This window comes from Dinghuibacter silviterrae, from assembly GCF_004366355.1.
Taxonomy (GTDB): Bacteria; Bacteroidota; Bacteroidia; order Chitinophagales; family Chitinophagaceae; genus Dinghuibacter; species Dinghuibacter silviterrae.
The window spans coordinates 3,738,649-3,796,319 of the sequence record NZ_SODV01000001.1 but is presented as its reverse complement, the minus strand read 5'-3'; the positions used below and the strand labels follow the sequence as shown (position 1 = coordinate 3,796,319).

Below are 57,671 nucleotides of genomic sequence, written 5' to 3'. Positions count from 1 at the left end.
ATGTCTGCATAGCCGGTGAGCAGGATCCGGATGGGGTCCGGATATTCTTCGAGAATGGAGGCGAAAAACTCGATTCCGGTCATCTGCGGCATGCGCTGATCGGAGATGAGGATGTGCACACTTTGCCCGGAAAGGATCCGCCTTGCCTCTACCGCGGATTCAGCTGTAAGGATGTTGAACTGCCGCCGGAATGTCGCTTTGAACGACAGGAGGTTGTTTTGTTCATCATCGACATACAATACTGTGGGCTTCACTTCTGTCTTCATCGTACCACCAAGATATGAATAAGTTAGGCAAATTTACTTCGGACTTTAGTTAACGACTTACAAATGAGGTTATATTAGCAAATTTATTGTCATACTAGACCTTTCTTTGCGGAAACTTCCTCCAAGGGCAATCTTTATAACTCAGAAGAATATATGGTTACGGAGGTACGAATCAGGGCTTTTAGGGCAGTAGATGAACCGGAGACTTGTCGCCATTTTATAGAGGGACACAGAACGGTATTAGGCAATCATGGCATCAACAAAGTAACTTCTTCCAACGATCAATGGGCAAACTGGCCTTCCGTTTTCGTCGTCGTAGTAGAAAGCGAGGATGACGGACGAATGTTCGGAGGCGCTCGTGTGCACGCGGCGGACGGAGTCCATCCACTCCCCATCGAAGGCGCCGTTGGCGACATGGATCCCAGTATCTATGTCATGGTCCGGGAGAACCTCTCCAAGGGCACAGGGGAATTGTGCGGGCTTTGGAACTCCATCGAAGTCGCCGGTTTAGGAATAGGGGCTATTTTCGCCTCCAGGGCCGCACTGGCCATCGCACCACAAATTGGTCTAACCACTATCTTTAGTCTTTGCTCCCCCGTTACGGTGAAATTTTCCGAGTGGCAGGGGGGCAGGATCATAAAAGATATCGGAAATAATGGTACCTTTTACTATCCGAAACACGACTTACTGGCCACCGCCGTTTTTGTACAGGACATGATCAATATGCCGGATACCGCCGCCCTTGAGAGGGACAGGATCATGAACCTTCGGGAGCAACCCCGACAGGTGGCCATGGAGCACTACCCTTTCCGGAAGGGTTCGACCGCCATTAAAATTAGCTATGATCTTAGGGTACAGAATGCGGATATCCATGAATTCAGGAATGCGTAGCTTTTTGGTGCTTTGCGTGTGCCTCTTCCTGGCGACCGCCGTGCGCGCACAGGAGGTGATCGGCATCACCAGCAACCAGCAATTGTTGTCCATCGGGCAGCAGACGTTTTTCCTAAAGGACCTCGAACAACGCTATTCGGATTCCACGATACAAACCGCGACCGGTTTTGAGCCAGTGGGGAAAAACATCCCGGTATTCCCGAAGTCCACGATCAACAACTGGCTTCGGTTCCGCGTGGCCAACCAGACGGATGACCATACCCTGTATATGACGGCCCAGGCACCCGGTCTTCCGAGCCTGATGGTGTACAAGACGCAAGGGGCGCGCCTGGTACCCATTTTCAAGGGGGGGAACATGTACCCGTACGGCGACCGGCCGGAAGACGCCGTCGACTTTGTCGTGGATCTGAAGCTGCGCCCGGGGGACACGGCCACCTATTACCTGCACGTCGTCAGCAACCACCCCCTGGTCCTGCCGCTGATCATCGGGAGCCGAGTGTCCACCGACCGCTTTTCCGACACGAACGTCTTTATCATCGGCGCGTACTTTGGTATCCTGCTGGTCATCTTTTTCTATAACTTATTTATCTATTTCTCCGTTAAGGACCGAAACTACCTGCTCTACATTATTTATGTCTTTTTCCTGGGGCTGGCCCAGTTCAGCTCCTCCGGTTTTGCCTTTAAATACCTTTGGCCCGACGTCCCCGGGCTCAACCGGTATATGGTGGTCATCAGCTCCAGCGTGGTGTGTATGGTGGCCATCGTTTTTGCGATGTATTTTTTGCAGATGCGGACGTATGCCCGCCGGTTGATGCCGGTGAACTGGTATTTTCTCATCAGCTATTCGATCGCCATCCTGGCCAACCTGGCCGGCATCAACAAGATCAGCTATAACATTTTGGATATAAACGGCCTGTTCATGGCCATCTATGTCGTGTCGGCGTCCGCCTACATCGCCTGGAAGGGATTCAAAGGAGCCATATATTACCTCCTGGCGTGGTTCATATTTATGGTGGGGCTGATCTTTTATGTCCTGAAAAATTATGGGATCCTCCCGTCCAATATCTTTAGCAACTACGCCCTTTATATAGGCTCTTCGGTGGAAGCGATCCTCCTGTCCATCGCCCTGGCGGATAAAATCAACGTCCTTACCCGGGAAAAAGAAGCCTCCCAGGCCAAAGCCCTGGAGGCATCCAGGGAAAACGAACGCCTGGTCCGGGAGCAAAACGTCATCCTGGAGGCCAAGGTCCACGAACGGACCAAAGAGCTGGAAAAAAGCAACGACGACCTGAACGGGGCCCTGGACCACCTCAAGGCGACCCAGTCGCAACTGGTCGAATCCGAAAAGATGGCCAGCCTTGGTGTGCTGACCGCCGGTATCGCCCACGAGATCAACAACCCCATCAATTTCGTCAAGTCGAACATCAAACCCCTGCAGCTCGACATCCGCGACCTGTGGGAGATCATCGGCCAATACGAGAACCTGGACCTCAAGGGAGACCTGGAGGACCAGATCGCCGAAATCGACGCCTACAAACGCGAAATCGACATTCCCTATATCAAAACCGAAATCGGTACGCTGCTCCAGGGCATCGAGGACGGCGCCACCCGGACCGCCGAGATCGTCAAGGGGCTCCGGACCTTTAGCCGGCTTGACGAAACCGAACTTAAAAAGGTAAGCCTTCACGAAGGCCTGGACTCCACCCTGGTCCTTTTGAAAAGCACCACCCCCGGGAACATCCAGGTCGTCCGACACTACGAGGCCATCCCCAACGTAGAGTGTTTTCCCGGCAAGCTCAACCAGGTATTTATGAACATCATGAGCAATGCCCTCTATGCCATGGACAAAAAACACTCCGGGCAAACCGAATACCTGACCGTATCCACGGCCATGTACGACGCCGAACAGGTCCAGGTGCGGATAGCCGATACCGGGACCGGTATGCCCGACGAGGTGCGGGAAAAGATTTTCGATCCATTTTTTACGACAAAAGAGATCGGGGAGGGCACCGGTCTCGGATTATCCATCGTGTTCAGTATTATTGAGAAACATAAAGGCAGGATCGTCGTACATTCGACCCTGGGTAAGGGGACCGAATTCCAAATCATCCTCCCCATCGTTCACCCTGTAAATTGATACTATGAGCGACAACCGGATTAAAATACTTTACCTGGATGATGAGATCAACAATCTCAACACGTTCAGGGCCAGCTTCCGGCGAAACTATGAGATTTATACGGCGCTCACCGTTACCGAAGCCAAAACGCTTCTGGAAGAAGTCTCCGTGGAGGTCATCATTGCCGATCAGCGCATGCCGACGACCACCGGTGTCGAGTTCTTCAACAGCATCAAGGAAAAACACCCCGACCCTATCCGCATCCTGCTCACCGGGTATACCGACGTTGAAGACATCATCGACTCCATCAACAAGGGACAGATCTACCGGTTTATCCGAAAGCCCTGGGAGGAGTTTGAGATCGCCACGGCCATTACCAACGCCCACGACCTGTATACCGCCCGCAAACACCTAAAAGAAAAGGTGGTGGCCCTTGAAAAAACAAACGAGGAGCTCAACCGGTTTATTTATAGCGCCAGCCACGACATGCGCTCACCGCTCGTGTCTGTCTTAGGTATCATCAACCTCGCCAAGTCCGACCAGTCCATCATCGATCCCAACGGTTATGTCGACCTCATCGAAAGCTGTATCCTCCGGCTGGATGAGTTTATTAAAAAGGTCATCGAATACTACCGCAACACCCGGGTCGACGCCGATATGGAAATCGTGAACTTCAGCCAGATCATCAAAGAGGCCATCGATACGCACCGGCACCGGAACAACAACGTCCACTTCACGGTAGACGTCCAGGAAGACCATGTGTTCAGGGGTGACGCCTTCCGCACCGCCATCATCCTGAACAACCTCATCTCGAACGCCATCAAATACCAGAAGTCCGACGAGCCAAACCCCAAAGTGCACCTGCAGGTCCGTACCTACCCCCACAAAGCCGTGATCACCATAGAAGATAACGGCGTGGGCATCCTCCATACCCATTTGAACGACATCTTCCGCATGTTTTTCCGCAGCAACCGTACCGACAATGCCGGTACGGGTATTGGCCTTTATATAGTAAAAGAAGCGCTCAACAAGATGGGTGGTACGATAGAGGTAGACTCTACTTATGGGCAGGGAACAAAATTTGAAATTATTCTACCGAATCATGTCGAGTAAGTGCGCCGTTGTTTTGATCGATGATAACGAGGTCGATCTGTTCCTCCACGAACAACTCCTGCTCCGTGCGGGCTCGTTCGGGCCTGTATGGTCCTTTACCAACCCCCGCCGTGCGTTGGATCACCTCGCCTCCCTACCCTATATCGATCCCACCGAGCGCTACCCCATCGTCCTGTTGCTCGACATAAAAATGCCCGATATGGACGGGTTTTCTTTTCTTGACCGCCTCGACGCGCTCCCTGCCAGCCTGCGCCGCCGCTGCCACGTCGTCCTCCTCTCCGCTACGCTCCAGATCGGCGATACCATTCGCGCAGAGGCCCATCCTTCGGTGGAGGCGTTTGTCACAAAGCCGTTGACCATTACGAAATTGGCAGAAATAGCGACGTTGGTTGCGTAATAAGTAGGATTTCTTATATTTGGCCCCTCAATTAATCCTACATTATGAATAAGGTTCTCCTTGCGCTCCTTTGCATGGCCGCGCTCTCCTGTTCAAAAAGCTCCAATTCCTCTTCCGGTCCGGTATTCATCACCTACACCGCCAACGGTCAACTCGTCACGGTCGACAGCATTACCGTAGACACGATCTACGACAACAATTATAATTATCCAACCCTGGAAATCATGGGCAGGCAGCTCCTCCCGGGGATGACGGATTCCGTGGGTTTCCACCTGTTTATGGAGGGCGGCGCCTACAGCGCCCAGCACATGACCGGCCTTTATAGCGACACCGTTCACACGCACGCCGGTTTCTACCTGGAGTCCTTTGACCTCGTCAACCGCGGTAACTTCTTTTTCACCAATACCTTCGACGGGGGGAACCCTCCCTCGCTCGTCCAGATTACCTCCAACAACGGACGCCAGGTTACCGGAACATTCAAGGGCTTCGAAGGCCAGGTGCAGGGGGCAAAAGTGCCGGGGCTGGGAGACAGCATCGTAGTGACCAACGGGTCCTTCCGGGTGAATCTGCCCTAGGCGCGGGCCGCGCAGCGCCGTCTGCGAGTCGCCGCCGCGCTTCGAGGCGCCGCCCTAGCGGCCGCCTCAGGCTCACAGGCATGCCCCGCATGCCGCCACAGCGTGCCAAGGCGCGGCGCCAGCCGCCGCCGGTGCCTAAGGGTCGCCCCGCGAGATAAGGCCGACGTGCTAAAGTTTTGCTAAACCACACCCGCACACATGCGAAAACTGCAAAACGCTTTGCATCTTTGGGGGGATTACAAAGGGGGGGCGAAGCTCCCCCTTTGTCGCGACGCATAAGATGTTTTTGGGCCGAGGCCTAAGTTGCTGGCAACCAAGGCCTCGGCCCAAAAACAAAGACCCCGCGAGGAATCGCGGGGACAAAAAGTATAGCCATGAAAAACAATAAGTACTAAAGTTAGTCATTTTTCTGCAATGACATACAAATTTCCATTTGTAACCTATCCTTCTTTACTTATTTTTTCTCGTAACGCTTCTTGAATTTGTCGATACGCCCTGCAGTGTCTACCAGGACATTCTTACCGGTATAGAACGGATGGGAGGTGCTGGAGATATCCAACTTGATTACGGGATACTCATTCCCATCTTCCCACTTGATCATTTCACGGTTACCGGAGGCTGTGGAGCGGCCCAAAAAAGTGGTCCCGTTGGACATATCCTTGAATACTACGAAACGATAGCTCTCGGGATGAAGTTTTTTCTGCATGATTATCAATGTTTTATGCTTGGATCAGCCAAGCGTGGACGTAAACGAGGCGCAAAAATAATAAATTTCCGCGAATTTTCGCAGGGGGGCGCGCGTTATGACTTCATATTTATGAATTGCAGCGGCACCCCCAAGTTGGCGGCTTTGACCGTGGCAATCACTTCCTGAAGGTCGTCGATCTTTTTCCCTGTAACCCTAACGATGTCATCCATGATCTGGGACTGGACCTTGAGACCGGCGTCCTTGATGACCTTGACAATTTTCTTGGCGTCGTCCTGGGCAAGGCCGTTCCGGATGGGGATGGTTTTCTTATAAGCTTTCCCGCTTTGAAAGGGTTCCTTGCTCATATCGAAGGCCTGGGGATCCAGCCCTTGTTTCATCGAACGGCTGATCAGGACGTCGATCACCTGTTTGAGCTTCATGTCGCTGTCCACCTCGATGTTGAGGACGAGGTCTTTTTTGTTGAGGTCGAACAGTACGTGCGAGCCTTTAAAGTCGAACCGGTTGGTGATTTCCTTAGACGTCGTATTGACAGCGTTGTCGACGACCTGGGCGTCTACCTTGCTGGCAATGTCAAATGAAGGCATAACTGAAAGTTTCCGTAAAATTAACAAAAAAGGGGCGCCACGTAATAGTGACGCCCTTGTATATATTGTTTTCAAGGCTGTTAATTTCCTTTCTTCACCCGGCTCTCCTCTTCGGAAGCACTGCTGCTCTGGCGATGCTCCTTTATGTTTTGCTGGTTTTTGCCAAAGCGGTAGGTAAAGCTGAGGTTGACGACCCGGTTGTCCCAGTGGTTGACGATCGTGACGTCGACGTTGCCGTACCGGCTGTACCCGCTGAAGTGCCCGAGGTTAAAGGGGTCCTGGAGGTTTAACCGGATGGTGCCGGCGTTTTTGAAGACCTGTTTGCCGGCCCCGAAGTTGATCTGGCCCATGGGGTTGGCGATGAGGGTCCCGGATACCTGGCGGCCTTGGTACCAGCCGCTGACTTCCGCGCTCCATCCGTGTTTGAAGGTAAAAGAGTTGTTCATGTTCCCGGTGACCGAGTACCCGAAGACTTCCAGGGGATACCCGTTGACGATACCTTTAAAGTCGTTGTACTGTCCGCTCACATACAGGTTGGGCGTCCACCATTTGGTCACGGGCAGGCCGGCGTTGACCGACAGACCGATGTTTTCCTGGCGGGCGACGTTCCCCTGCTGGACAAAGGTCGTATGGGTGGCGTCGTTCTGGAGAAGGACCTGCTGGATGATGTCGGTGACCTGGGTATAGTTCAGGGTGGTGGTCAGGAAGCTGTGGTAGGTGTGCGAAAGTTCCACCGTATTGCTGAACTGCGGTTTCAGGTAGGGGTTCCCCTCCTGGTAGGTGTACGGGTCCAGGAAGTATTTGAACGGATTCAGGTCCCCATAATCCGGGCGCTGGATGCGGCGGCCGTAGTCCAGGACAAACTGGTTCTTATCGTTGAGGGTATACTGTATATAGGTGGTCGGGAAAAGCTGGGTGTAGTTCCGGTTGAACGTTGTGTTGTTTGTTTTCAGGTCGCCCTTGGAGTTCGTCGTTTCCAGACGCAGACCGGCCTGGACCGTCCATTTTTTGTTAAAAACCTTGGTCACGTTCCCATAGGCGGCACCTATCATTTCCGTATAGACGAAGTGGTTGGTTTTTGTCGTGTCTACGATCCACTTGCCGGCCGTGAGATTGTCGTACTCTGCGTCGTTGTCCGTCCGGACCGAACTGCCCTTGATCCCTGCTTCCAGTTTCCAGTTGTTTTTGAAGGGGTGGACGAAGTCCACTTTACCCGTGTAGATATAGATATTGCCGGGCGTGATCCCACGTAAGGTATCGACGGGCGGCAACAGGGTTCCATCCGGGGTCGCGTATTCGGTTTGGTACATCTGGTAGCTGGAGGACCCATATCCCAGGTAGTCGAAGTCGGCGGATAACTCCGTCCCCGCGGTATCAAAGGTGTGCTTGAAGTTCAGGTTGGTTCCGAAGTTGTGCCAATACATTTTGGTGTGTCCGAAGGTGGTCATGACCGAATCGATGTTGCCCTGGCCATCCTCGATATTGGTTTTGGACGTATTGTCGAAGTAGCCCGGGTTGAAATACCCCGTCAACACCACGCCGATGGTTGTCTTTTTGTCCAGGGAATAGTCGGTCCCTACCTTGAAGCTTTGTTCGCTGAAGTCGTTCATCATGTCGGAGTGCTGGTTGAACACCGACACCACGGGGCCGCCTATCGTGTCGCGGAACTTGCGGACCAGGTCCAGCGTCTGCGGGTGGCGGTTGTAGCTTTCATTGTAGCTGGCAAAAAAGTTGAACTTGCCGGACCGGTAATTCAGGTTAAGGCTGTTGTTGGCCTTGGGTCCCTTCCCAATCCCGCCGCCGATGGTCACGTTCCCGTTAAAGCCCCGGGCTTTGTTCTTTTTGGTCTTGAGGTTGATGATCCCCGCGTTTCCGGCGGCGTCGTACTTCGCGGGCGGGTTGGTCATGAGCTCGATCTGTTCCAGTTCGGAGCTGGGCATGTTTTTCAGAAGGTTGGCCAGGTCTGCGGCGGACAGATACGTCGGTTTGCCGTCCATCATCACCATGACCCCGGATTTTCCTTTCAGGCTGATGTTTCCGTCCTTGTCCACCGATACACCGGGCGTTTTTTGGAGGACGTCCATCACGGTCGTCCCGACGTTGGTGGGTGAAGCGTCCACGTTGACCACCACCCGGTCGATCTTTTGCTCGATCATGGGCTTTTTGTTCGTGATCGTCACCTCGGACAAGGCTTTTACTTCGGGGTCAAGCCGGAGACCGGGAACCGTAGTCTCCTGTGACCCCACGGTAAAGGGGTCGCTATAACGTTTTACCATACCGACAGCCGAAGCAACGACCAGGTATTGACCCGGGTTGATGTGCCTCAGGTGATAGACCCCATCGCTTCCCGTAGAAGTCCCTTTGACTTCCGATGAGTCCTTGACATTCAATATGATAACAGAAGCTTTTTCGACGGGTTTACCGGTATTGTCCAGCACGGATCCCGTAACGCTTCCCTGCGCCCATGCACCGGTGGCTATAAAAAAGGAAAGGAGTAAAGTAAAGATTCTCATATGCTCATGTTTAGTACTTGTTCTTATAATGTTCAAGTCAAAAGTAAGTACTATGCCTTACATAGTACATTGTTTTGGATAAAAGGTGCATTTCCAGTGACCACTGGGAAGAAATGCCGGGTATTGCGGCTGCCGAAGCGGCCAAAGATGGTTGTGGAAAGAGTCCCTTATTGGACGAAAAGGGGTATCCGGATGTTACAGCGACACCCGGCAATGGGAGGAATGGAAAGGACTAGATAACTATGCCTCGGTGGGAGCGGCGGCTTTTTTCTCCGCCAGTTTTTTCCAATAAAACCAAAGGATCACCCCCGCGATCACCAGCCCCAAGGATATCAGCTCGGCCTGGGTGGGGTGGATTCCAAAGAGGTCATACTTCGTATTGACCCGGATCGTTTCCACCAAAAAGCGTTCGATCCCGTTCATGACGAGGTAGACGGCAAAAAGGCCCCCGGGGAAAAGTATTTTTTTCCTCAGTGCCATAAGCCCTCCGAAAAGCAAGAGACAAGTGACCGTCTCGTAAAAGGGGGTAGGAAAAACGGGGACTGGGAGGAAACTGCAATATTGTTGGTCCTTGCAGTCCTGGAAGCGGACACCCTCGCTCAGGACGTTGTGCGGATAATTGTAGGCCACGAGCCAGGTCGGCACCCAGGACGGCGCTACCACGCTTTTGTGGGGCACATCATCCAGGCTTCCGAACTGGTCCTTATATTCCCGGGCATTGGCCTGGAGCGCTTCCCTGAAACGGGTGGTATCGCTGAGAACAACCTGGCCCTGCGGGTTAGAGATGTAGGCGCTGTTGGCGATCCCCCAGTCCCCGTCCCCGGCCACCTGGCAACCGATACGCCCGAGGGCGTAGGCCAGCATCATCGTCGGGCCAAAGGCGTCCAACAGGTGTTTGAAGCCGATCTTGTATTTACGGGCGTACCGGTACACCGCAATACCCGCCACGATCAAACCGCCGTAAAAGGTTAGACCGCTAAAAGACAGGTAGCTGGCCGGATCCCTGGTAAAGTCTTCCCAGTTTTCCAGGATGTGAAACACCTTGGCACCGGCAAAACCAAAGATGACCGCAATGATCACCATATCCCCCACCCTGTCGTGCGGATAGATACGGACCTTGCGCTCTTCCGGTTTGGGCAGTTGCTGTTTGTGCCGCTCCCTCCATTTTATAAATGCCAGGATCGCGCCCAGCAAAAGACCGCCCCAAAAGTTTCCCTGGGTCGACAGGATATACGCCTGGGTATCCTCGAAAGAACCCGCCAGGACAAAGAACCCGACAATCTTATACCCAAAAAGGAACCCGATGATAAAATTGATGATGAGCTCCGTCCAGGTGGCCGGATTTCCGACCACGATCATCTCCTCCGTGGGGCTGAGCAACCCCACCGCTTCCTTTCTTTTCAGTTCCCTGCTAAGGACAAAGGCCCCGCCGATAAAGGCGATGGCCACAAAAAAACCAAATGAATTTGCCAGCCTCAGGAACGGCCATTCTACACCAAACCAGCTTTTCAGAAGGAAGTAGAGATTAGGATACATGCTTGTCGTCGAATAAGATGCAAGTATAGATAAAAAAATCGGGCCACGGGCCCGATGGCCGAAGGCCCATCATAAGATATTTTTGGCGCAGCCCGTAAATTTCGCCTTACGGGCTGCGCCAAAAAAAGCGAGCCGATGGCGGCTCGCTACCCATTATGAACAAAGCTAAACTAACAAAACTCTTCGAATGCGGCCATCAGGTTACCCGCGATGACCCTGGCCGGACGCCCTTCGATCTGGTGGCGCTCGATCATGTGGACCAGCTTACCGTCCTTGAAAAGGGCGATGGCAGGGGAAGAAGGAGGATAAGGCAGCAGGTGCTCCCTTACCTTTTGGACGGCCTCCATGTCGTAACCGGCAAAGGTGGTCGTCAGGTGATCGGGTTTCTTGTCGCTGGAGGCGACGGCCATGATGACCCCCGGACGGGCGGAACCCGCGGAGCAGCCGCACACCGAATTAATCATCACCAGCGTAGTGCCGGTTTGCGACAAGGTATTGTCCACGGTGGTGGAATCCAACAGCTCCTGAAATCCATGGTCGGTCAGTTCGGCCTTCATGGGGAGCACTATTTCAGACGGATACATAATAGATGTTTGCTTTTGCCCCAAAGGTAGTAAAAATGCCATGAATTATTCCAAAAAGAGTCATTGTGTCATTTTCAACTACGCGAATCGGTCACATTGTCCGTAAAATTTGGCCTGGTATTCCATTTGATCTACTCCCTCGCAAACGAATAATACTATGACACTCGTAAAATTTAATCACCAAGCCCCCCGGCACCTCAACAACTGGGTGAACCGGTTTATCGACGAAGACTTCCAGGAAAGCTTTTTTGGCGGTTTTCCTCCGACGAATATCTATGACCACAAGGACCACTATACCATCGAAGTCGCTGCCCCCGGCCGCGAAAAAAACGACTTCAAGGTCCAGGTAGACCGTAACCTCCTGGTGATTTCCCAGGAACAAAAAGAACAAAGCGACACCACTGAAGGCCGCAATGTTCGCAAAGAATTTAGCCTCAAGACCTTCAAGAGGAGTTTTACCCTGGACGAGAAGATAGATGTGGAAGGGATCGTTGCTAAGTACGAGAACGGCATCCTGAAACTCACCTTGCCGAAGAAAGAAGAAGTGAAAGATAGTAGCAAAGAGATTTCCGTTCTCTAAGGAATTACGTAAGTGAGATTGTAATTAGATACGCAAGAGTTGGTTTTGGTTTTAAAAAAATCCCTCCTTTCCAGGAGGGATTTTTTTGTTTTGGCGCCGCGCCGTAACTCAAAATTTACGGCGCGGCGCCAAAACCCCGCTAATCAAAATCCCCGGCTAAAGCCGGGGATTTTGGGGAGGCGAAAGGGTCTCGAACCCTCGGCCTTCAGTGCCACAAACTGACGCTCTAACCAACTGAGCTACCGCCTCCGTGACCGTCTGACAACGCTTTCGCGTCGAACGGACGGCAAAGATAATCAAAACTTTTGCGCGAATCCAAAAACTATTTCATTTTCTTTGCCTATGCACTTGCAGCTCTGGTTCTTACCTGTCCTTACAGCCTTCTTAGGCGCGGTCTTGGCGCCCCTGGCAGTCGCCGCGTTTATTCGTCCAGGAAAACTCCGCAAGCTCCTGGAAAAAATTCTACCGGACGTTTTACCGATGGCGGAAACGGAAGTCGACACATTTCTCCGGCAGAAATTGCCAAAGGCGATGCCGGTGGTGGGCATGTTTATCGGTGACAAAACCATCGCCCAGTTCAAAGCCATCTTTATGGAGGAGCTGGGAACGCTCCTGCCCGACTTCATCGGCAACTGTGCGGGGAAGCTGGCCAAGGCACTCATTTATAAAGCAGTAGCCATCGGGTTTGTGGCCGGTGCGGGGCTGGGGATCGTGCAAGAATTGATTCTGGGACAGATTGGCCCTTCCGGCCTTCTGAAATAACCGCCTGTACAGTTTGAAGGGCGAACCTCCCTTTTTTTGGCGGTACTTTTGCCAAAAAATCATAGATGCGAGTTTTTACGTTTTTGTTGGTTTGTCTGCTGGCGTCATACACCCTCCAGGCGCAGGTGCGCGGGGGCGGGGGTAATGCCGGTGGCGGACGAAGGGGCGGGCAGAATGCGAACGTCGGGCACTTTTATGGACGGGTTGTAGATGCTAAAACGAATAAGGGTGTGGACGGGGCAACGGTGGAGTTGTTGCGTAACCGCTATGATAGTGTCACCCATACGTCCAAACCCGTCGTCGTTCAGGGGCTGCTGACCAAGGCCAACGGGGACTTCAGCCTGGAGAATTTGCCGGTGTTTGGGAACTATATCCTTCGGATTACGGCGATCAATTATAATGATTATAGCCAGCCGGTAAAGTTTGACATCAAAGGTCTGGCTGGGGCCCAGGGCCAGGGGGGCGCCGCACAAGGCCAGGGCGGCAACATGGACCAGATCCTGGACGCCATCGACAAGGACCTCGGCAATATCAAAATGAAGGCCACCGTTACCCAACTGGCCGACGTGGTGATCAATGCCACGCCGCCGCAATACAAGATGGCGGTGGACAAAAAGGTGTTTAACGTAGATAAGAATATTGTCGCTGCCGGCGGGATGGCCACCGACGTACTCAAAAACGTGCCGTCTGTTAATGTCGACATCGACGGGAACATCACCCTGCGCAACCAGACGCCCCAGATTTTTGTCGACGGCCGTCCCACGACGCTGACGATGGATGAGATCCCCGCGGATGCCATCGAAAGTATCGAGGTCATGACCAACCCCTCTGCCAAATACGACGCTTCCGGCGGCGGGGGCGGTATCATCAATGTCGTCCTGAAAAAGAATAAGAAAGTCGGGTATAACGGCGACCTGCGCGCCGGCGTCGATTCCCGCGGCAAGTTCAACGGCGGGGGCGACATCAACGTCCGGCAAGGCAAGTTCAACTTCTTTTTGAACGGCAACCTCCGTCAGCGGAAATCCGTGTCCACGGGGACGCTTGACCAGACCAACTTTGACAGCCTGGGCAGGGCCTTCTATTATACGCACCAACCGAGCTCCAACACGAGCGAAGGCACCATGGGTTTTGGCCGGGCAGGGTTGGATTATTTCCTTGACAACAGGAACACCCTCACCTTAGCCGCGAACTATTTCCACGGCACCTTCGACAACTACGACAACTATAACTCGGTCACCCAGTACGACCTGAACAACTACCCCGCTTACGCCGACAGCACCAGCACCTTTGCGCAATACGGCGTTAACAAGAGCATGTTCCGGAATGCGGAAGGGGAGCTCGATTACAAACATAATTTTGCAAAGTCCGGGCACGAGCTGACGGCGGACCTCAACGTGTCCGACCGGAAAAACACGACCAACCAGGTCGTCAACTCGTATGTGGCGCATCCGGACGTTCCGTTCAGCGGCTCCCTGGATTATTTTTATCCGGAAAATATATACTCCAACGGTACCTCTCAGAGCTACAATTTTCAGTCCGACTATGTGAATCCGTTTACGGAGAAAACCAAGCTCGAAGCGGGTATCCGGGGTAACTACCAGAAACAGTCCACCGATAACCTGTATGAGAACTCCATTGATTCCGGGAAGACCTTTTACCCGAACGTGGCGCTCAACAACAACTTCAAATACACCAGCGAAGTCTACGCCGCGTATGCCCAGTTCTCCAGCCAGCTGACAAAAAAGCTGTCCTACCAGGCGGGTCTGAGGGGCGAAAGCTCGCAGTACCAGGGGACGCTGTATACCAGCACCCAGCCCATGACGTTTACCCATAATTTCCCCCTGAGCCTTTTCCCCAGCGCCTTCTTGTCCTACAAGATCAGCGAGGGTCAAAGCCTGCAAGCCAACTATACCCGCCGGATCAACCGGCCCAACTTCTGGCAGTTGTCTCCCTATGTCAACCGCTCCGACTCCCTCGCCCTTTCGACGGGGAACCCCGACCTCGTTCCCGAGTTTACCAGCTCTTACGAGGTCAACTACCAGAACGACTATAAAGGCGGCAGCTTCCTCGCCACGGTCTACTATAAACACACGACCAACCTGATTACACGGAACGTGATCCGCGAGCTCCTGCCGGGCAACCTCGACAGCAGCAACGTCTATACCTACCAGAACGCCAGTTCCAGTGAAGTATACGGGCTCGACCTCACCAACCGGTACAACATCACGAAGTGGCTCGACTTTATGGCCAACGTCATCATTTACGATTCTAAAATCAACGCGGGCAACCTCGCCGGTTTGAGCAACCAAAGCCAATTCAGCTACTTCGGCAAGCTTAACGTCGACATCAAGCTCCCGGCCAATTTCTCCATCCAGCTCAACGGCGACTACCAGTCCAAGACGATCGTTCCCCCCAATTCCGGCGGGGGTGGCCGTTTCGGCGGCTTCAACCAACCGGTGTCCACCGCCAATGGGTATATCAAGCCCACCGGTGGGATGGACTTCGCTGTCAAAAAGGAATTCCTGAAAAACAAGGCCGCGTCCATCACCTTCAACATGCAGGACGTCTTCCGGACACGGATCAACGACGCCGTCTCCACCTCACAATACCTGACCCTCGACTACTCCCGTTTGCGCGATCCGCAATTCATGCGGTTGACTTTTGCCTACCGCTTCGGGAAGATGGACATGAGTCTGTTCAAGAAAAAGAACATGAAACAGGATCAGCAAGACCAGGGTGGTGGCGGAGATATCGGCGGTGGCGGCGGAACCCGCTAGCCCCCGCGTGGCGCGCTAGCCCCTTTTGCCCGTCAGCATAGGCACAAAAGAAAATTGATCGAAGGCTTCTTCCCTGAAGGAGCCTTCTTCATTTTCCTTTGTCAGGCGCAACATCCGCTGGGCGTTTCCTTCGTCGACGGGGATCACCATTTTCCCACCTACTTTCAACTGGGCTTTGAGCGGCACGGGTATGTAGGGCGCTGCCGCGGTAATCAGGATTTTATCGAAAGGCGCGTAGGTCGGCAGCCCCTCGAAACCGTCCCCATAAAAGAACTTCAGGTGGGGATATTTGCTTTTGAAAATAAAGTTTTTGTTCGCGTCAAACAGCTTCTTTTGACGTTCGATCGTGTACACATAAGCCCCCATTTCCGCGAGCACGCTCGCCTGGTACGCGCTCCCCGTGCCGATCTCCAATATTTTTTCAAAGGATTTTACCTCCAGCAACTGGGTTTGGTAGGCCACGGTATATGGCTGGGATATGGTCTGCCCCTCCCCTATCGGGAACGCCCGGTCTTCGTAAGCGATGGCGTCAAAGGCGGTGTCCAGGAAGAAGTGACGGGGCAGGGCGTTGATGGCTTCCAGGACACGTTCGTCGGTGATGCCCTTTTGTTTCAGACTGGTTATCAGATTCTTGCGAAGGCCTTTGTGGCGGTAAGTGTCCTCGTATTGACGCATGGGGCAAAGATACGCGATAAAAAAAATTACGCGCGCCGTAAGGGTCCCCCTCTATTTTTGTGTCTTACTCCAGAAGACTCCTATCGTTTTGGCAAGTCGAAACAATCTAGCGGCCGTTGAACAGGCTTTTCATACGCATTATACCGGTATGCACCGGTATGCGTATACCCTTTTGCGTGACCAGGAGGCGGCCAGGGAGGCGGTGCAACAGGTGTTTACCAGGCTTTTGGAAAATGCGGACAGACTTGAGATCAAGACCAGCCTCCAGGGGTATCTGTACAAGTCTTTATACCATCACTGCGTCAACCGGATGACGCGGGAACGCCCTCGCGTGCCGATTCAAGACGGGGATGATTTGTCTTTGTCCGCGGACTGGCTGGTGGAGTGCCGGGAGTTGCAGACTCGGATCCGGGAAGTGGTCGCCGAACTACCACCGGGGTGCAGGGAAATATTTCTAAAAAGCCGGGAGGAGCAAAAAAGCTACGCCCAGATCGCCGCGGAGAACGGCATCTCGGTAAAGACGGTAGAGGCCCAGGTGGGCAAGGCGCTCCGTATCCTCCGGGAACGGTTGGAAGCCTATGGGGTGATCCTTTGTTTATTTATATACCTGTTTGTTTATGCTGGCTGAATCCATCATACGGAAATATCTCTCCGGCGCCGCAACGCCCGACGAGGCGGCGAAGGTCGAGGAGTGGATCGACGCCTCCCCGGAGCACCGGAGGGCGTTCGAGCAGGTTTGGCATGAGTGGCAGGCACTGCTGGGGAAGGGAGATTACCGGGCCCCGGATGTGGCGGGGGAATGGAAGGCCTGGAGGACAAAGCATGGGCCTGCGCCTTTTCCAAAGGGGGCGGCGTTTGGCATGTATGCAGCGGTGTTGATAATCGCGGGGGTGACGGGGGTGGTGGTTTACAAGCATACGGCTCCGGCCCGCGCAGTTGTTGTGCGGGACAGTACGCTTTTCGACGCAAATAGGACAATTGACATGAGAAAGAACGATACCGGGTACCAGGCACGCCCCGGCGCTACGCTTGCGTCGGGGGTTGTGTCTGGTGGCCCCACTGGGGGCGACGCCGGGGCGTCATCTACGTTGAAGTCTGCCAACGGCGCGTCAACCGCGCCGAAGTCTAACGCCGGCGAGCGGGCTGCAGGCGCACCCGGTGCCGCTGTGTCCGTCAACGGCAGGTCGTATGCCGGTGGCGCGTCACCGGCCGCCGTATCCATGCGCCACAGGCACACGACACATTCCATGGATAAGCCCGTCCCCCCCGTCCTAACATACGCTGACGCACCCCTACCAAAGGTCCTGGAAAGCCTTTCAAAGACCTACGGGGTGCGCTTCGTGGTCCGCAATCCGCAACTGCTCCGGTGCCGCGTGACCACCCAATTCGATCATAAACCGCTGCACTACATATTGGACGTCCTGGCGGCGACCTTGCAAATACAATACTACTTCGATCATGAAAAGCAAACCATTCAGTTATCGGGTGAGGGTAGTAACTAAGACAAGACTAATTGTTAGCTTCCTCTGGCTAAGCTGGATGGGCAATCCGCGTTTGATGGCCCAGAGCCATTTCCCGCTTTTTCTTTCTGGAGATATCACCCTGGATTCTCTGACCCGGCTGGTCCATCGCACTTCCGACATCCGGTTTTCCTTCGACGCCAGGAAGATCCGGAGCGACCAGGTCATTCACTTCTACGCAGGCAGGTACTCCCTGAACTGTCTGCTGGTCGCCATCCGGGGGGCAACCGACCTGACCTTTGTCCGTTATAGAGAACACATCATTTTCCGGCATAAACATCCCGGGCTAACGGGGGTGAATACCGCAGGGTTTGCGGCGCCTTCGGCGGACGAGACCGGTGAGGCTCCCCCGGCGGAGGCAGGGGCGGATCCGGAGGTAGCGGCGGCTTTTCAACCGGTCTTGTCTTCTCCTACCCCGGCAGAAGGGGCTCCAGCCAAGGTGGGCGGCCATCATTCCACAGGTGGAGGTCTTCGTCTTTTCGGTTCCTGGAACCTGTTCAAGGGACATTCCTGGTACGCCGGTCTGGACCTCGGCATGTCGACCGCGATGTTTCTCAACCCTCACCTGGAAGCCGGTTTCCGGCGCCTTTACCTGATCGCGGGCTGGCAAACGAACGGTCCGCTCAGCGGCTGGGCGGCGGGCCTTGGTTCGATTGTGTTTGAACGGGACCGGGGGTTGCTCCGGGTGTCCGTTACAGCCGGCCCGGTGTTTGACAGTATGGACCGGGAGCGGGGCCTTACACTTAGGGATATGCTATACAGCGTAAGTGCTACCTGGAGCGAGCGGTTTGGCAAACATTGGGCGCTGGGCGTGGGACTTGACTTCAGTTATCTAAAAACTGAGTTTCAGGATCAAGAGGGGACGATTAAAAGTCCTGTGCAGATATTGAATGTCAGCGCCCCCTATTCAATCTACAAGGCGGCCTGGATAGGGCCTTCGCTTTCCATAGATTATTTGCTACACCCATGAAATCATCCTTTTTGGTTGTTTTTTTGGCTGCCGCCCTTGGGGCTTCGGCCCAGTGCGGGTATCCAGCCGTTATCAAAGGGGGCTGTCTGAATAAGCAGCTCGTTGTGCATACCCTGCACGCCCTCTCGAAGATCGTGTGGTACCGGGATGGGGTGCCGGTTGATTCGGTTACGGGAAAGTCTTCCTATGGGAGCGCTCGTTTCGTTGTGGGAGGAGACCGCGAAGGAGCAATAAATAATCAATTTGGTGGCACGATCGAAAGTGTTTTTGTAGACGATACCGGTAACGTTTATGCATCCGATGACTTGAATAACCGGGTACGAAAATGGGCGCCAGGCGCGGCCAGTGGGGTTACGGTCGCCGGGGGTAATGGACAGGGCGCGGCGGCCAACCAGCTCTACGACCCGGGCTTTTTATTTGTAGACCGTGCAGGAAACTTATTTGTATCAGACCCAGGAAATAACCGGGTGCAGAAATGGGTACCCGGTGCCACCAGCGGCGTTACGGTGGCAGGAGGCAATGGTCCTGGAAATGGCGCCGGACAGCTTTCAAGCCCCGCTGGTATCTATGTGGACTGCGAAGGCGGCGTGTACGTCGCCGATTATTGGAATGAACGCATTCAATACTGGGCGGCGGGGGCAACCAGCGGTGTGACCGTTGTGCCGACACAATCAGACACCGCTCCCCCGACAGGATTGTGGGTGGATGCCCAGCATAATATTTGTGTCACTTTTGGAGGAGCAAACTATATTGAAAAATGGACTTCCGGGTCGACGACTGGCGTCGAAATGTTTAATACGGATAATGGTCGAATAATAAGCCACCCATCAGCTATATATGTCGATTATTATGGCAATATGTATATATCGGATGAGGTCCGCGTGACTAAATGGGATCCAAGTGGTCATTCGGGTAGCACATTACCCACCTATACCGGTGTACCTAATTTTTCCTACCAATACTCGTTGAGCGTGGACTGCCGGGGAAATGTATATACAATCGTAGATAGTACCGAGCCTAATTACCATTACTGTAGCTCCATCTATGTACTTCCCCTCGTCACCACCATCGACACATCCTATACTCCTATTAGTCCCGGTGCCTATTATGCCCACGTCACGGATGTCAATGGCTTCTCGGTAAATACAGACACCGTGACGGTAAAGCCTCCCCCCTCGGTTCCTCCCTCCGTAAGCATTGCCGCCACGTCCACCAATGTATTTATCTGCGAACCCATCACCTTCACCGCGACCCCTGTAAACGCAGAGGGGAAACCTTCCTTCCAATGGCAAGTCAGCGGTGTCCCCGTCGGTACCGACACAACCGTGTATAGCAACAATATTTTTGCCAACGGTGACCAAGTATATTGCATCATGACGGCCAGCGATGGGTGCGGGAATTTTACCGATACGTCCAACGTCCTCCCCTTAAAAGTGGACCCACAGGGGCATGCGACCGTCACCATCAGTCCCTCGAAGGACCCCGTCTGCGCGGGCACACTGATGACCTTCACCGCGGCCGTGGTTAACGAGGCGAATACCCCGGTCTTCCAATGGCTGGTCAACGGCCAGCCCACCAATGACACAGTGGACAGCTATTCCAGCGACACATTGAAAAATAACGACGTCGTCTACTGTCTTATCACCAGTGACGCCTCCTGCGGTCTGGCAAAGTCGAACAGCATTCGCGCGACGATCTACCCCCAGCCTTCCATCGACACCGGCCAGGTCTTCAGCGTACCCATTGGCCAAAGCCTGACTCTTACGCCGGTGACCCATGGCGATATTGCAAGCTACGGCTGGAGTCCGCCGACAGGTTTGTCCGATCCTTATATCCAGAATCCTGTCGCCTCCGTCGTGAAGGACATGGTCTATACGCTTGTCGTCGTTTCTCCGGAGGGGTGCGCGGACACGGGGGCGATCATCGTCAACGCTTTTACTCCCTTGAGCATACCGGGGGCATTTACGCCAAACGGGGACGGCATAAACGATATATTTTATGTCCTGGGCGGTCCGGTGGGAAGTAAAATCGAAGAATTTACGATTTTCAACCGCTGGGGACAGGAGGTTTTCCACGTGCAAGGGGTGCCCCCCGGGGACCCATCGTATGGATGGAATGGCTGGTTCCAGGGGATACCGGCGCCGGTGGGGGCGTATGTCTATTTTATCCGGATGGATTATGTGAATGGGGTGCGACAGGCCTATAAGGGGGCAGTTACGCTGATGCGGTAATTATTTCCGCCTTTGCTCCTCCAGCTTCCCACGCAGCTCCACAATCTCCCTATGCTCCTCCAACACATACCTCGTCAACTCCTCCACCTTTTCAAGCAACCGTTTGTTCATCTCCCCAAGGTCTATCCCTTTTTGGGCCACCTCTTCTTCCGTGGGTATGCCCGGCAGGTGCCGGTTGACCAATACATACCGCTGTAGGGAATCCAGGTCCATAGGACGGTAGTCCGGACTAAAGACGTAATCCGGCCAGTTGGCGTAATTTTTTACGGTCGCCTGGGTAAAGATGGCGGGGCCGTTCACGGCCAGCGTGTACCCCTGCGGGTTAGCCGTGTTGATGCCGACCTGCCCGGTATTCGTCGAATAGATGGGGCCGGCAACAAATTCCCCATTTTGGATCAGGGTGACGTTGGAACAGGCCGAAGCAAGGACAAGCTGGGGCCTGGTCGTATTGATATTGTTCCAGAAAAATCCTTCGAAGGTATATTCGCCCGCAGACACGCACACGTCCCGACCATATACCGCCAGGTAAGGTATGCCCTGGTAAGTTACGGAGTACAAGTTCACCATGGGCGACAGGACCGTTTTTGGAAGCAATGAAACCGATGTAGTGCTGTAAGCGGTTTGCCCGACAATCTCGTATTCGACGGGGATGTTATAGGCGGTACTCGCGCCCCGGTAAAAGCGAAGCCTGCCACTCATGCCCGCGGAAGTTTCACCGACCGTGCCATTGTAAAAAGGGAAAAGAAGGATATACTGTAAGGCGCCGCCGCTTCCATAGTCGTTCGCCGCTCCCATATTGAGGGGTTCCACATAGTGGGTACCCGTAAGATATTGATCAATTCCCCCGGTTTTTACCTCCAGGGGAGTGGCCGGCGTCGTGGTGCCGATGCCCACGGGGCTTGTAAGAACGGTTGTCTGGGCCCGGCAAAAAAGAGCGGTTAAGGTGAGCAGGAGTAGGCATCCTGCCGATCGAAGGTTAAGCATAATTGAAGATACCTGAATTCCTCGAAAATAAAAACGGGTGGCTGAAAAATAATCAGCCACCCGATCAAATAAAAAAAGCTTATTTTAATTTCATATCCTCAATAATCCCCTTAATCTTCCCATCGAGCAAGGCCTCGACCTTTTCGAAATCCGCGACATCGGCAAGCGGCGCATTCACACTGAAATAGAACTTAATCTTCGGCTCGGTACCGGACGGACGCGCGGAGATCTTCGTGCCATCGGCGAGGAGAAACTGGAGCACATTTGATTTGGGGAGCGCGAGGGGATAGATTTCCTCACTTTCCAGGTTTTTGCCCACCTGTTGCTGGTAGTCGAGGATGGATTTGACGGCGATACCGGCGATGGTGGAGGGAGGATTCGAGCGATATCCTTCCATCATGGCGGCGATTTCTTCCTGTCCGTGCATCCCTTTTTTGGTGAGGGAGATGAGGGACTCCTTATAGAAACCGCATTGTTTGTAGAGGTCGATGAGTTTGTCGTAGAGCGAGCGGCCTTTGGCTTTTTCGTAGGCGGCCATCTCGCAAAGGATGGCGACGGCGGTGACGGCGTCTTTGTCGCGGACCTTGTCGCCGACCATGAGGCCGTAGCTTTCTTCACCACCGATGATGTAGTGTTCTTTGCCTTCTTTTTCCTTGATGAGCTCGGCGATCCACTTAAAACCGGTGAGGACGTTATAACAGCTGACGCCGTATTTGCCGGCGAGGACGTCGATCATGTCGGAGGTGACGATGGTTTTTACGACCATGTCCTGGGGGGTGGCGATGCCTTTTGCCTTGCGGGCTTCCATGAGGTAGTTGAAGGCGAGGACGGCGGTTTGGTTGCCGTTGAGCAAGACCCAGCGGCCTTTGTGATCCTTGACGCCGATCCCCACGCGGTCTGCGTCGGGGTCGGTGCCGGCGAGAATGTCGGCATTGATGGACTGTGCGAGCTTCATCCCCAGGCTCATGGCTTCGGCTTCCTCGGGGTTGGGGTAAACGACCGTGGGGAAGTTGCCGTCGGGTGTGGCTTGTTCCTTGACGATGTGGACGTTGGTAAAACCATAGCGTTTGAGGACTTCGGGGACGAGGGTGATCCCGCTGCCGTGTATCGGTGTATACACGATGGAGAGGTCGTGTTGGGCGGCGATGATGTCGGGATAGACCGAAAGCCCTTTGGACATCTCGATGAATGCGTCGTCGATATTTTTGCCGATGATGGTGATGTTGGACTCTCCCCCGCCCCATTTGACGTCGTCGAGGGACTCGATCTTGTTGACCTCGTTGATGACGTTTTTGTCGTGGGGGGGTACGAGCTGACCGCCGTCGTTCCAGTAGGCCTTGTAGCCGTTGTATTCTTTGGGGTTGTGGGAGGCGGTACACACCACGCCACCGTGACAGTTCAAGTTACGGATAGCAAAAGAAAGCTCGGGCGTAGGCCGCAGGCTTTCAAAAAGAAAAACCTTGATGCCGTTGGCGCCCATGACGCCCGCCGTAATCTCGGCGAACTTGCGGCTGTTGTTGCGGCAGTCGTGGGCGATGGCCACGCGGACCTCGCCTTGCACCTGGGCCTTGAGGTAGTTGGCGTACCCCTGGGTGGCCATGCCCACGGTGTATTGGTTCATACGATTGGTGCCCACACCCATGATACCGCGCAAACCGCCGGTCCCGAATTCCAGGGTCCGGTAGAAGGCGTCGGTCAGTTCGTCGGGATGGTTTTTCTGCAGGTCCAGGATCGCTGCCTTGGTCTCAGGGTCGTAATTACCCTGAAGCCAGGATTGTACACGCTGTTGAGTCTTCGTATCCATAGTTAGTGGTTAGTTTAGGTCCTAAGTTCTTATTCAAGCCATGCCCCTTTCACGCCGTCTTTCTCCACCTCCACGAAGATATGCTCCTGAAGGGTGGTAGACAAGGAAAGCCCTACATAGTCGGGTTGTACGGGGTAGGCTTTGTGGGCCCGGTCAACGAGCACGAGGGTTTGTATACCCGCGGGGTGCTTGTGGAGAAAGGGTTTCAGGGCGTACAGCAGGGTTTTGCCGCTGTTGGCGACGTCGTCGACGAGGATGATGGTTTGTCCGTCCATGGGGATGTCCTTGCTGAGGGTAACGGTCGTGGGGTGCTTTTTGTCGAGTTGGATCTCCACGAGGTCGGCGGGGGGTAGCCCTATCGTTACCAGCATTTTTTGGAGCAGTACCGCAAGGTGCATGCCGTTTTCGTGTACCCCCGCCAGGACAAGGGAAGTGGCCCCGGTGTTCCGCTCGGCAATCTCATACGCCATACGCTCCAGTTTCCGGGCCGCCGTATCCGCCGAAAGGATGTATTTTCTTTCACTCATCGTAAACCTGTTTTCAGGCCCGAATTTACATTAAATTAGCGGGCACAAACCATTATTATGCACGTCCTCCAGGAGATCGTTTTTATCGTCGTGCTGATCGGTGCCGTGGGGTTGTTTGCCGCAAAGATCAGGGAGATCCGCCAGAATATAGGCCTGGGCAAGCCCGGGGAACCGGTCACCCAAAAAGGCCGCCGTTGGCGGTATACCTTGCTGTACGCCCTGGGACAGAAGCGTCTTTTCCGGTACCCGATGGTGGGGGTGCTCCACTTCTTTATTTATGCGGGTTTTATCATCATTAACCTGGAGATCCTGGAAATTATCGTGGACGGGGTGTTGGGCACCCACCGGGTGTTTGCCCCCGTGATGGGCGCCGCCTATGCCCCTTTTATAGGCGCTTTCGAGGTGCTGGCGGTGCTGGTATTGTTCGCCTGTATTGTATTCCTGATCCGCCGCAACATACTGCATACACGACGGTTGAATACCGCCGACCTGAACGGCTGGCCCCGGAAAGACGCGAATATCATCCTCATTACGGAAAGCATATTGATGCTCCTTTTCCTCACCATGGATGCCTGTGACCCAGCCGGAGGCTTCGCCGTGTCACGACTGGTACGACCCGGGTGGTCTCCGGAGACGATGGAAACCGTGGCAAGGACCTGCTGGTGGCTGCATATCCTGGGGATATTGGCTTTCCTGAACTACCTCCCCTACTCGAAGCACTTCCACATTATTCTGGGTTTTCCCAACACGTTTTATGCCCCTTTGGATGAACCGGGGAAGATGCACAATATGCCGGACGTCCAAAAAGAGGTCGAATACGTTTTTCATCCCGAACTGGCGCCATCGGGAGCGGAGGCGCCCCAGCATTTCGGTGCGAAAGATGTCTTTCAACTAAGCCGGTTGCAGCTCCTGCAAGCCTATTCCTGTACCGAATGCGGGCGTTGTTCGGCCGCATGCCCGGCGAACCAGACCGGTAAAAAACTATCCCCCCGGAAGATTATGATGGATACCCGGGACCGTTTGGAAGAGGTGGGACGTAATGTTAAGAAAAATGGCGCCTTTCAGGACGACGGCAAAACCTTGCTTCATGGGTACGTCAGCCCGGAGGAGCTTCGTGCCTGTACGACCTGTAACGCGTGTGTACAGGAATGCCCCGTTAGCATCAGCCCGCTGTCTATCATCCTGGAATTGAGAAGGGCACTGGTCATGGAAGAAAGCAACGCTCCCGCGGAATGGAATGCGATGTTCTCGAATGTCGAAAACAATTTTGCCCCTTGGAAATTCAGCCCGGACGACCGGGCCCAATGGACCCAGGACTAATGCTGGGTGAGCACTTTATAGGCTTGAATAAAAGCCGTCAGCAGGAAAATGCACCCGATAAAAATATCGAGTTTTTTCTGGTTGGCGTCCAGCTTCTGGATGATATAGTTGCCCCCCCAGATAAAAACGGCCAGCCCCATCAGGGTGCCGATCCCCCCGCCTGCCGTAAAGAAATTAAACTCGATTGTCCTGGGCAGTAAAATCCGGTTGGTCAGCAGGTAGGTGCTCCAGCCAAACCAGAACGGGATCTGCACCGGGTTTAGCGCACTCATGGTCGCCCCCAGCCAAAACCGGCCCATGCTGTTGTCCAGCAGGATGTTTTTCTTTTTGTGCGGATGGGTCGCCGCACGGAAGGTAAAAAACGCCAGCGCCAGCAACATAGCCACCGTGACCCAGCCCAGCCAGTAAAACAACTGGTGGTGTTCGATGACCCACCCCATTCCCTTTAGGGAAATCCGCAGGTATATGATCTCAACGAGGGCTACACCCAGGGAAAAGTGGATACCCGCCTTGATGTTTTCCTTGTTGGCGATCTGCATGGCCGCCACATTCAGGGTACCCAGGGGTAACGTGCCCAGGAAGCTGATCAACAGGCCTACGCCAAATACATAGAGGAGGTTGAGCATCATTTAGCCGGTTGTGCCACCACCTTGAGGTTAATCTTCACCTGGTCGGACATAGACAGGCTGGAGCCGCCTACACCGAAGTCCCGGCGGTTGATGGTAACATCCCCCGTAAAGGTATAGCCGTTCCCGTTAGGTTGCGCCTGGAAGGGGAAAGAGATGGCCTTGGTGACGCCTTTGATGGTCAGATCCCCAAACAGAAACATGTATCCGGCCTTGGTAGATGCGGTTATCTTTGTCGATTTAAAAGTTATTACGGGGAAAGCATCGACATTCAGAAAATCCTCCTTTTTCAGGTGATTGTCGCGCATGTCAATACCCGAATTAATGGTTTTTGACGCCACGCTGACCGCAAAAGTACAGGCGCCAAGGTTGCCTGGCTCGAAGTGGATGTCCCCCTTAAGGCCTTTAAGGGTACCGCTAACGGTCACCCCAAAATTTTTGATCCCAAATCCTATCGAAGAACTGTCGTCAACCGGTTTATAATCTTGGGCAGACACGGCCAGGGCCAAAAAAAGACCGGCCGTGCACATCATCAGGCGTTGAAGCATGGAATTTCTTTGAGAAGGCAAATATCGTAGTTTTGTCTAAAATCGCTTCATGGGGGTACGCACGATGGCAGAAATGCAGGCGGCCGGGGAAAAACCCGACGTCTTGTTTTGGGTGGGCTGCGCCGGCAGCTTTGACCAAAGGGCCCAGAAAATCACCCGGGCTTTTGCGCTCATCCTCGACAAAGCGGGTATCCGCTTCGCCATATTAGGTGCGGAGGAGAACTGCACAGGCGACCCGGCCCGCCGGGCGGGCAACGAATTCCTCTTCCAGATGATGGCCTACAACAACATCCAGGTGATGAACGGCTATGGCGTCACCCGGATCGTGACCGCCTGTCCGCACTGTTTCAATACCCTGAAGAATGAGTACCCCGACCTGGGTGGACGATACGAAGTCATCCATCATACCGTATTTTTGCAACAATTGATCGACGAGGGCCGGATCCGTCTGGAAGGCGGGGGTACATTTAAAGGAAAAAAGATCACCTACCACGACTCCTGTTACCTGGGCCGCGCCAATGGCATTTACGAAGCGCCCCGCAAGGTGCTCGAAGCCCTGGATGCCGAGCTGGTCGAGATGAAACGCTGCCGGACCCGTGGATTGTGCTGCGGCGCCGGTGGAGCGCAGATGTTTAAGGAAGAAGAAACCGGCACCACCCGCGTCAACTGGGAAAGGACGTCCGAAGCCCTGGAAACCGGCGCCCCCGTGATTGCATCGGCTTGCCCGTTTTGCAACACCATGTTGACGGACGGCGTAAAAAAGAATGAAAAAGAGGAGACCGTGTCCGTGTACGACATCGCGGAACTGGTCGCCGCATCATTATAGTTTATGACATTTGAATTCAAACACCTGTTGCCCGAGGATTTTTCTCCCACCTCCCGGGTATGGATTTACCAGGCTTCGCGCCCCTTTTTGCTGTCGGAAGCCCTGGAACTCGAAGACATGTTGCAGACGTTTGTGTCCTCCTGGACCACCCACGGCGCCCCTGTAAAAGGCTACGCCAACCTGCTTTTCGGCCGTTTTATCGTGCTCATGGCCGATACCAGCGTCAGCGGTTGCAGCACCGACAGTTCGGTCCACCTTATCAAAGACATCGAAAAACGCTTTGAGATCAACCTTTTCGACCGGCTCGCCCTGGCCTTTGTGGTCAAGGAAAAAATTCAGGTCATCCCGATGTCCCAGGTCGATTATGCAATAAAAGAAGGATTTATTGACGCGGATACAATTTATTTTAATAATATTGTGCCCTCCAAAGAGGAAATGGAGGACAACTGGATGATCCCCCTCGCGGATAGTTGGTTGGCAGGTCGTTTTCTCCCTTTGCGGAAATAGCTCAGCTGGTAGAGCACTTGTTTCCCAAACAAGAGGTCGCGCGTTCGAACCGCGTTTTCCGCTCCTACAAACCCCCAAATTCTCCTGAATGGGGGTTTCTTTTTACCCTATTTTGCTAAATTTTTTAGTATTTTCGTAGAACCGCGTCACCGGCGGCAAGTCGTCCGCGGGCACCAACGAAAGAGCCCCGGGTTGGATAACCTGGGGCTCGACAATCATAACCCTAACTCAATTCAACAAATGTCAAATTGAATTCTTAAAAATAAGATATTATTCCAAGAAATGTAATACTTATTCCGATCGAATACAACAGGCTGAAATTCAATAATTTATTAGTGATTATATTCGCTCCGTGAAAGCACCATTCAACAGGATCAAAGGCGCCCTTGGCGATGCCAGGAGGAAAAACAAGGACTTAGCGGAATTTATGGGGGTCACGCCCAACGCCGTTTCGGATTGGGTGAACAACAAAAATCAGCCGTCAATCCCTGACCTGTTTCGTATTGCCGATTTTCTGGACTGCGAGCCTGGTGAACTGTTGAATTCAAAGCATAAAAGTAAAGCCGCCTCGTGAGGGCGGCTTTTTTGTATCGGGCAACTCTGATGTAGTCAATCTTAGAATGGCCTCGCCCCCGCCGGCCGCGCCTCCGGCAGCGGCTTCCGCGGCAGCTCCTGGTCGCGCACCGCCGTCTGATACACAAACGTCGCCACGATGGCGGCCGCTTGCTTCAAATCTTCGGCGGAAAGGTGATCGTAGGAATCTGCGGTGCTGTGGTGGGTCCTGGTGTCATATTCCAGCGGATCCTGTATAAACTGGAAGGCGGGGATCCCCACGGCGTCAAAGGACACGTGGTCGGTACTCCCGGTATTGCGGATGGTCAGGGTCGACGCATCTAAAGAAGCAAACGGCGTCAGCCAAGACGCAAAGATAGGTCTTACAGCCTCATTCCCTTGCAGATATACCCCCCTGACGCGACCACTTCCGTTGTCCAGGTTGTAATAGGCGGACACCTTTGGTTGTTCCGGCTTCAGGTCCATGGTGGTGGGGTCGGCAAAGTGGTTTTTGACGTATCCCCTCGACCCGAACAGACCTTGTTCTTCCCCGCTCCACAGCACGATCCGGATGGTCCGCCTGGGGTGGAGGTCCAGCGTCTTCAGGATGCGAACGGCCTCCAGCATGACCGCGGAACCAGCCGCATTATCGGTGGCGCCGGTGGAGGAGTGCCAGGAATCCAGGTGGCCGCCGAGCATAACGAGTTGGTCTTTGAGCTGCGGATCGGTACCGGGGATCTCCCCTACCACGTCATATCCCTGCTTATCCCCTTTATTGTCGGTAAAATGGCTCTTCACCTCTCCTTCCAGTTCAACCGGGATACCGGCTTTGACGAGCCGGATGATGCGGTGCAGGTCCTCGATGGGAATCACCATATCGGTCAACCCGGCGGGCAGGTTTTGGGCGTTCCCGCCCCAACTCTGGACAAAAAGCGTCCCGTCTTTGCCCCGGGTGTTGCCGCTCAGGACCATCAGCGCGCCCTCGTCTTTCAGGAAGGCAGCCTGCTGGCGGGCAAAGGCGCCGCGCAAGCGGAACTGCGCCATACGCGCGGAGTCCGGGTTCCCACGGCGGCGCTCCGGCAGAGGCTCCTGCATTTTCGCCAGGTCCGTATCGACATACCGCATGGCATCGGCCTTGAACGGCTCGGCGAGGGTATCGTCGTTGGGGAAAACCACGATTTTTCCCTTCAGCTTCCCTTTATAGTTTAACAACGCCAGCGAATCCTTTGCGTCCACCAACACGACAGCCCCCGAAACGAGTCCCTTAGTGGAAGCGGTCCAGGCTTTTGGATAGGCCATGATCGGTTGATAGTAGGGCGCTTTTAGCGCCAGGTAGGATTTATCCAGCTCCCAACCGCTCCCAAAGTCCCCCCAGGGTTCGAGGGTTGCGTTGGACAGACCCCAGTCCGTCAGGGTATTTTTTACCCAGTTGGCAGCGCGGAAATAACCCGGCGAATTGGTCAGGCGGGGTCCGCTGACGTCCGTCAGGTAAAAAGCGATGTTCATGACTTGTGAGTGGTTAAAGGCCTGGTCTTCAATTTTGGCGACCACGGCCGGATCGGGCGTTTCCTGCGCAAGGGCGGGTCCGCCTGCGGCAAGCAAAAGGGCGAGCACCCATAAAGATCTTCTCATGTCGTTGATTTAGACACAAAAGCTAGGCAAGTTTGCCTCCAGGGCAAAACCAGGCTATGCAGGCGGGCGGGGTACCGGATGAACGGGTGATTACGGGTGCTCCGGCAGCGAATCCTTGATCTGCGCACACCCCACAGCCCCCAGATAGGGATTCATGATCCGCGTGGTATCCCCCACCGGGCTGATCCAGTCCCCCGGATTGTCATCCCCCAGGGCAGTCGCACATTCGGTCAGGTACAGGGTTTTCCGGTCATACCGCACCGTGCGCAACAGGTCGTACAAGTCCTGGGAAACCATATTCAGCTCCTGCCGCCGGGACGCGAGTGTAGCTTCACCGAGCAACCCTTTTAGCTCGGTGCGGGTATCCGACAACTGGCTGGTGGCCGTTTGAAAAACCAGGGTATCCACCGCAAAGTCCGTAAAATGAAGGCTGTCCAGCGTTGTCATGAACACACGCCCGTTTTGGCCGATCAGTCCCGTATCCCCCTTGGCAAAAGCTGTGACCAGGCCTTCGTAGCTCGTCATCATCCCGTCCAGGGATTGTCCGAAAGCGGCGGAATACTTGCCTTCTTTGACCGGTTGCGGCTTGGGGGCCGGCGGCGTGGCTTCCTTGTCTTTGTTGTTACAGGCCAGGGCGGCAAGCAGGATACAGACGGCCGGGACGAAACGACGCATGGCGAGGCAAATTTTTATAAAGGTAATGGATTTAAGGGGCGTAACTTTGCGTGCTTAAAGTTAAAATCATGCTCGCAGGCTTACAAAACGTAACCTTTGAATTCGGTGCCCGTTTGATTGTAAAAGAGGCCACCTGGCATATCCATCCGGGGGAAAGGATCGGTTTGATCGGGTATAACGGGACAGGCAAGTCTACCCTCTTGAAAGTACTCGTGGGAGAATACAGCCCGTCCAAAGGTGAAGTCATTCGCGGCCGGGGAACCAGCATCGGCTACCTGCACCAGGACCTCCTCAGCTTCGACACCAGTGAATCCGTTTTGAGGGTGGCGATGGGTGCCTTCGAACGCGTCCTCCAACTCGAAAAGGAAATCGAGGAGTTGGGTAAAATATTGGAGCAAAAAGAAGACGAAGCCCTCCTCATGGAGTATTCCGAAAAACTCCACGAGATCGACACGCTGGACGGGTACAACATCCACCACAAGACTGAAGAAGTCCTGCAGGGGCTTGGGTTTAACAACGCCGACCTCGAACGCCCGTATCAAACGTTCAGCGGGGGCTGGCGGATGCGCGTCCTGCTCGCCAAAATGATTCTTCAAAAACCCGATTTGCTCCTTTTGGACGAACCGACCAACCACCTTGACCTCCCGTCCATTGAATGGCTGGAAAAATACCTCGTCCACTACCAGGGCTCCGTCGTGATCATTTCCCACGACCGGTACTTCCTCGACCGCATGGTCACCAAGATCGTCGAGCTCTACCAGCAACAGCTCCATATCTATTCAGGGAATTATTCCTACTATATGGAGGAAAAAGTCCTTCGGACGGAGCTTCAGCAACGCTCCTTCGAAAACCAGCAGGACTATATCCGCCAGCAGGAACGTTTTATCGAGCGATTTAAAGCCAAGGCCTCCAAAGCGGCCGCAGCGCAAAGCGCCATGAAACGCCTCGACAAACTTGACCGTATCGAGGATGTCAAGGTCGAGCGTCCCGACTTGCGCATCAACTTTTCCGTCAACCAACAACCCGGTAAGATCCTGGTCACGCTCAAAGACGTCAGCAAAGCCTTTGGCAATAACGTCATCCTCGAACATACCGACGCCGAGATCAACAGGGGCGACAAGATCGCCCTCATTGGTGCCAATGGACGGGGTAAATCTACCGCCCTGCGCATCATTGCCGGAACGGAACCCTTTACCGGGGAACGCGTCTGGGGCCACAACGTCGTGGAAAGCTTTTACGCCCAGCACCAGCTCGAAGCCCTCGACGTCAACCAGACCGTGCTCGCCGAAATGTTGCACTGCGGCTCGCAAAAGACGGAGTTCGAATTGCGCACCCTACTGGGTTGTTTTCTGTTCAGCGGTGATGAGGTGGAAAAGAAAATCAAGGTCCTGTCCGGCGGCGAAAAAGCCCGCGTCGCGCTGGCCAAAGTCATCGTCAGCAAGGCCAACTTCCTCCTGCTCGACGAACCGACCAACCACCTCGACATGCACTCCGTCAACCTCCTCATCGATTCGTTAAACCGCTACGAAGGCAGCCTCCTCCTCGTCAGCCACGACCGCTATTTCGTCCAAAAGACCGCCAACAAAATCTGGGAAATCGACGAGAACCACCAGATCAAAGAATTCGTCGGTCACTACGAGGAATGGGTGGATTGGAAAAACCGCATGGCGGCCCGCGCCGCGGAGAGTGCTGCGCCCCGCAAGGGCAGTGGCAAAGCCGCGGCGAACGAGCCCGCGGCGAAAACCGCCGCCGCACCGGCCCCACCTCCGTCACCCGCCCCGAAGGTCAGCGCCCCCGCGCCAAAACCTGGGGGTGAGCCCATCGACAAAGAAGCCAAAAAAGAGCTCCAAAAACACCAACGCCGTTTCGAGCAGGTCGAAGCCGAACTGGCGAAAACCAACGCCCGCAAGGCCGAGCTCGAAGCCGCCCTCGGCAGCCCCGACGTATACGCCAACGCCGCCAGGTTCCAGGAGACGGAAAAAGCCTATAAGGACACGGTCGCCGCTATCGAGCGTCTCAACGGCGAATACGAAGTCGTTTTCGAGAAACTTGTGGAACTCGGCGGTGCCTAATTTTCGTATATTTCAAACATTATAAACACCTCAATTCAAAAAAATGTTTGACGAAATTTTACAAGCGGTTAAGGATCATCTGGCAGACAATCCCCAGGTCGCGGCATTGCCTGCCGACCAGCAAGAGGCGTTGCACAATGAAATTGCCCAACACGTAGCTAACCAGGCGGGTGAAGGCGGTGCGGGCGGCGGCTTGCTGGGTGCCCTCGGTGGGGGAAGCGCCCTGACCAGTGCACTCGACGGGGGCGTCAACAGCCTCGCCGAAAAATTCGGGCTGAGCCCGGAAGTATCCGGGGCTATTACCTCGGCCTTGCCGGGCTTGCTACAGAAATTTACGAGCCAGTAGCCGCCGCGCGCGGCGCGTAGCCGTGTGCACACGCACGGCGCGGTGCCGCGCAGCCGTCGGCGCCGCCCTACACAAAGATCGTCCCCGCGAAAGCCCTGGCCTCGTCCAGGGCTTCGCCATTGATATGCGTTTCGTACCCATGCGCATGCAGGTAGGAAACTATATCGGACGTATCCAGGTTCCCCACGAGCTCATCCTGCGCCATAGGACACCCGCCAAATCCACCGATGGCCCCGTCGATACGGCGGGAGCCGGCGTCAAGGGCGGCGGCGACCTTTTCGGAGACCTCGCCCGGGCGGCTGTGGAGGTGGACGCCGATCTCCATTTCAGGGAGCGCGTCCACGACGTGTTTGGTGAGGTGAAAAATATCGGAAGGACTGGCCAACCCTACGGTGTCGGCCAGGGATATGCTGGTGATCCCCATGTGGGCGAGCTTTTGGGCCCAGTGGTAGACGATGTCCTTCGAGTAGGCGTCACCGTAGGGATTGCCAAAGGCCATCGACAGGTAAACGACGAGTTGTTTGTCGGACTGTTTGGCGAGGTAGTGGATGTCGAAGACGCGTTCGAGGGATTCGGCGATGGTAGCGCCGGTGTTTTGAAGTTGAAAGGTCTCGGACACGGAGAAGGGATACCCAAGGTAACCCACTTCGGGGTGGCTGCAGGCTTCTTCGGCCCCCCGGCGGTTGGCGATGATCGCAAGCAGACGGGTGTCGTGGATCGGTCGGTGCAGCCCGGCGAGGACGGCCTCGGTGTCAGCCATCTGGGGAATGGCTTTGGGGGATACGAAGCTCCCGAAGTCAAGGGTGTCAAAGCCGACGCGCAACAGGGCATTAATATAGTCCACCTTGACGGCCGTGGGGATCTGGTGTTTCCAGCCCTGCATGGCGTCGCGGGGGCATTCGATGACTTTTACAAAACGGTTGTTTTTGAGGGCGGGCGCGGTGCTGTCCTTAGTGTGCATATAGGCGGCTTTTCAGTGCTTCGTAGAGTATGATCCCCGCGGCGACGGAGACGTTGAACGAATCAAACGTCCCGGCCATGGGGATCGTGAAACGGGCGTCGGCGGCTTTGCGTAAAAAGGGCTGGACACCGGTTTCCTCGTTGCCCATGATCATACAGGCGGGGATGGTCCAGTCCAATTCGAAAACACGGGAGGGCGCGTTCATTTCAGACGTGTACACCTGGATGCCATTGAGGTGCAGCGTATCGACGGCCTTCAGCAGGCTGGACACGCGGCATACATGGATCTTTTCCAGGGCCCCCGCGGAGGACTTCATGGCCTCTTCGTTGAGGGCCCCCACGCCTTTGTCGGGGATGATCAGCGCCTGCGCCCCGCAGCAAAGCGCGCTCCGGGCAATGGCACCGATGTTCCGGACGTCGGTGACGCCGTCGAGCATAACCAGGAGCGGCGCCACCCCCTTTTCCACCGTCTGGTCGATGACCGCCTGGAGGTCCATGTAGGTGATCAGCGCGGCAATCGCGACGACGCCCTGGTGGTTTGCCCGGGTAAAGCCGTTGAGCTTTTCAACCGGAACGGTATTGATAGGCACCTGAAGGGTAGCCGCGAGCTTTCGGATCTCGTCGATCCCTTCGCCGGACACGCCCTTTTGCATAAAGATTCTGTCCATGCCCTTACCGGCTTCAAGGGCTTCAAGCAGGGGCTTGCGGCCGATCACTAAAGAGGGCTTCGCGAAAGAGGGCCTCGCGGTTTTTTGGGAAACAAAACGCATCGGGCAAAGGTACTAAATCCGCCCCTTCGGCACATGCGCCGCAACAAACGCCAGCCCCTCGGCACTAAACCCGTCTATCGGCAGTATAAAAGCCGACACCCGGTCGGTAAAGAGCAACAGGTACTTCCCAATGCGCTGCTTGCGCACGATCCCCTCCCAGGGAAGGGCGTCCGTAGCGGTACTCAGCCGCAACCCTTCCTCCGAAAACGTGTACACGACGTGTTGGGAACTCAGGGTTCCGTAGCGGTAGGTGCGGGCGGCCAGCCAGGCATTGAACGCCGGAAAAGCGAGACAGAAATAGACACCGATAAAAAGCGTGGGATATATATTCCCGAAAGGCGGAACCAGGTGCGCCAGTTGGAGCAGCCCCAGGCCCAGCGCAGCCACGCCCACACAGGAGAAAAAAAGGATGACCGGGTTGGTGTAGGTGCGCCGGACGCTCATGCGGATAAACTCGGAGCGGGTGAGAAAGGCGTTGACGGTAAAGGACATTGGGCAAAAATAAGGGTTCCCGGCCGGGAACCCAAACGCGGCCCAGGAGGGGCCCAAACGCAAGCGCGGCCCCTCCTGGGGCCGCGCTCATCAGACGTAGTGAGTGTATCAAGATTAATGATGTACCGCAACAACGGCCTGCCCATTCCCGGAGGGCTCTTCCGCCATTTGCTGGATGACTTGTTTCTTCTTTTCAGGATGCCCGAGGTGGAACCGCCGCATAAACCCGTCGGCCAGCGAGTAGATGACGGGCACGACGATCAGCGTCAGGAACATGGAGCTGACCAGACCGCCGATGACGACCCAGGCGAGGCCGTTTTCTACCGCGGACACGCCGCCTTTGGCGAGGGCGATGGGCAACATCCCGAACACCATGGCGATGGTGGTCATGAGGATGGGGCGGAGACGGGCGTGGTTGGCGTAGACGAGGGCGTCGAAGGTATTGTGGCCTTCGGCCTTGCTTTGGTTGGTGAAGTCGACGAGGATGATGGCGTTTTTGGCGACCAGACCCATGAGCATGATCATACCCATGATCGTAAAGATATTGAGGGTATTGTTGGTCAGGGCGAGGGCGAGCAGGGCGCCGATCAGGGCCATGGGGAGTGACCCCATGACGACCATGGGATACACGTAGCTGTCGTACAGGGCAACCATGATGAGGTAGACGAGGACGATGGAGATCAGCAGGGCGATCCCGAGGGTGCTAAAGGCGTCGCCTTGGTTTTCCTGGTCACCGGCAAAGATGTAGGTGACCCCGGTGGGACGGCGGAGCTTGAGCAACGCGGCCGCAAATTCTGCGGTCACGGTACCGGAAGGACGGCCGATGACCTGGCTGCGGACGGATACGGAGGGGCTTTTGTCGCGGCGTTCGAGTTCGCTGGGGCCGGAGCCTTCGGTGACGGTGGCAAACTGGTTGAGTTTGACGAGCTGTCCTTTATTGTTGACAAAAGAAAGGTTGGATACGTCGGCGATGTTCTTGCGGTCGAACTTCCCGAAACGCATGTTGATGTCGTATTCGTAGGCGCCCTGACGGTATTTGAGTTTGCTGTCGTCCGCGGTTCCCTGGAAGGCAGTCTGCATGGTGGCACCGACGACGTCGAGGGTCAGCCCCAATGCGGACATCTTGTCGCGGTCGAAGTGGACGTCGACCTCAGGGGTGCCGTTTTCCATGGACAGTTTTGCTTCGGTGACACCGTTGATCTTTCGCAGGGTCTCCAGGGCGACATTGGCAAAAGCCATGGCGCTGTCGAGGTCGGCGCCAAGGACGTCGAGCTGGATGGGGGCGGCCTGGGCGGAACCGAGGATGCTCACGGGGAGGGTTTTGACCTTCACCCCGGTAAGCTGGGCGGCGAGTTCCTGTTTGACGTGGGCGGCATAGATGTCGGAGCCGACGCTGCGTTTGCTTTCGTCGACAAGGGTCACGGTGATCTGGGACTCGTAGGCCACGGCCTGGTTGGCCTGGCCGAAGTTGTCGGCGCTGGCCTGCCCTACCACGGTGATCATGGAGGTGATCTCCGGTTTGGTGGCTAAGTAGGCTTCGGCTTTCATCGTGGCCTGGTTGGCCTGCTGGACGGAGGCGTCCTTGGGCAGTTCCAGGGCGACGATAAACTGGCCGCGGTCACCGTTGGGGATGAATTCCCCCCCGATAAAGCCGCCGCCGACCAGGTAAAAGGAGGAAAAGAGCAGCACGGTGGCGATCCCGAGGGTCGCGATCCGGTGGCGCAGACACCAGCGGAGCGTGGCGCTCATCCAGTGGGTGAAGGCGTCGAGACGGCGCTCGAACCACATGATGAATTTTTCGAAAATATTTTTCCCCGTCAAATGTTCCACCTTACCCATGCGGGAGTACAACAGGGGCACGATCGTAAACGACGCGAGCAGGGAGAAACCCGTGGCGATGACGACCACGATACAAAACTGCCGCAGGATCTGGGACACGATTTCGTTGGTCAGGGAGATGGGAAGGAACACCACCACGATGACAAAGGTGATGGACATAACGGTGGTGCCGATCTCCGCGACGCCGTCGTAGGCAGCGCGCACCTTGTTTTTGCCCATTTCCATGTGCCGGTGGATGTTCTCCAGGACCACGATGGCGTCGTCCACCAGGATCCCGACTACCAGCGAGAGCCCCAGCAGGGACATGAGGTTGAGCGAATAGCCCAGGAGCTTGATCCCGATAAACGTCGCAACCAGCGAGGCCGGGATCGAGATCATCGTGATAAAGGCGTTCCTCAGGGTGTGCAGAAACAGCAGCATCACCGCGGCCACGAGGAGGACGGCGATAAAAAGGTCGCGGATGACGGAGTTCGCCGAATCCAGCGTAAAGGTGGTGGTATCGTTGGCGATGTTGAGCTTGAGTTTGTAGGCCGAGTAGTCCTGTTCGAGCTGGGCAACGGCGGCCTTCACTTCCTTGGACACCTCGACGGCGTTGGCGTCGGTTTGCTTCTGGAGCTGGAGGGCGATGGCGTCGACCCTGTCCACGCGGGAGAGCTGGTCCTGGTCTTTGATCCCGTCCTGGACGTCGGCGACATCAGACAAACGGACCTGGGTACCGTCATCGGTGGTGGTGATGACAAGGTTGCGGATCTGGTCGATGCTGGTAAACTTCGCGGCCAGGCGGATCGACGTGTTTTGTGCATCCGTTTTGATGGCGCCCGTGGGGAATTCCTGGTTGGCGTTGGTCACGACCTGGCGCACCTGCGCAAGGGACAGTTTATAGGCCTCCAGTTTCTGGGAATTCACGTTGATCTGGATCTCGCGCTCGGAACCACCGACCAGCGTCACCTGGGCCATGCCAGGGAGCCGGGACAACAGGGGTTGTATCTTCTGGTTGACGATGTCATACAGCTTGGTGGCCTCCATATCGGCGGAAGCCGACAGCGTGATGATGGGGAGGTCACTCAGGTCGAATTTGTTGAGCGAAGGCGTCTTGGCGTCCGTGGGCAGGTCCGAGATGATGACGTTCACCCGGCGCTGGGCGTCTTCCAGGGACACGTCGGCGTTGGCCGCGGTCGTGAGCTGGATGGTCAGCACGGAGAGGTTGTCGCTTGAAATGGCCGTGAGTTTTTTTACGTTTTCCATAGCGGCCACGGCGTTCTCGATCTTTTTGGTGACCGAGCTCTCGACCTCTTCGGGGCCGGCCCCGGGATACACCGTGGTAATGGTGATGACGTTCGAAGCGAACTTCGGGAACAGTTCGTAGTTCAGTGTGGAGTAGGACAGCAGGCCCATCAGCGTGAGGATGGAAAAGAGCACCACCACCAGCGTCGGCCGCTGTATCGAAATTTTTGAAATTTGCATAATGTCGTGTTTTGCGCCCCGCGGCGGCGGCGCGAGGCGCCGCCGGGAGCTGAGTCCCTATTGCTTCTGAACCGTCACCTGCGTTCCGTCCACCAAATTCACCTGCCCGCTCGTAATCACTGTATCACCTTGATTGAGCCCCTCGCGTACCTCTACCCTATCCCCGTATATGCGGCCGGCCACGACCTTCTGAATACGGGCCAGGCCTCCTTTCATGACATAGACTTCCCCGCTGTTGACGCCCCCGTTAAACGAGGAACGCGGGACGAGCATCATCGGCTGCATCGACGGCAGCGTGAAGTGCGCGGTGCCGTACATCCCCGCCTTGACGGGTTTGCCCGCGTCGTTGCCGATCTCGATGTCCACCGGGTAGCTCAGGTTGGCGTCCCCTTGTACGGCAATAAACGTGATGCGCCCGCTGTAGTGCGCTTCGGGATAGACGTTAGCGGTGACGTCCACCTTGTTACCGACCTTAAGCCCGACCACCTGGCCTTCGGGTACATTCACCGTCAGCTTGAGCCGGGAAACATCGACGATGTCCACAATCTTATTGCCTAAGGCGAGATAAGTGCCTTGTTCTACATATTTCTTATTGACCACGCCGGAAATGGGCGCCTTAATCGATGCGTCGTTGATGCGCTTTTTGGCCTGTTCGACCTGTGCGGCGATCTGGTCGTATTGGAAACGGGCGTCGTCCACCTGTTTCTGGGTAACCCCGCCGGCGGGCAGGGCGGCTTCCATACGGGCCTTGTCGCGGGCGGCCTGGTCGAGCCGGCTTTGCTGGTTGACCAGGTCGGCCTGGAGGAGTTTATCGTCCAGCACCGCCATGACCTGGCCCTGTTGAACGTAGGAGCCTTCGTCGACGAGCAACTGGGTGATCTGACCGGCGGACTGGGCCAGGTAGGTCAGCGAGCGGACGGGGACAAAGTTCCCGTTGGCGTCGAAGCGGGGATCAAAGGGTGTGGTGACGGCTACATAAACCAGCACGGGTACAGCCCCGTTATTACTTTCCTTGACCACGTCGGTATGTGCGGTATTCTCTTTCTTATTGGCGCCCAGTTTCCAGACGATAAAGGCCAGGGCGGCAAAGATGATGATGATCGTAAGCAGAACGTTCCTGATTTTTTTTGACATGACCGGTGATTAATTGAGTAAAGATTGGAGGTTCCCGTTGGCTTTGATCAGCCCGATCTCTGCCAGTTTGTATTGCAAAAGCGCACTATTATAGTTGTTCTCCGCCTGGAGGTACGAATTTTCGGCGTCCAGCAGGTCGGTCAGGTTGCTCAGCCCCTGTCCGTAGTTGCTTTGGGTGACGTTGTAGACTTCCAGCGCGAGGTCGAGGTTGGCCTTTTGAGCCTTGATCTGGTCGATGCTGGTCGCCAGGAAGATCTTGGAATTCCTGTAATCCATGTCGAGCTGGGAAGCGGTTTGCGCCGCCTGTTCATTATATTGGTCAATCGCGATCTGCGCCTGGTTGACCCTGGCCCGCCGGCCGCCCCCGTCGAAAATGGGCACCTTCAGGTTAAGCGCGATATAGCCGACCTGGTACCAGATCGCCGTCGTCCCGTGACCCACGAAGTCGAAGTTGTCGCTGACCCCGTTGGTAGAATAGTTGCCCTGAAAGGCCAGGCTCGGATAATATTGGGCTTTATAGGCTTTTTTCTGGTATTCTTCCAGCTCGGCCTGTTTTTTCAGGATGGTGTATTCCAACCGGTTGTTGAGGTTCAGCCCGCTGTCCAGCGAGAGGTGCTGACCGATTTCGTCCTCCACCGTCTTGGGGGCAAACATCTCCAGGGAGAGGGGCTCGTCCAGGGACATCCCCATCAGGTAGCGCAGTTGGAAACCTTGTTCGATGATGGAATCCACCAGGGCGGTGCGTTGGGTATTCAGGTTGGTCAGGTTCACCTTTAGCCGGTCGACGTCGATCTTGCGCGCCAGGCCGTTTTCAAACTGGTTCTGGGTGCTATTCATCACCTTGGTAATGTTGGCGATGTTGGAGTCCAGGACCGCGACCTGGGTACCGGTGACCTGGGCGCGGTAATAGACCTGGGCGACCTGCTCGATGACCTGCGTCTGTGTCAAAGCGGTATGCATCTTATAATAATCCATCCCCGCCTTGGCCGCTTTTACGGCCGTGAAGACGGACTGGTCGTAGATCTTTTGATCCAAGGTCGCCCCCGCGCTCATTTGCCAGGTCAGCGTGATGGGAATCGGTTTTCCACCCGATCCAAACTGGGCCGCCAGGGCCGGCGGCAGGACCAACACCTGTTTCTGGACGTTGTCCTGGAGCGACCCCGTACCATTCACCTGGGGGAGCGCCTGAGAACGGGTCTCCTTAATCTTTTCCAACCCCGTTTTTTCGTCAAAACGGGTAACCGCAATTTGCTGGTTGTGCGCCAGGGCAAACTGCAGACAGGATTTCAGGTTTAGGGGACCTGTGGGGGCGGGTGCCGCAGCGGGGGCCGTCTGGGCGAACGACCGCTGGGGTAACCCTACCTGGGCTGCCCCCCCAAGGAGGAGGCAGGCCAGGCCCAATCTTACTATTTGATCCATACGATTCATTTAAATCCGGGGCAAATGTAGGTTGAGGAAACTTTAAAACCAATAAAAGTTTCTTAGGTTTTTGTGAACCGTTCAATTTCTCGGTTGACGCGGACAAACCTCCGGTCAACTGACCAAAACTGTCGGTAAAAAGGTTTAGAGCATCAGGCGTTTGACGTACTTTTCGTCGTAGAGGTGTTGTATAAGGCCATCGACAAGACCGATCTTGGGTACGTATATTTCTTCCGTATTGGTCCAACGCATGATATTAATATATATCTGTAGGGCGGGGACAATGACGTCCGCCCGGTCTTCCTTCAATTTGTAGAGCCGGACCCGTTCCTCCACGGTAAAGCTGCTGAGCTCCTTTAAATAGTCTTTCAGGAGCTCGATGTGAAGGGGTTTGCCATCCTTGCGCTTGGAAAGGGAGAAAATCTTGTTGATGTTGCCCCCTGACCCGATGGCCGTGATGTGCGGAAATCCCTTTGTACGGTTGCGCAGAAAGGTTTTTACCTCGTCCCAGGAGGCATCGGTGACCTGCTTTTTGAGCAGGCGGATGGTCCCTATATTAAAGGACTCCTTGAACTCCAGGCGGCCGTTTGAAAAACAGGTCAGTTCCGTAGAGCCCCCACCGACATCAATATACAAATAAGCGTCTTCTTTATTCAGGCTTTCCGCAAAATGGCTTTCGTAGATGACGTTGGCTTCTTCCTGCCCGGTGATGACCTTGATCTCGATACCGGTTTCGGCGCGGACGCTGCGGATGATGTCCGGGGCATTGCGGGCGTCGCGCATGGCGGAGGTGGCGCAGGCAATCACGTACTCGACCTGGTAGATATTGAGGAGGTGTTTGTAGGCTTTTATGGTTTCCACCAGCCATTGGACGCGTTCCTTGGAGATCTCCCCTTGTTCAAACACATCAAAGCCCAGGCGTAAGGGCACGCGGACCAGGTTCAACTTGATAAATTCGGGCTTCCCCCCCGGCGTCATTTTCACCTCCGAGATGAGCAACCGGGCTGCATTACTTCCTATGTCGATCGCCGCCAGTCTCAATACTTACCTTCGTTTTGTTTTCCAAATAGTGTTGTATCTCTATCTGTGACCGGATCTTTTTCCCCGGCGTGTGCACGTAAGCATTGGAGAGCTCGTTGTCCAGGACCCTTGCCTTCACATTGTCGTGCAGTTGGATCTGGAGGACGTCCTTCAGCTCCTGCCGGATGTTGTCGTCTAAGATGGGGCAGGCCAGTTCGACCCGGTGGTCGAGGTTACGCACCATCCAGTCTGCCGAAGATATGTAAACTTTTTCCTTTCCGCCATTATGAAAAACGATCACCCGGGAATGTTCGAGGTATTCGTCGATGATGCTGATGGCATGGACGGGTTTTTTAAATTTCTTGTTCTCGGTATAGGCGCAAAAAATACCGCGGACGATCATCTGGATTTCCACCCCCGCCCTGGCGGCTTCGTAGAGTTTTTCGATCAGGATTTCATCGGACAGGGAGTTGAGCTTGACGATAATCCCCGCTTTTTTCTTTTCCTTGGCGAGTTTGATCTCCCGGTCTATGTCTTTTAACACCTCCCTACGCAGGTTGGTAGGGCAAACCAGGAGGTTGGTGCAGGCCCTGAGCTGGGATATGCGCAACTTGGGTTGTTCCAGGTAGTTGAAAATACGGTTGACGTCCGCCATGATGCCCCGGTTGGCCGTGAGCAGGCAATGGTCTCCGTAAAAGCGCGACGTACGCTCGTTCAGGTTGCCGGTGGACACAAACCCATACTGGAGGAGCCGTCCATTGACGCGCTTTTTGATGATACAGCACTTGGCGTGGACCTTCATGTCCGGGATCCCCAGCAGGACCTTGACGCCTTCTTCCTCCAGGACCTCTTTCCATTCCAGGTTGGCTTCTTCGTCAAAACGCGCCTTGACCTCCATCATGACGGTGACCTGTTTGCGGTTCCGGACGGCGGCGATCAGGGCGTTGATGATCTTTGAATTGGGGGCAAGCCGGTAACAGGTGATCTTGATTTGCACGACGGCGGGATCCATCGCCGCCTCGCGCAGGAGGTCGATGATGGGGGTAAAGCTTTGATAGGGGAAGTGCAACAGGATGTCCTGCTCCATGACGACGTCCGTTACCCGGGGCGTACCTAAAAGCGCCGGGTGGACGATCGGTCTATGTCGTTCTTCTTTCTTTTGAAAAACGCTGGACGGGAAGTCCATGAAGTGTCTGAAGTTGTGGATACGCCCGCCGGGGATGATGTTGTCCCTTCCTGTCAGGTTGAGCCGGCGGACCAGGTATTCCAACAACCCCGGGTCCATTTCCTTGTCGTAAACAAAACGCACGGGTTTCCCCTTGCGGCGGGCCTTGAGCCCCTTTTCGATCTGCTGGACCAGGCTGGTGGCGATGTCGTTGTCGATATCGATCTCCGCGTCCTTGGTGACCTTGAAGATATGGGCGCTATAAGAGTCGTACCCGAAATACGAAAATATCTGGGGGAGGGCAAAACGGACGATGTCCTCCAGCAGGATGATGTTGTACTCCCCGGGTTTGGAAGGCAGCAGGACAAAACGGGAGGCATTCTTAGTGGGGACCTCGATCAACGCATACTTTTTATCATAGGCGTTGTTTTTTTTGGACATCACCACCCCTAGGAAAATCGACTTGTCCCGGAGATACGGCAGGTCCGGCAGGCTTTCCAGGATTAAGGGGATTACCGCCGAACGTACTTCTTCTTCAAAATAGTTCAGTACAAAGGCCTGTTGCTCCTTGTTGAGTTGGGTCTCGTTAAGGAGGTGTATGTTTTCTTTTGCCAGGTCTTCCAGGATGATGTTCCAGATCCGGTTGAACTCGTTCTGCTGCTGGAGGACGATCATCTGGATCTCCTGGAGGATGCGCTCGGGAGAGTCCTCCAGGTGCATTTTTGCTTTGACCTTGCCCTTATGGTCGATCTCGATCATGCGCTTCAGGGTCGCCACGCGCACCCGGAAGAATTCGTCCATGTTGTTGGAGAAGATGCCAAGGAACTTGATCCTTTCCTTGAGCGGGACAGAGGGGTCGTTGGCTTCCTGGAGCACCCGGCCGTTAAACGACAGCCAGCTGATGTCCCGGACAATGGTTTTGCCTTTGTTGCTTAGCATAGGTGTAAATATAGCGCCGGTACGGGTGTTGGACAATGTTAACTTTATGTAATGTCAAAGCCGCGTGATCTTCTCGATGAGCCCCGTTGTCGAGTAGCCCTGCTCGTAAGGGATCACCTCCACGCTTCCCCCCCACCCCATGACTTCTTTGGCCCCCACGATGGTGTCGATATTGTAGTCCCCGCCCTTGGCAAGCACGTCGGGGCGGATGGCTTTGATGAGCTCGATGGGCGTGGGTTCGTCGAACAGGATAACGGCGTCGACTACCTCCAAAGCGGCCAGCAGCAGGAGACGGTCTCCTTCCTTGTTGACGGGGCGCTGGGGACCCTTGAGGCGGCGGGTGCCGGCATCGGTGTTGACGCCGACAATCAGGTAGTCCCCAAACGACGCCGCCTTCCCAAGACAATCGATGTGCCCCCGGTGAAGGATGTCGAAGCAGCCGTTGGTGAATACGATCCTGCGGCTCAGGAAACGCTCCCTTTCCACCTCCGGGAGGAGGGTTTCCAGGGAATGCATTTTACTGGCCGTATGCGGGTAATTCTTCATCTCTTGACGATTTAGCCTTGGAGGCAAGCCCCACGAATGAAATGATGCCGCTGATGACAACGAGAAGGGTCGGTACGATCCACAACAGGTTACCGGCCGCCAGCGCGACACCGTCCGGGATGGAATAGAACATCAGGGTCCGCTGCACCAGGAGCGGATAGGCGCCCAGACCGCCTTGGGTAACGATCATGCCGATGCTGCCCACCCCCAGGACGCTCAGGGCTTCTTTGATCCCCAGACCGTCGAGCTCCCGGAAGGAATACATCCCAAGCCGGGTACACACCAGGTACAGGGTCCAGATCAGGACGGTGTGGAAAAGGAACCAGCCCTTCTTCTTCATCAACCGGACGCGGACGATGCCCGCCCACATACCCGTAAGGATCTTGCGCGCCCAGGCCACGACCTTGTTTTCCTTAAATCGAATAAACACGTAGACCGCCACAGCGGCTACGAGAGCGAAGCTGAGCAGGAACCATACAAGCAGGTGGTGTTCCTTGCCCTGCCCGTTCCGGAACTGACCCAGCACAAAGTCATTGAGCTCCTTTGCCTGTAGAGAAAATGCCAGGAAGAAAACGATGATCAGGCATATCACGTCGAAGATCCGCTCTACGATGATGGTCCCCAGGAGCTGTTCGATGGGTATCTTTTCGTGTCTGCCCAGGACGGAACAACGGACCACTTCGCCCAGGCGAGGCAAGGCCAGGTTGGTCAGATACCCGATGAGGACGGCAAAAAAAACGTTCAGCGTGACCGGCTTGTATCCCAACGGAGCAATCATGATCTTCCAGCGCACGGCCCGGCTCCAGTGGCTCAGCAGGTACAGGATGCAGATAGGGATCAGCAGAAAATACCGCGCCTGCCCCAATGCGCCCTTGATCTCGGTCCACTTTTCAGGGGTGATGTTGTGGATGGGTATCCAGGCCAGCACGATACCGAAGATCAGAAAAAAGGCGTACCGGAGAACAAGCAGGATTTTTTTACGCATAGCCTAATTTACGCCTTATAATCGATTTCCATCTTTTGGAAAGACGAGCCAAGGCTTAAAAGTCTTTGCGGTGTCGAAGTCCATGCGCGCATACGAGATCACGACGACGACGTCACCGGCCATGCCCTGACGGGCCGCGGGGCCATTGAGACAAACCACGCCGGAGCCGCGCTTGCCCTTGATGACATAGGTTTCCAAACGGGAACCGTTATTGACATTGACAACCTGTACCTTTTCGTTTTCGATGATGTTGGCCGCGTCCATCAGGTCCTCATCCAACGTCAGGCTCCCTACATAATTGAGGTTGGCCTCGGTGATCACTGCCCGGTGGATCTTTGATTTTAGTACTTCAATATCCATAAGGCCGCAAAGTTACAACAACTTCAGTATTGCTGTGCCTCCGGCACAGCCCCCGAAGGGGAAATAATTAGCGAAGTTGGCGCCAAAGCGCTAAATTTCACGAGGAGCGCTTTGGCGCCAACACCTCGTTGTCGATGAGACGGACCTCACCCCAAAAAGCGGCGATGAGGGCGACAGCGGGGGCGCGCCCGTCCCAGCTTTCCAGCAGTTGAAGCGTAGTGCCGTCAGCGATTTCTACGTAGTCCACGCGGAAGCCCTTGGCTTCCAGGGAGGCGCGGGCCTCGGCCGTAATGGGCGCGAGCGGCGCAGCCGCGGCCTCCGGCGCAGCGCCGCTGCCGCGCCGCGCGGGCGCGCTGCCCAACGGTGCGGCGAGCACCTCCGAGACCCGGCGCCGGATCATTTCGAGCGCCTCATAGATGGCCGTCGCCCCCTCCCGGTGCACCGCATCAAGCCGCAAATTGCGGCTGCTCATGGCGAGCCCGTCCGCTTCGCGTCGAATCGGACAGACGACCAAAACGACAGGAAGCTGCTCCAGCTCGATCAACCGCCGTATGACCATACATTGCTGGTAATCCTTCTGCCCCATGTACAAATCATCCGGCTGGACAATGCGGAGCAGCCGTTCCACCACCTGGCAAACCCCCTGGAAGTGCCCCGGGCGATAGGCCCCTTCGAGCACGGTTTCCAGGTACCCCAAATCATAGTGTTTCGTTAAAACTACACCGGTGGGATAAATTTCGGAAACGGACGGCAGGAAGAGCACGTCCACACCCGCCTGTTCCAACAACAGGATATCGCTTTCGATCGTCTTCGGGTATTTCTGGAAGTCGGCGGGGTCGTTGAACTGGGTGGGGTTGACAAAGACGCTACACACGGTGAAACGTCCGCCGGCCTTGGCTTCCCGGATCAGGGAGGCGTGTCCGTCGTGGAGGGCGCCCATCGTTGGGATAAAGCCTAAGCGGGGCCCCCGGGGGCGGCTGGAGAGATAGGCGCGCAGATCGGCAACCGTCTTGCAAATGACCATAATCAAAAAATAACTACCTTTGCACTCATTTTGTCAGGTAACAATTCCTTAACTTAACCTAAATGCCAGCAAAGAAACGGATTTTATTCATAGCCAACGAAATGTCTCCTTATTTGGAGGAAACGGAGTTCTCCGCGGTCATCAATCAGTTGGCTATCAAAGCAAATGATAACGGTTTCGAAGTGCGCTGCATCATGCCCCGTTTCGGCATGATCAATGAAAGGAGGCACCGCCTCCACGAAGTAGTCCGGCTTTCAGGGATTAATGTTTCGGTCGACAATGACGACTACCCGCTCCAGATCAAGGTAGCCTCCTTACCCAACGCCCGTCTGCAGGTGTATTTCCTGGACAATGAAGACTTTTTCAAGCGTAAAGGGGTTCTTTGCGACGAATCGGACAAGTGGTACGAGGACAACGATCTCAGGACGATCTTTTTTTGCAAGGGGGCCCTGGAAACGGTCAAGAAATTCGGCTGGCCCCCGGACATCATCCATTGCGCCGGCTGGATGACGGGTCTGATTCCCCTTTACCTGAAGACGGCGTACAAAAAGGAACCCGTGTTCAACCACACCAAAGTGGTCTTTACCATCGGCCAGAACACCTTCCAGGAAAGCCTGGGACCGGACCTGGTCAAAAAGGCGATCATCCATACCAATATCAAGGAAAAGGACCTGGACCCCTACAAGGAGGCCAATAATACGGCCCTTTTCCGGGGCGGCGCGACCTACGCGGACGCCGTGACTTTTGGGGCGGAAAAGGTAGACAAAAAGCTCCTGGAAGAGTTTGGGAAGGTCAAGGGCAAAAAGGTGCTGCCTTTCGACGTCAACCACCAGGAGGACCTGACGGACTATCTCCAGCTTTATCATGAACTCTCTAATGGTTAATCCCCTACTTTTGCAAAAAATAATTATCACTTACTATGCCTTATTTATTCACCAGTGAATCCGTGAGTGAAGGTCACCCGGATAAAGTGGCCGATCAAATTTCCGATGCGCTGATCGATAATTTCTTAGCCTGGGACCCTGATTCCAAAGTAGCATGCGAAACGCTGGTGACCACGGGGCAGGTGGTGCTTGCAGGGGAGGTCAAATCCAAGACCTACCTGGACGTACAAAAAATCGCCCGTGACGTGATCGCCAGGATCGGGTACACGAAAAGCGAGTACATGTTCGAGGCCAACTCGTGTGGGATCATTTCCGCTATCCACGAACAATCCGCGGACATCAACCGGGGCGTCGACAAAAAGGACAAGGAAGAACAAGGCGCGGGCGACCAGGGGATGATGTTCGGTTACGCGTCCAGCGAAACCAAGGACTTTATGCCGCTGCCGCTGGACCTCGCCCACAAGCTGCTCATTGAGCTGGCAGCCCTTCGCCGCGAGAACAAACAAATCAAATACCTGCGCCCGGACGCCAAGTCCCAGGTAACGATCGAATATTCCGACGATAACAAACCCGTACGCATAGACGCCATCGTCATCTCCACCCAGCACGACGAGTTCGACACGGACGAGAAGATGCAGGCCAAGATCAAAAGGGACGTGATCAACATCCTGATCCCGCGGGTTCAGGCCCAATACCCCGAGTACAAGCACCTGTTCAACAACAAGGTGAAGTACCACATCAACCCCACCGGCAAGTTCGTTATCGGCGGCCCGCACGGGGACACGGGGCTGACCGGCCGTAAGATCATCGTCGATACCTACGGGGGCCGTGGTGCCCACGGGGGCGGCGCGTTCAGCGGCAAGGATCCTTCCAAGGTCGACCGCTCCGCGGCGTACGCCTGCCGGCACATTGCCAAGAACCTGGTCGCCGCCGGTGTCGCTTCCGAAGTCCTGGTACAGGTCTCCTACGCCATCGGCGTGGCCCAGCCCATGGGGATCTATGTCAATACCTTTGGCACGGCCAAGGTGGACCTGACCGACGGCAAGATCGCCAAACAGGTCGAAACGCTGTTCGACATGCGTCCCTACGCCATCGAAACCCGGCTCAAGCTGCGCAGCCCGATCTATTCCGAAACCGCCGCCTACGGGCACATGGGCCGGAAGAACGAGACGGTCACCAAGGGCTTTAAGGGGTCTGATGGGAAGGAAAAGAAAGTCAAGGTGGAGCTCTTCACCTGGGAAAAGCTCGACATGGTCAAAGAGATAAAAAAGGCCTTCGGCCTGAAATAAATAAAAGCCCCCGCAAAAACGGGGGCTTCCTTTTTACAGGAGGACCACACTTATGTCCATTCACACCGAAGTCAAACGCATCACCACGCATACCCTTCAGCGCATGAAGCAGAAGGGCGAGAAGATCGCCATGCTTACCGCCTACGATTATTCTTTTGCCCGTCTCCTCGACGAGGCGGGGATAGACGTCCTGCTGGTGGGCGATTCGGCCTCCAACGTCATGGCCGGGCACGAAACGACCCTTCCCATCACCCTGGACCAGATGATCTATCACGCGGCCAGCGTGGTTCGCGGCGCAAAGCGGAGCCTGGTCCTGGTAGACCTGCCCTTTGGTCACTACCAGGGCAACTCGAAGGAGGCGCTCCAGTCCACCATCCGCATCATGAAGGAGACCGGCGCCCATGGGATCAAACTGGAAGGCGGGGAAGAGATCCTGGAATCCGTCAAACGCATCCTCACGGCCGGTGTCCCTGTCATGGGTCACCTGGGACTGACACCCCAGTCCATCTACAAGTTCGGGACCTATAACGTCCGGGCCCAGGAGGAGGCGGAAGCCGAAAAGTTGCGCCGGGACGCGCTGCTCCTGGAGGAAGCCGGGTGTTTTGCCTTGGTCCTGGAAAAAATCCCCGCCCAACTGGCGACAGAGGTCAGCCAATCCCTCCGCATCCCCACGATCTCGATCGGGGCCGGCGGCGGTTGCGACGGCCAGGTCCTGGTCATGCACGACATGCTCGGGATCAATAACGAGTTCAATCCCAGGTTTTTACGCAGATACGCAGACCTCTATGCGGTGGTGAATGGCGCCGTGAAGCAGTACATCAAAGACGTCCGCTCGGGTGATTTCCCCAACGAGTCCGAACAGTACTGAGTTTTCACCGATATAACCCCTACATTCATCTAGAATTTTTTAACCCGCTTGCTGGTAGGCTTACCTTGCAAGCACATCGTGTTACGGATAATGAAGATTAAGATGTTAACCGCGGCTTTTGGCATTTGCCTGGCCTCCGCCTGTTCCCCGTCCCACGTCATGACACAGAATGAGCACGCCTTGCCCATAGCGCCTCCCAACCTCGTCATGGACGGGAAGGCCAGCGATTGGAAAGGGATTCCTTTTTCCCTTGACCCCGGGACCACGATGCGGTACGCACTGGCCAACGACAGTGCCAACCTTTATCTCTGTCTGACGTCCACCAACCCCAGCCTGGAGGACAAGATCTTCCGCATGGGGTTGAAGGTCTATCTGGATACCACCGGGAGCCGCAGGGAGGCCACGGGCATCCAGTTCCCCATGCCGGTTGACGGGAACGCCCTCCAGGCGATCGCGGCAACGAGCAAAGGGGACAGCAGGGTGGAAGCTGAAAAATACCACCAGTTTATCCGGCTCCAGGAAAACCAGTATGAGACCTTTGGCTGGGCGTCCGGCAACGGATTGAATGCGATGGGCAGCCAGGACATGCTCACCATCGGTTTTACCCTCGACGCCGAAGACATCCTGATCTACGAGATCAAAATACCGTTGAAAAGCCTCTACGGAGATCCGGTCCCGCCCACGGCCTTTACCCGGCCGTTGTCCATCGGGTTGTACATCGACGGTATCCCCCGGTCGGAAGACCCGAATGCACCGATCGCCTCGGAGATCGGACAGCCCGGCGCCAACATGACGGGGGCGCGGATCAACGTAGGCAGAGGCGGACGGTTGTCCACGAATCCTTATTCACTCCAGAACGAGCAGTTGTTTAAACCACAGCGCGCCTGGATAAAATGTATGTTGGCAAAGCAATGAAAAAAGAGTGGGTATCAGGCCGGATCATTTTAAACATCGTCCTACACGTGGCGGCCTGGTCCGCATTTACCGTCCTGCTTTACCTCCTCATGAACGGCAACCTCAAGACGCCGAATGAACTGGCGCTGAAAAACAATCCCTATTACATCTTCAACCAGGTCTTTACCAATGCGTTCCTGGTCATGTTCTATTACCTGAACGCATTCGTGCTCATCCCGCGGTTCCTGGCCAACAAACGCATCCTGCTCTACGCACTGATCGTGATCGGGCTGCTGGCCATCTATCTATACGTGCCCGAGTATGTCTTCGTCAACTTCATCACGCACCACCACCCCGCTCCCCCACCCGGGATGCCACCCGGAGGTCCGCCGCGGCGCCGTTTCCGCATCTTCCCCTACTTAGGATCGGCGGCGCTTTTCCTGCTTGTCCTGGTGATCAGCTCCGGCTCGAAGATCCTTCAGCAATGGTTTGCCGCCGAACGACAGAAGGAAAAGGCGGAAAAGGAAACCCTGCGGACCGAGCTCTCGCTGCTCAAATCTCAGATCAACCCGCACTTCCTTTTCAATACGCTGAACAACATTTATGCGATGGCCATCACCGACTCCGTACACACGGCCGACGCGGTGATGAAGCTCTCGCAGATCATGCGGTATATCCTCCAGGAGGCCGACCACGAACTGGTGCCCCTCCAAAAGGACCTCGAATTCCTGCAACGCTATATCGAGCTCCAGCAGTTCCGGCTCAGCGACAAGGTAGACCTGAAATACCAGGTATCCGGTGACGGGCAACTCCTCCGGATCGCGCCCCTCCTCATGATCCCTTTTATCGAAAACGCTTTCAAATACGGCGTTAGCGCCCGCGAAAAAAGCTCCATCAAGATCGACATCCAGATCAGGGAAAATATCGTTACCTTATGGGTAGAGAACACCAAACACGCCGTCAACACCATGGGCGCCATGGAGAATACCGGTATCGGGATCAACAACGCCCGCAGGCGGCTGGCGCTCCTCTACCCCGACCGGCATGAACTCACGATCCGGGACACCCCGTCCCTCTTTGTGGTCACCTTAAAAATCACTTGCGGATGATCTCCTGCATTGCGATAGACGACGAGCCGCTGGCCCTGGAAGTCCTCAAAAAGTACGTACAAAAGATTTATTTCCTGGAGCTCAAAGGGACGTTTACCGACCCCGACGAAGCCCTGAATTTTATCCGCCAGGAAAAACCAGAGCTCATCTTCCTCGACATACAAATGCCCGACGTCAGCGGCATCCAGCTTGCGGGCCAGATCCAGCAATACAACCCCGCGGTGATCTTTACCACCGCCTACAGCGAATACGCCGTCGACGGCTTTAACGTAGACGCCGTCGACTACCTCGTCAAGCCCATTGAATACGAACGCTTCCTAAAGGCCGTCTACAAGGCCAAGGAATACCTGGAGTTCGTCCAGACCCGGGACATCGCCAACGCCTCCATCTTTGTCAAGTCAGACTACCAGCAGGTCAAGGTCAAGCTCAGCGACGTCCTCCTCATCGAAGCCCTCGACGACTTTATAAAGATTTACCTCCCCGAAAAAACGCTCATCACGCTGATGACCCTAAAGGCCATCCAGGCCAAGCTCCCCGAAAAGGAGTTTGTCCGCATCCATCGTTCTTACATCGTCCCCCTCAGCAAGCTCGAAGTCGTGAGCCGCGCCAAGGTCAAGGTCGGCGACAAGGAAGTACCCATCGGCGCCAGCTATAGCGACGCCTTTTTTGCTTTACTCAACGGAAAATTCTAATGGTTTTGATCATAGGCGCCGGGGCCTCAGGGCTCATGGCGGCGCGACACCTCACTACTTTAGGTATCCCCGTCCGGGTCCTTGAAGCCCGGGACCGCATCGGGGGCCGTATATGCACCGTTTCAGAAGGTTTCTCCTTCCCCGTGGAGCACGGGGCGGAGTTTGTACACGGCGACCTGCCGCTGACACGCTCATTGCTTCGCTCGGCGGGGATTCCTATGGTGCCCGCGGGGGGGCGTATGGTGCGATCGTCCTCAGGGCGGTGGGTTTCGTCTGATATGTTTGATTGGGAGCGGGTGCTCGGGGCGATGCTTTCGCTTTCCTCTGACATGCCGCTTGTTGATTTCCTGGACAGGCACTTCGCCTCCGACGCCGCCACGTACAATGCTGTCCGCGGCTTTGCCGAGGGGTATGACCTGGCGGACATCCGCTTCGTGAGTACGTTGGCGCTGGCGCGGGAGTGGAGCCGGGAGGAGGGTGCGCAGCACCGCATTCGCGGGGGGTATGGGGCGCTCATCGGGTTTCTCGCGGCTTCGGTGCCGTCTATCCATACCGGAATCCCCGTGGGGTCCATTTCCTGGTCGCAAGGGCAGGTGTCTGCCGGAGGCTTCTCCGGCGACGCCGTATTGGTGACCGTTCCACTGGGGGTGCTCCAGGCGGGCGCTATTGACTTCTCCCCCGCCCTGCCCGCTTACTTAGCCGCTTCGCGCGCGCTCGGGTATGGTACCGTCACGAAGATCCTCCTCGAATTCGAGCGCCCGTTTTGGAAAGATGCCGTTCCTGGCGCCGGTTTTATCCTTAGCGACCAACCGGTGCCCACCTGGTGGACCCAGGCACCGTTCGATACACCCTTGCTCACGGGTTGGTGGCGGGGGTCGCACCCCGGTGTGGACGTCGTCGGGCTGTCGCTTCAATCACTTTCAGGAATATTTGGAGCCCTGCCTCCGCTGCGTGCATCCCGCGTGGATGACTGGCAGTTGGATCCGTTTTCTTTGGGCGCCTATTCCTACCCTCGTGTGGGCGAGTCGCCCCATCGCGCCCTGCTCAATACACCGGTGTCAGACACCGTGTTCTTTGCCGGCGAGGGGCTGTATGACGGGGATGATACGCCCGGAACGGTGGAGGCCGCGCTTTGCAGCGGGCTGGCGGCGGCGGAAAAAATCGCCGCAGTTTTTGCGGGGAAGGCGCGGGGATAGACGCTGCACGCGCTCCTGCAGCGCGGGTTAGGCGCTCCCGCGGCGCGCGTTTATTTCGTACATTGCGGCCTATGGAATTCCTAAAACACCTTTCTATCCAGCCCCACAACCCTGGTGTGTCCACCGGTACGAAGTGGTTTGAGGGCGCCGGCGCGCGCCTCTCTTCATACTCTCCTGTAGACGGTAAGCTGATCGCCACCACCGGTGCCGCTGACCGGGAAACCTACGACCAGGCCATCGCCCAGGCTCGCCAGGCATTCGCGGTCTGGCGGAACTGGCCCGCACCCCGCCGGGGCGAGGTCGTCCGCCGCATCGGTGAGTCCCTGCGTGCCCATAAGGACGACCTCGGCAAACTCGTTTCTTACGAGATGGGCAAAAGCCTCCAGGAAGGATGGGGAGAGGTCCAGGAAATGATCGACATCTGCGACCTCGCCGTCGGTATGAGCCGCCAGCTTCACGGGCTCACCATGCACAGCGAACGCGCCGCGCACCGGATGTATGAACAGTGGCACCCCCTCGGAATCGTCGGGATCATCTCCGCCTTTAATTTCCCCGTCGCCGTTTGGAGCTGGAACGCCATGATCGCCTGGGTCTGTGGCGACGTTTGTGTCTGGAAACCCTCCGAAAAAACGCCCCTCAGCGCGATCGCCTGCCAGCACATCGCCGCCGGGGTTTTTAAGGAAATGGGCGTCCCCGAAGGCGTCAGCGTCCTCGTAAACGGCGGCCTCGACGTCGGCCAGTGGCTCGCCGCCGATACCCGGATCCCCCTCGTGTCCGCCACCGGTTCCACCCGTATGGGTAAAGCGGTAGGAACCACCGTTGCCACCAGGCTGGGCCGTTCTTTGCTCGAACTCGGAGGCAACAACGCCATCATCATCACGGAAAACGCCGACCTCGATATAGCCATCCGCGCCGCGGTCTTCGGCGCCGTAGGAACCGCGGGGCAGCGATGCACCACGACCCGGCGGCTGATCGTCCACGAAAACGTCTACGACGCCGTGCTTTCCCGCTTGCGCAACGCCTATGCCCACTTGCACATCGGCGACCCCCTCGACCCGGCTAACCACGTCGGGCCGTTAATTGATAAGGATGCCGTGACCAACTATTTGTCCGCTTTGGATGCCGTCCGCGCCGCGGGAGGCTCTTTCGCCGTCGAAGGCGGTGTGCTCTCCGGTCCGGGTTACGAGAGCGGCTGCTACGTCAAACCTTGTATCGCCGAAGCCCGCAACGACTTCGACATCGTGCAACACGAAACTTTTGCCCCTATATTATACCTCATACGTTTCAAAACCCTCGAAGAAGCCATCGCCTTCCAAAATGACGTACCCCAGGGGCTATCGTCTTCCATCATGACCCTCAACCTCCGCGAAGCCGAACGCTTCCTCTCCGCCGCGGGCAGCGACTGCGGCATCGCCAACGTCAATATAGGGACCTCCGGGGCCGAGATCGGCGGTGCATTTGGCGGGGAAAAGGAAACCGGCGGCGGCCGGGAGTCCGGGAGTGATGCCTGGAAGGCGTATATGCGGAGACAGACGAATACGATCAACTACGACACCCAACTACCGCTCGCGCAGGGGATCAAGTTCGATATTTAGGCTGCCGCCGCCAGGCGCCCTTCACGAGGTCACGTCGAGCGGCTTATGCCCGCCACGGTGCGGCGCCGCCGCAAAAAAAAACGGATGCCCGTTCACCGGACACCCGTCGATGATGATTGCAAAGGTATATGAAGACATGCAAGGATGCATGATGCGGAGGGTGGCAAAGAGGAGGGTACGGATCTCATGTCTGATAGCCGTTGCATAAGAAGAGAAAGGAATTCTGCTATCGCCCGGTTGCAAGGTCTTCCATGTGTACTTTGCGCCCGGTCGACACACTTTAGCTGCCGGCACCCAGGGCGATAGCAGAATATATATAGAGCGAAGAAAGGTGGAGCGGTTGTTTCAGCACACGACCGCTGGAACGTTACCAGCGGTCATGTTGCTGAAATCACAAAACAAAAAAACGCCGATAGATATCATTACCCACTTTTGCCTTAGTTGATGATACAAAGTTAGCGCTCGTCGAAGCGGCAGGCCTTTCTTTAAGGGATAAAAAACTGCTCAAATCGGATGATTATCGTTTCCTCAATGAACCCGGTGAGCCTCCGAAGTTCTTCCGGAACGCCGTAATGAAATTGCTGATGTTCCGGTATCCCGTCATATACGCTATATCCATGATAGGTATATTCGTATCCTCCAAAAGCGATTTGGCGCGCTCCATGCGTGCGCTCATGAAATAATTGAAGATCGTCGTCCCATACACCTGCTTGAACCCCTTCTTCAACTTATAATCATTCAAACCCACACGGTGCGCGAGTTCCACGATGGTCAGCGGGTTGTCCATATTTTGGATCAGCAGCTCCGCGGCCTCCTTGATTCTTTCGATGTCATACGGCCGAAGTACGATGCGCGCCGCCGTATTCGTGTGAAAGTGCCCCACTTTATCCAACGCCTGTATCAGCAACTCGATTACTTTAGCCTCCACGTAAAGGTGCTTCACCTGTTCCGAAAAGTCCCCATAGAGGATATCGTGCGTGATCCCCATCATCTGGATATTGGCATAGTTGTATACGTCGCTCAACAAGGCCGGCGTACCGTCCTGGGCAGACTGAAGGAAAAGATCCAAAAAGGGGAAATGGGGCGCGAGCTTTTCCAGGTAGGACGGCTCAAAAGTAATCACCAGGGTGGTGTACTCGCTATTCTCCTGCAGGTCGCAACGCGTTTCCCACGTAGGGGTGTAAAATAAGTTGAATTGCTTCTCCAACATCAACACCTCCCCCAGCCCCGCCCGGAAGAAGCGGATGTTGTTTTTGCAGGCCAGCTGAAATTCCAATACAGGAACATCCAGCTTCGCCTCCAAGGTGACGTTCCGGTCACATATATAATGGCTGTACACGATGGTAAAGCCGCCTCCCTTCAATTCATGGAAAATCATTTTTCCAAACGGCGCTGTGGCCGAAACCGATGGTACCCCTGGAAGTACATAGTTCTGAAGGGAGGGCGGCACTCCCGGTTCGAAGACCAATGTACTACCGTCACTGGCGGTGATGCTCAAATCCATTTGTTGTCCCTGTTTCGCTAAGTATGAATGAATGATTCGTTATTTCATTTCATGGATTCAAGTAGCCTTTAGCAAGTGGTGTATTTCATGAGCGCATTTTTTATTGAGAAGTCAGGACGACTAAAGTAACAAAGTAATTCAATTATTCAAATTATGACATCCCTAAAATTTTAAAAACCGATTAGTAAGAACTCCATATTTTATATCAATTTCCCTTGACACCCTCCGGTTATTCTACTACGTATTTCCACCGATTCCCCATCTGTATACACCATGCTAAACCAATTAAGCACCTGATTTTGCC

The 57,671-nt window shown here is 55.3% G+C and carries 53 protein-coding genes and 2 tRNA genes (1 of these 55 running past the window's edge); 27 read left to right on the top strand and 28 right to left on the bottom strand.

What is annotated here, in order from left to right; genetic code table 11:
- A protein-coding gene (locus EDB95_RS16355; RefSeq protein ID WP_133994874.1) for a response regulator crosses the window boundary here: on the bottom strand, positions 1-266 show its 5' portion. 202 nt of this gene lie to the left of the window's left edge; only the first 266 of its 468 coding nucleotides appear in the window; the start codon lies at positions 264-266; its stop codon lies off the left edge, out of view.
- A gap of 153 nt (positions 267-419) precedes the next feature.
- Between EDB95_RS16355 and EDB95_RS16350 the strand changes: the two genes are divergently transcribed.
- From EDB95_RS16350 to EDB95_RS16330, 5 genes are read left to right on the top strand one after another with little or no spacing between them, the layout of a single operon-like run.
- Complete coding sequence (locus EDB95_RS16350) at positions 420-1,157, top strand: hypothetical protein (protein WP_133994873.1); 738 nt, start codon at positions 420-422, stop codon at positions 1,155-1,157.
- Complete coding sequence (locus tag EDB95_RS16345; protein WP_162852636.1) at positions 1,150-3,294, top strand: sensor histidine kinase; 2,145 nt, start codon at positions 1,150-1,152, stop codon at positions 3,292-3,294. The genes EDB95_RS16350 and EDB95_RS16345 overlap by 8 nt, the downstream gene beginning before the upstream one ends.
- Before the next feature lie 4 nt (positions 3,295-3,298).
- On the top strand, positions 3,299-4,387 hold the full coding sequence (locus EDB95_RS16340; protein WP_133994871.1) for a sensor histidine kinase: 1,089 nt from the start codon (positions 3,299-3,301) through the stop codon (positions 4,385-4,387).
- A complete protein-coding gene (locus EDB95_RS16335; RefSeq protein WP_162852635.1) occupies positions 4,377-4,784 on the top strand; it encodes a response regulator in 408 nt (135 codons plus the stop codon). The genes EDB95_RS16340 and EDB95_RS16335 overlap by 11 nt, the downstream gene beginning before the upstream one ends.
- Before the next feature lie 44 nt (positions 4,785-4,828).
- The gene (locus EDB95_RS16330; protein ID WP_133994869.1) at positions 4,829-5,359 is read left to right on the top strand and encodes a hypothetical protein; all 531 of its coding nucleotides are present in this window, start codon (positions 4,829-4,831) and stop codon (positions 5,357-5,359) included.
- 454 nt (positions 5,360-5,813) lie between these two features.
- Here the strand turns inward: EDB95_RS16330 and EDB95_RS16325 are convergent, their stop codons facing one another.
- The 5 genes from EDB95_RS16325 to EDB95_RS16305 form a co-directional block, all read right to left on the bottom strand.
- Entirely contained in the window at positions 5,814-6,065 is a 252-nt protein-coding gene (locus EDB95_RS16325; protein ID WP_133994868.1) for a type B 50S ribosomal protein L31, read from the bottom strand.
- Between the two features lie 95 nt (positions 6,066-6,160).
- Positions 6,161-6,652, bottom strand: coding sequence for a YajQ family cyclic di-GMP-binding protein (locus tag EDB95_RS16320; RefSeq protein WP_133994867.1), 492 nt, complete (start codon positions 6,650-6,652; stop codon positions 6,161-6,163).
- Between the two features lie 80 nt (positions 6,653-6,732).
- A complete protein-coding gene (locus tag EDB95_RS16315; protein WP_133994866.1) occupies positions 6,733-9,165 on the bottom strand; it encodes a TonB-dependent receptor in 2,433 nt (810 codons plus the stop codon).
- A gap of 240 nt (positions 9,166-9,405) precedes the next feature.
- A complete protein-coding gene (locus EDB95_RS16310; protein ID WP_133994865.1) occupies positions 9,406-10,701 on the bottom strand; it encodes a prolipoprotein diacylglyceryl transferase in 1,296 nt (431 codons plus the stop codon).
- A 170-nt stretch (positions 10,702-10,871) separates the two neighbouring features.
- Positions 10,872-11,285 (bottom strand): BrxA/BrxB family bacilliredoxin, encoded by a 414-nt coding sequence (locus tag EDB95_RS16305; RefSeq protein ID WP_133994864.1) that lies wholly within the window; start codon positions 11,283-11,285, stop codon positions 10,872-10,874.
- A gap of 157 nt (positions 11,286-11,442) precedes the next feature.
- On the opposite strand from EDB95_RS16305, the gene EDB95_RS16300 reads away from it, so the two are divergent.
- Entirely contained in the window at positions 11,443-11,865 is a 423-nt protein-coding gene (locus EDB95_RS16300; RefSeq protein WP_133994863.1) for an Hsp20/alpha crystallin family protein, read from the top strand.
- A gap of 172 nt (positions 11,866-12,037) precedes the next feature.
- Here EDB95_RS16300 and EDB95_RS16295 read toward each other — a convergent pair.
- A tRNA-His gene (locus EDB95_RS16295) sits at positions 12,038-12,114 on the bottom strand.
- A gap of 93 nt (positions 12,115-12,207) precedes the next feature.
- Here EDB95_RS16295 and EDB95_RS16290 point away from each other — a divergent pair.
- Entirely contained in the window at positions 12,208-12,627 is a 420-nt protein-coding gene (locus EDB95_RS16290) for a hypothetical protein (RefSeq protein WP_133994862.1), read from the top strand.
- A gap of 65 nt (positions 12,628-12,692) precedes the next feature.
- Positions 12,693-15,404 carry an outer membrane beta-barrel family protein gene (locus tag EDB95_RS16285; protein ID WP_133994861.1) on the top strand — a complete coding sequence of 904 codons (2,712 nt, stop codon included), beginning with the start codon at positions 12,693-12,695 and terminating at the stop codon, positions 15,402-15,404.
- A gap of 15 nt (positions 15,405-15,419) precedes the next feature.
- Here the strand turns inward: EDB95_RS16285 and EDB95_RS16280 are convergent, their stop codons facing one another.
- Complete coding sequence (locus EDB95_RS16280; RefSeq protein WP_133994860.1) at positions 15,420-16,079, bottom strand: protein-L-isoaspartate(D-aspartate) O-methyltransferase; 660 nt, start codon at positions 16,077-16,079, stop codon at positions 15,420-15,422.
- Here EDB95_RS16280 and EDB95_RS16275 point away from each other — a divergent pair.
- From EDB95_RS16275 to EDB95_RS16260, 4 genes are read left to right on the top strand one after another with little or no spacing between them, the layout of a single operon-like run.
- On the top strand, positions 16,078-16,707 hold the full coding sequence (locus EDB95_RS16275; RefSeq protein WP_133994859.1) for an RNA polymerase sigma-70 factor: 630 nt from the start codon (positions 16,078-16,080) through the stop codon (positions 16,705-16,707). The genes EDB95_RS16280 and EDB95_RS16275 overlap by 2 nt on opposite strands.
- Positions 16,697-17,581 carry a FecR family protein gene (locus EDB95_RS16270; RefSeq protein WP_133994858.1) on the top strand — a complete coding sequence of 295 codons (885 nt, stop codon included), beginning with the start codon at positions 16,697-16,699 and terminating at the stop codon, positions 17,579-17,581. The genes EDB95_RS16275 and EDB95_RS16270 overlap by 11 nt, the downstream gene beginning before the upstream one ends.
- A gap of 55 nt (positions 17,582-17,636) precedes the next feature.
- Positions 17,637-18,569: a hypothetical protein gene (locus tag EDB95_RS16265; RefSeq protein ID WP_133994857.1), complete on the top strand. Its 933-nt coding sequence runs from the start codon at positions 17,637-17,639 to the stop codon at positions 18,567-18,569.
- Entirely contained in the window at positions 18,566-20,800 is a 2,235-nt protein-coding gene (locus tag EDB95_RS16260) for a T9SS type B sorting domain-containing protein (RefSeq protein WP_133994856.1), read from the top strand. Before EDB95_RS16265 ends, EDB95_RS16260 begins: the two co-directional genes overlap by 4 nt.
- On the opposite strand, the gene EDB95_RS16255 is transcribed toward EDB95_RS16260, so the two are convergent.
- The 3 genes from EDB95_RS16255 to EDB95_RS16245 form a co-directional block, all read right to left on the bottom strand.
- Complete coding sequence (locus tag EDB95_RS16255) at positions 20,801-21,784, bottom strand: hypothetical protein (RefSeq protein WP_133994855.1); 984 nt, start codon at positions 21,782-21,784, stop codon at positions 20,801-20,803. It lies immediately after the preceding gene.
- A gap of 79 nt (positions 21,785-21,863) precedes the next feature.
- Complete coding sequence (locus EDB95_RS16250) at positions 21,864-23,588, bottom strand: phospho-sugar mutase (RefSeq protein WP_133994854.1); 1,725 nt, start codon at positions 23,586-23,588, stop codon at positions 21,864-21,866.
- 29 nt (positions 23,589-23,617) lie between these two features.
- Positions 23,618-24,115: a phosphoribosyltransferase family protein gene (locus tag EDB95_RS16245; RefSeq protein ID WP_133994853.1), complete on the bottom strand. Its 498-nt coding sequence runs from the start codon at positions 24,113-24,115 to the stop codon at positions 23,618-23,620.
- Positions 24,116-24,172: 57 nt separating this feature from the next.
- Here EDB95_RS16245 and EDB95_RS16240 point away from each other — a divergent pair, with 57 nt between their 5' ends.
- Positions 24,173-25,435 (top strand): 4Fe-4S dicluster domain-containing protein, encoded by a 1,263-nt coding sequence (locus EDB95_RS16240; RefSeq protein WP_133994852.1) that lies wholly within the window; start codon positions 24,173-24,175, stop codon positions 25,433-25,435.
- Here EDB95_RS16240 and EDB95_RS16235 read toward each other — a convergent pair.
- On the bottom strand, positions 25,432-26,064 hold the full coding sequence (locus tag EDB95_RS16235) for a LysE family translocator (protein WP_133994851.1): 633 nt from the start codon (positions 26,062-26,064) through the stop codon (positions 25,432-25,434). The genes EDB95_RS16240 and EDB95_RS16235 overlap by 4 nt on opposite strands.
- The gene (locus EDB95_RS16230; RefSeq protein WP_133994850.1) at positions 26,061-26,630 is read right to left on the bottom strand and encodes a YceI family protein; all 570 of its coding nucleotides are present in this window, start codon (positions 26,628-26,630) and stop codon (positions 26,061-26,063) included. The genes EDB95_RS16235 and EDB95_RS16230 overlap by 4 nt, the downstream gene beginning before the upstream one ends.
- Positions 26,631-26,658: 28 nt before the next feature.
- Here EDB95_RS16230 and EDB95_RS16225 point away from each other — a divergent pair, with 28 nt between their 5' ends.
- From EDB95_RS16225 to EDB95_RS16210, 4 genes are all read left to right on the top strand, one after another.
- Entirely contained in the window at positions 26,659-27,435 is a 777-nt protein-coding gene (locus tag EDB95_RS16225; protein ID WP_133994849.1) for a (Fe-S)-binding protein, read from the top strand.
- A gap of 3 nt (positions 27,436-27,438) precedes the next feature.
- Positions 27,439-27,942 carry a hypothetical protein gene (locus tag EDB95_RS16220; protein WP_133994848.1) on the top strand — a complete coding sequence of 168 codons (504 nt, stop codon included), beginning with the start codon at positions 27,439-27,441 and terminating at the stop codon, positions 27,940-27,942.
- Positions 27,933-28,005: transfer RNA gene (locus tag EDB95_RS16215), tRNA-Gly, on the top strand. The genes EDB95_RS16220 and EDB95_RS16215 overlap by 10 nt, the downstream gene beginning before the upstream one ends.
- A gap of 289 nt (positions 28,006-28,294) precedes the next feature.
- Positions 28,295-28,516 (top strand): helix-turn-helix domain-containing protein, encoded by a 222-nt coding sequence (locus EDB95_RS16210; RefSeq protein ID WP_162852633.1) that lies wholly within the window; start codon positions 28,295-28,297, stop codon positions 28,514-28,516.
- A 41-nt stretch (positions 28,517-28,557) separates the two neighbouring features.
- Here EDB95_RS16210 and EDB95_RS16205 read toward each other — a convergent pair whose 3' ends face one another.
- Complete coding sequence (locus tag EDB95_RS16205; protein ID WP_133994846.1) at positions 28,558-30,126, bottom strand: M20/M25/M40 family metallo-hydrolase; 1,569 nt, start codon at positions 30,124-30,126, stop codon at positions 28,558-28,560.
- A gap of 90 nt (positions 30,127-30,216) precedes the next feature.
- Positions 30,217-30,801, bottom strand: coding sequence for a DUF3347 domain-containing protein (locus EDB95_RS16200; protein ID WP_133994845.1), 585 nt, complete (start codon positions 30,799-30,801; stop codon positions 30,217-30,219).
- 68 nt (positions 30,802-30,869) lie between these two features.
- Between EDB95_RS16200 and EDB95_RS16195 the strand changes: the two genes are divergently transcribed.
- A complete protein-coding gene (locus EDB95_RS16195; RefSeq protein WP_133994844.1) occupies positions 30,870-32,873 on the top strand; it encodes an ABC-F family ATP-binding cassette domain-containing protein in 2,004 nt (667 codons plus the stop codon).
- 43 nt (positions 32,874-32,916) lie between these two features.
- Positions 32,917-33,219 carry a hypothetical protein gene (locus EDB95_RS16190; RefSeq protein ID WP_133994843.1) on the top strand — a complete coding sequence of 101 codons (303 nt, stop codon included), beginning with the start codon at positions 32,917-32,919 and terminating at the stop codon, positions 33,217-33,219.
- 67 nt (positions 33,220-33,286) lie between these two features.
- Here EDB95_RS16190 and EDB95_RS16185 read toward each other — a convergent pair whose 3' ends face one another.
- From EDB95_RS16185 to panC, 12 genes are all read right to left on the bottom strand, one after another.
- Complete coding sequence (locus EDB95_RS16185) at positions 33,287-34,180, bottom strand: hydroxymethylglutaryl-CoA lyase (protein WP_133994842.1); 894 nt, start codon at positions 34,178-34,180, stop codon at positions 33,287-33,289.
- Entirely contained in the window at positions 34,170-34,949 is a 780-nt protein-coding gene (gene rlmB / locus EDB95_RS16180) for a 23S rRNA (guanosine(2251)-2'-O)-methyltransferase RlmB (protein ID WP_133994841.1), read from the bottom strand. The genes EDB95_RS16185 and rlmB overlap by 11 nt, the downstream gene beginning before the upstream one ends.
- 12 nt (positions 34,950-34,961) lie before the next feature.
- Positions 34,962-35,441 (bottom strand): YcxB family protein, encoded by a 480-nt coding sequence (locus tag EDB95_RS16175; protein WP_133994840.1) that lies wholly within the window; start codon positions 35,439-35,441, stop codon positions 34,962-34,964.
- Positions 35,442-35,555: 114 nt separating this feature from the next.
- Entirely contained in the window at positions 35,556-38,744 is a 3,189-nt protein-coding gene (locus EDB95_RS16170) for an efflux RND transporter permease subunit (protein ID WP_133994839.1), read from the bottom strand.
- 57 nt (positions 38,745-38,801) lie between these two features.
- A complete protein-coding gene (locus EDB95_RS16165; RefSeq protein WP_246073655.1) occupies positions 38,802-39,878 on the bottom strand; it encodes an efflux RND transporter periplasmic adaptor subunit in 1,077 nt (358 codons plus the stop codon).
- Positions 39,879-39,887: 9 nt separating this feature from the next.
- The gene (locus tag EDB95_RS16160) at positions 39,888-41,297 is read right to left on the bottom strand and encodes a TolC family protein (protein ID WP_162852632.1); all 1,410 of its coding nucleotides are present in this window, start codon (positions 41,295-41,297) and stop codon (positions 39,888-39,890) included.
- Positions 41,298-41,441: 144 nt separating this feature from the next.
- On the bottom strand, positions 41,442-42,338 hold the full coding sequence (locus EDB95_RS16155) for a Ppx/GppA phosphatase family protein (protein WP_133994837.1): 897 nt from the start codon (positions 42,336-42,338) through the stop codon (positions 41,442-41,444).
- On the bottom strand, positions 42,307-44,421 hold the full coding sequence (gene ppk1, locus EDB95_RS16150) for a polyphosphate kinase 1 (protein ID WP_133994836.1): 2,115 nt from the start codon (positions 44,419-44,421) through the stop codon (positions 42,307-42,309). The genes EDB95_RS16155 and ppk1 overlap by 32 nt, the downstream gene beginning before the upstream one ends.
- 54 nt (positions 44,422-44,475) lie before the next feature.
- Positions 44,476-44,967: a D-glycero-beta-D-manno-heptose 1-phosphate adenylyltransferase gene (gene rfaE2 / locus EDB95_RS16145; RefSeq protein WP_133994835.1), complete on the bottom strand. Its 492-nt coding sequence runs from the start codon at positions 44,965-44,967 to the stop codon at positions 44,476-44,478.
- Entirely contained in the window at positions 44,939-45,952 is a 1,014-nt protein-coding gene (locus EDB95_RS16140; RefSeq protein ID WP_133994834.1) for a lysylphosphatidylglycerol synthase transmembrane domain-containing protein, read from the bottom strand. The genes rfaE2 and EDB95_RS16140 overlap by 29 nt, the downstream gene beginning before the upstream one ends.
- A 15-nt stretch (positions 45,953-45,967) precedes the next feature.
- The gene (panD, locus tag EDB95_RS16135; protein ID WP_133994833.1) at positions 45,968-46,312 is read right to left on the bottom strand and encodes an aspartate 1-decarboxylase; all 345 of its coding nucleotides are present in this window, start codon (positions 46,310-46,312) and stop codon (positions 45,968-45,970) included.
- Positions 46,313-46,409: 97 nt separating this feature from the next.
- The gene (gene panC, locus EDB95_RS16130) at positions 46,410-47,336 is read right to left on the bottom strand and encodes a pantoate--beta-alanine ligase (RefSeq protein WP_133994832.1); all 927 of its coding nucleotides are present in this window, start codon (positions 47,334-47,336) and stop codon (positions 46,410-46,412) included.
- 62 nt (positions 47,337-47,398) lie between these two features.
- Here panC and EDB95_RS16125 point away from each other — a divergent pair, with 62 nt between their 5' ends.
- The 8 genes from EDB95_RS16125 (at position 47,399) to amaB (ending at position 55,863) form a co-directional block, all read left to right on the top strand.
- Positions 47,399-48,220, top strand: a complete 822-nt coding sequence (locus EDB95_RS16125) for a glycogen/starch synthase (protein ID WP_133994831.1) — start codon at positions 47,399-47,401, stop codon at positions 48,218-48,220.
- Positions 48,221-48,255: 35 nt separating this feature from the next.
- Complete coding sequence (gene metK, locus EDB95_RS16120) at positions 48,256-49,509, top strand: methionine adenosyltransferase (RefSeq protein WP_133994830.1); 1,254 nt, start codon at positions 48,256-48,258, stop codon at positions 49,507-49,509.
- 52 nt (positions 49,510-49,561) lie between these two features.
- The gene (gene panB, locus EDB95_RS16115) at positions 49,562-50,377 is read left to right on the top strand and encodes a 3-methyl-2-oxobutanoate hydroxymethyltransferase (protein ID WP_133994829.1); all 816 of its coding nucleotides are present in this window, start codon (positions 49,562-49,564) and stop codon (positions 50,375-50,377) included.
- 90 nt (positions 50,378-50,467) lie between these two features.
- Positions 50,468-51,292, top strand: a complete 825-nt coding sequence (locus EDB95_RS16110; protein ID WP_133994828.1) for a hypothetical protein — start codon at positions 50,468-50,470, stop codon at positions 51,290-51,292.
- On the top strand, positions 51,289-52,380 hold the full coding sequence (locus EDB95_RS16105; RefSeq protein WP_162852631.1) for a sensor histidine kinase: 1,092 nt from the start codon (positions 51,289-51,291) through the stop codon (positions 52,378-52,380). The genes EDB95_RS16110 and EDB95_RS16105 overlap by 4 nt, the downstream gene beginning before the upstream one ends.
- A complete protein-coding gene (locus EDB95_RS16100) occupies positions 52,377-53,072 on the top strand; it encodes a LytR/AlgR family response regulator transcription factor (protein ID WP_133994826.1) in 696 nt (231 codons plus the stop codon). Before EDB95_RS16105 ends, EDB95_RS16100 begins: the two co-directional genes overlap by 4 nt.
- 5 nt (positions 53,073-53,077) lie before the next feature.
- Positions 53,078-54,268 (top strand): flavin monoamine oxidase family protein, encoded by a 1,191-nt coding sequence (locus EDB95_RS16095; RefSeq protein ID WP_162852630.1) that lies wholly within the window; start codon positions 53,078-53,080, stop codon positions 54,266-54,268.
- Positions 54,269-54,339: 71 nt separating this feature from the next.
- Positions 54,340-55,863: an L-piperidine-6-carboxylate dehydrogenase gene (gene amaB, locus EDB95_RS16090; RefSeq protein WP_133994824.1), complete on the top strand. Its 1,524-nt coding sequence runs from the start codon at positions 54,340-54,342 to the stop codon at positions 55,861-55,863.
- Between the two features lie 517 nt (positions 55,864-56,380).
- Here the strand turns inward: amaB and EDB95_RS16085 are convergent.
- Entirely contained in the window at positions 56,381-57,367 is a 987-nt protein-coding gene (locus EDB95_RS16085; RefSeq protein ID WP_133994823.1) for a helix-turn-helix transcriptional regulator, read from the bottom strand.
- Positions 57,368-57,671: the final 304 nt, after the last annotated feature.

Coding starts and splice junctions, on each gene's coding strand:
- EDB95_RS16290 (WP_133994862.1), top strand. CDS start 12,208: ATGCACTTGCAGCTCTGGTTCTTACCTGTCCTTACAGCCTTCTTAGGC.
- EDB95_RS16105 (WP_162852631.1), top strand. CDS start 51,289: ATGAAAAAAGAGTGGGTATCAGGCCGGATCATTTTAAACATCGTCCTA.
- panC (WP_133994832.1), bottom strand. CDS start 47,336: ATGGTCATTTGCAAGACGGTTGCCGATCTGCGCGCCTATCTCTCCAGC.
- EDB95_RS16350 (WP_133994873.1), top strand. CDS start 420: ATGGTTACGGAGGTACGAATCAGGGCTTTTAGGGCAGTAGATGAACCG.
- EDB95_RS16165 (WP_246073655.1), bottom strand. CDS start 39,878: ATGTCAAAAAAAATCAGGAACGTTCTGCTTACGATCATCATCATCTTT.
- EDB95_RS16270 (WP_133994858.1), top strand. CDS start 16,697: ATGCTGGCTGAATCCATCATACGGAAATATCTCTCCGGCGCCGCAACG.
- EDB95_RS16285 (WP_133994861.1), top strand. CDS start 12,693: ATGCGAGTTTTTACGTTTTTGTTGGTTTGTCTGCTGGCGTCATACACC.
- EDB95_RS16125 (WP_133994831.1), top strand. CDS start 47,399: ATGCCAGCAAAGAAACGGATTTTATTCATAGCCAACGAAATGTCTCCT.
- EDB95_RS16275 (WP_133994859.1), top strand. CDS start 16,078: ATGGGGCAAAGATACGCGATAAAAAAAATTACGCGCGCCGTAAGGGTC.
- EDB95_RS16100 (WP_133994826.1), top strand. CDS start 52,377: ATGATCTCCTGCATTGCGATAGACGACGAGCCGCTGGCCCTGGAAGTC.
- EDB95_RS16185 (WP_133994842.1), bottom strand. CDS start 34,180: ATGCACACTAAGGACAGCACCGCGCCCGCCCTCAAAAACAACCGTTTT.
- EDB95_RS16345 (WP_162852636.1), top strand. CDS start 1,150: ATGCGTAGCTTTTTGGTGCTTTGCGTGTGCCTCTTCCTGGCGACCGCC.
- EDB95_RS16195 (WP_133994844.1), top strand. CDS start 30,870: ATGCTCGCAGGCTTACAAAACGTAACCTTTGAATTCGGTGCCCGTTTG.
- EDB95_RS16300 (WP_133994863.1), top strand. CDS start 11,443: ATGACACTCGTAAAATTTAATCACCAAGCCCCCCGGCACCTCAACAAC.
- rlmB (WP_133994841.1), bottom strand. CDS start 34,949: ATGCGTTTTGTTTCCCAAAAAACCGCGAGGCCCTCTTTCGCGAAGCCC.
- panD (WP_133994833.1), bottom strand. CDS start 46,312: ATGGATATTGAAGTACTAAAATCAAAGATCCACCGGGCAGTGATCACC.
- EDB95_RS16175 (WP_133994840.1), bottom strand. CDS start 35,441: ATGTCCTTTACCGTCAACGCCTTTCTCACCCGCTCCGAGTTTATCCGC.
- EDB95_RS16265 (WP_133994857.1), top strand. CDS start 17,637: ATGGCCCAGAGCCATTTCCCGCTTTTTCTTTCTGGAGATATCACCCTG.
- EDB95_RS16225 (WP_133994849.1), top strand. CDS start 26,659: ATGGGGGTACGCACGATGGCAGAAATGCAGGCGGCCGGGGAAAAACCC.
- EDB95_RS16140 (WP_133994834.1), bottom strand. CDS start 45,952: ATGCGTAAAAAAATCCTGCTTGTTCTCCGGTACGCCTTTTTTCTGATC.
- EDB95_RS16325 (WP_133994868.1), bottom strand. CDS start 6,065: ATGCAGAAAAAACTTCATCCCGAGAGCTATCGTTTCGTAGTATTCAAG.
- EDB95_RS16235 (WP_133994851.1), bottom strand. CDS start 26,064: ATGATGCTCAACCTCCTCTATGTATTTGGCGTAGGCCTGTTGATCAGC.
- EDB95_RS16205 (WP_133994846.1), bottom strand. CDS start 30,126: ATGAGAAGATCTTTATGGGTGCTCGCCCTTTTGCTTGCCGCAGGCGGA.
- EDB95_RS16340 (WP_133994871.1), top strand. CDS start 3,299: ATGAGCGACAACCGGATTAAAATACTTTACCTGGATGATGAGATCAAC.
- metK (WP_133994830.1), top strand. CDS start 48,256: ATGCCTTATTTATTCACCAGTGAATCCGTGAGTGAAGGTCACCCGGAT.
- EDB95_RS16305 (WP_133994864.1), bottom strand. CDS start 11,285: ATGTATCCGTCTGAAATAGTGCTCCCCATGAAGGCCGAACTGACCGAC.
- EDB95_RS16220 (WP_133994848.1), top strand. CDS start 27,439: ATGACATTTGAATTCAAACACCTGTTGCCCGAGGATTTTTCTCCCACC.
- EDB95_RS16160 (WP_162852632.1), bottom strand. CDS start 41,297: ATGGATCAAATAGTAAGATTGGGCCTGGCCTGCCTCCTCCTTGGGGGG.
- EDB95_RS16255 (WP_133994855.1), bottom strand. CDS start 21,784: ATGCTTAACCTTCGATCGGCAGGATGCCTACTCCTGCTCACCTTAACC.
- EDB95_RS16190 (WP_133994843.1), top strand. CDS start 32,917: ATGTTTGACGAAATTTTACAAGCGGTTAAGGATCATCTGGCAGACAAT.
- EDB95_RS16320 (WP_133994867.1), bottom strand. CDS start 6,652: ATGCCTTCATTTGACATTGCCAGCAAGGTAGACGCCCAGGTCGTCGAC.
- panB (WP_133994829.1), top strand. CDS start 49,562: ATGTCCATTCACACCGAAGTCAAACGCATCACCACGCATACCCTTCAG.
- EDB95_RS16310 (WP_133994865.1), bottom strand. CDS start 10,701: ATGTATCCTAATCTCTACTTCCTTCTGAAAAGCTGGTTTGGTGTAGAA.
- EDB95_RS16250 (WP_133994854.1), bottom strand. CDS start 23,588: ATGGATACGAAGACTCAACAGCGTGTACAATCCTGGCTTCAGGGTAAT.
- EDB95_RS16110 (WP_133994828.1), top strand. CDS start 50,468: ATGAAGATTAAGATGTTAACCGCGGCTTTTGGCATTTGCCTGGCCTCC.
- EDB95_RS16240 (WP_133994852.1), top strand. CDS start 24,173: ATGCACGTCCTCCAGGAGATCGTTTTTATCGTCGTGCTGATCGGTGCC.
- amaB (WP_133994824.1), top strand. CDS start 54,340: ATGGAATTCCTAAAACACCTTTCTATCCAGCCCCACAACCCTGGTGTG.
- EDB95_RS16200 (WP_133994845.1), bottom strand. CDS start 30,801: ATGCGTCGTTTCGTCCCGGCCGTCTGTATCCTGCTTGCCGCCCTGGCC.
- EDB95_RS16315 (WP_133994866.1), bottom strand. CDS start 9,165: ATGAGAATCTTTACTTTACTCCTTTCCTTTTTTATAGCCACCGGTGCA.
- EDB95_RS16280 (WP_133994860.1), bottom strand. CDS start 16,079: ATGCGTCAATACGAGGACACTTACCGCCACAAAGGCCTTCGCAAGAAT.
- EDB95_RS16170 (WP_133994839.1), bottom strand. CDS start 38,744: ATGCAAATTTCAAAAATTTCGATACAGCGGCCGACGCTGGTGGTGGTG.
- ppk1 (WP_133994836.1), bottom strand. CDS start 44,421: ATGCTAAGCAACAAAGGCAAAACCATTGTCCGGGACATCAGCTGGCTG.
- EDB95_RS16335 (WP_162852635.1), top strand. CDS start 4,377: ATGTCGAGTAAGTGCGCCGTTGTTTTGATCGATGATAACGAGGTCGAT.
- EDB95_RS16260 (WP_133994856.1), top strand. CDS start 18,566: ATGAAATCATCCTTTTTGGTTGTTTTTTTGGCTGCCGCCCTTGGGGCT.
- EDB95_RS16245 (WP_133994853.1), bottom strand. CDS start 24,115: ATGAGTGAAAGAAAATACATCCTTTCGGCGGATACGGCGGCCCGGAAA.
- EDB95_RS16330 (WP_133994869.1), top strand. CDS start 4,829: ATGAATAAGGTTCTCCTTGCGCTCCTTTGCATGGCCGCGCTCTCCTGT.
- rfaE2 (WP_133994835.1), bottom strand. CDS start 44,967: ATGAAGAATTACCCGCATACGGCCAGTAAAATGCATTCCCTGGAAACC.
- EDB95_RS16085 (WP_133994823.1), bottom strand. CDS start 57,367: ATGGATTTGAGCATCACCGCCAGTGACGGTAGTACATTGGTCTTCGAA.